The sequence below is a fragment of the Candidatus Methanomethylophilus sp. 1R26 genome (genome assembly GCF_001481295.1).
Classification (GTDB): Archaea; Thermoplasmatota; Thermoplasmata; order Methanomassiliicoccales; family Methanomethylophilaceae; genus Methanomethylophilus.
Map to the genome: position 1 here is coordinate 1 of NZ_LOPS01000050.1, position 53,909 is coordinate 53,909.

67 protein-coding genes, 2 tRNA genes and 3 pseudogenes are annotated in these 53,909 nt (G+C 56.0%); 35 read left to right on the top strand and 37 right to left on the bottom strand.

The window, feature by feature from the left end; translation table 11 throughout:
- Window positions 1–266: 266 nt before the first annotated feature.
- The 19 genes from AUQ37_RS08790 (at window position 267) to AUQ37_RS08870 (ending at window position 7,803) form a co-directional block, all read left to right on the top strand.
- Window positions 267–665 (top strand): hypothetical protein, encoded by a 399-nt coding sequence (locus tag AUQ37_RS08790; protein ID WP_058748278.1) that lies wholly within the window; start codon window positions 267–269, stop codon window positions 663–665.
- A complete protein-coding gene (locus AUQ37_RS08795) occupies window positions 662–1,015 on the top strand; it encodes a hypothetical protein (RefSeq protein WP_058748279.1) in 354 nt (117 codons plus the stop codon). The genes AUQ37_RS08790 and AUQ37_RS08795 overlap by 4 nt, the downstream gene beginning before the upstream one ends.
- Window positions 1,012–1,224, top strand: a complete 213-nt coding sequence (locus AUQ37_RS08800; RefSeq protein ID WP_058748280.1) for a hypothetical protein — start codon at window positions 1,012–1,014, stop codon at window positions 1,222–1,224. Before AUQ37_RS08795 ends, AUQ37_RS08800 begins: the two co-directional genes overlap by 4 nt.
- Window positions 1,221–1,559 carry a hypothetical protein gene (locus AUQ37_RS10175; RefSeq protein WP_058748281.1) on the top strand — a complete coding sequence of 113 codons (339 nt, stop codon included), beginning with the start codon at window positions 1,221–1,223 and terminating at the stop codon, window positions 1,557–1,559. The genes AUQ37_RS08800 and AUQ37_RS10175 overlap by 4 nt, the downstream gene beginning before the upstream one ends.
- Window positions 1,556–2,146, top strand: coding sequence for a 3'-5' exonuclease (locus AUQ37_RS08810; protein ID WP_058748282.1), 591 nt, complete (start codon window positions 1,556–1,558; stop codon window positions 2,144–2,146). The genes AUQ37_RS10175 and AUQ37_RS08810 overlap by 4 nt, the downstream gene beginning before the upstream one ends.
- Complete coding sequence (locus AUQ37_RS08815) at window positions 2,143–2,346, top strand: hypothetical protein (protein WP_058748283.1); 204 nt, start codon at window positions 2,143–2,145, stop codon at window positions 2,344–2,346. Before AUQ37_RS08810 ends, AUQ37_RS08815 begins: the two co-directional genes overlap by 4 nt.
- Window positions 2,343–2,693, top strand: a complete 351-nt coding sequence (locus AUQ37_RS08820; protein ID WP_058748284.1) for a hypothetical protein — start codon at window positions 2,343–2,345, stop codon at window positions 2,691–2,693. Before AUQ37_RS08815 ends, AUQ37_RS08820 begins: the two co-directional genes overlap by 4 nt.
- Complete coding sequence (locus AUQ37_RS08825; protein ID WP_058748285.1) at window positions 2,690–2,908, top strand: hypothetical protein; 219 nt, start codon at window positions 2,690–2,692, stop codon at window positions 2,906–2,908. Before AUQ37_RS08820 ends, AUQ37_RS08825 begins: the two co-directional genes overlap by 4 nt.
- Window positions 2,905–3,300: a DUF3850 domain-containing protein gene (locus AUQ37_RS08830; RefSeq protein WP_058748286.1), complete on the top strand. Its 396-nt coding sequence runs from the start codon at window positions 2,905–2,907 to the stop codon at window positions 3,298–3,300. Before AUQ37_RS08825 ends, AUQ37_RS08830 begins: the two co-directional genes overlap by 4 nt.
- Entirely contained in the window at window positions 3,297–3,533 is a 237-nt protein-coding gene (locus tag AUQ37_RS08835; RefSeq protein ID WP_058748287.1) for a hypothetical protein, read from the top strand. Before AUQ37_RS08830 ends, AUQ37_RS08835 begins: the two co-directional genes overlap by 4 nt.
- Window positions 3,530–3,700 carry a hypothetical protein gene (locus AUQ37_RS10180; protein ID WP_157844394.1) on the top strand — a complete coding sequence of 57 codons (171 nt, stop codon included), beginning with the start codon at window positions 3,530–3,532 and terminating at the stop codon, window positions 3,698–3,700. The genes AUQ37_RS08835 and AUQ37_RS10180 overlap by 4 nt, the downstream gene beginning before the upstream one ends.
- Before the next feature lie 201 nt (window positions 3,701–3,901).
- On the top strand, window positions 3,902–4,063 hold the full coding sequence (locus AUQ37_RS10185; RefSeq protein ID WP_157844395.1) for a hypothetical protein: 162 nt from the start codon (window positions 3,902–3,904) through the stop codon (window positions 4,061–4,063).
- 1 nt (window position 4,064) lies between these two features.
- On the top strand, window positions 4,065–4,451 hold the full coding sequence (locus AUQ37_RS08840; protein WP_058748288.1) for a hypothetical protein: 387 nt from the start codon (window positions 4,065–4,067) through the stop codon (window positions 4,449–4,451).
- On the top strand, window positions 4,448–4,798 hold the full coding sequence (locus tag AUQ37_RS08845; protein WP_058748289.1) for a hypothetical protein: 351 nt from the start codon (window positions 4,448–4,450) through the stop codon (window positions 4,796–4,798). Before AUQ37_RS08840 ends, AUQ37_RS08845 begins: the two co-directional genes overlap by 4 nt.
- Window positions 4,795–5,337 carry a hypothetical protein gene (locus tag AUQ37_RS08850; protein ID WP_157844396.1) on the top strand — a complete coding sequence of 181 codons (543 nt, stop codon included), beginning with the start codon at window positions 4,795–4,797 and terminating at the stop codon, window positions 5,335–5,337. Before AUQ37_RS08845 ends, AUQ37_RS08850 begins: the two co-directional genes overlap by 4 nt.
- Window positions 5,334–5,564, top strand: a complete 231-nt coding sequence (locus AUQ37_RS08855) for a hypothetical protein (protein ID WP_058748291.1) — start codon at window positions 5,334–5,336, stop codon at window positions 5,562–5,564. Before AUQ37_RS08850 ends, AUQ37_RS08855 begins: the two co-directional genes overlap by 4 nt.
- Window positions 5,561–6,919, top strand: a complete 1,359-nt coding sequence (locus AUQ37_RS08860) for a hypothetical protein (RefSeq protein ID WP_058748292.1) — start codon at window positions 5,561–5,563, stop codon at window positions 6,917–6,919. Before AUQ37_RS08855 ends, AUQ37_RS08860 begins: the two co-directional genes overlap by 4 nt.
- Window positions 6,916–7,116 (top strand): hypothetical protein, encoded by a 201-nt coding sequence (locus AUQ37_RS08865; RefSeq protein ID WP_058748293.1) that lies wholly within the window; start codon window positions 6,916–6,918, stop codon window positions 7,114–7,116. Before AUQ37_RS08860 ends, AUQ37_RS08865 begins: the two co-directional genes overlap by 4 nt.
- 321 nt (window positions 7,117–7,437) lie before the next feature.
- Window positions 7,438–7,803 (top strand): hypothetical protein, encoded by a 366-nt coding sequence (locus tag AUQ37_RS08870; protein WP_058748294.1) that lies wholly within the window; start codon window positions 7,438–7,440, stop codon window positions 7,801–7,803.
- An 817-nt stretch (window positions 7,804–8,620) separates the two neighbouring features.
- On the opposite strand, the gene AUQ37_RS13175 is transcribed toward AUQ37_RS08870, so the two are convergent.
- Window positions 8,621–8,743 (bottom strand): hypothetical protein, encoded by a 123-nt coding sequence (locus tag AUQ37_RS13175; RefSeq protein ID WP_255354919.1) that lies wholly within the window; start codon window positions 8,741–8,743, stop codon window positions 8,621–8,623.
- Between the two features lie 175 nt (window positions 8,744–8,918).
- The gene (locus AUQ37_RS10190) at window positions 8,919–9,074 is read right to left on the bottom strand and encodes a hypothetical protein (RefSeq protein ID WP_157844397.1); all 156 of its coding nucleotides are present in this window, start codon (window positions 9,072–9,074) and stop codon (window positions 8,919–8,921) included.
- Between the two features lie 134 nt (window positions 9,075–9,208).
- Between AUQ37_RS10190 and AUQ37_RS08880 the strand changes: the two genes are divergently transcribed.
- Window positions 9,209–9,394, top strand: coding sequence for a hypothetical protein (locus tag AUQ37_RS08880; protein WP_058748296.1), 186 nt, complete (start codon window positions 9,209–9,211; stop codon window positions 9,392–9,394).
- A gap of 66 nt (window positions 9,395–9,460) precedes the next feature.
- Here the strand turns inward: AUQ37_RS08880 and AUQ37_RS08885 are convergent, their stop codons facing one another.
- The 4 genes from AUQ37_RS08885 to AUQ37_RS08900 form a co-directional block, all read right to left on the bottom strand.
- Window positions 9,461–10,024: a MarR family winged helix-turn-helix transcriptional regulator gene (locus AUQ37_RS08885; protein WP_058748297.1), complete on the bottom strand. Its 564-nt coding sequence runs from the start codon at window positions 10,022–10,024 to the stop codon at window positions 9,461–9,463.
- A 15-nt stretch (window positions 10,025–10,039) separates the two neighbouring features.
- Window positions 10,040–11,212 (bottom strand): MATE family efflux transporter, encoded by a 1,173-nt coding sequence (locus tag AUQ37_RS08890; RefSeq protein ID WP_058748298.1) that lies wholly within the window; start codon window positions 11,210–11,212, stop codon window positions 10,040–10,042.
- Between the two features lie 306 nt (window positions 11,213–11,518).
- A complete protein-coding gene (gene proB / locus AUQ37_RS08895) occupies window positions 11,519–12,607 on the bottom strand; it encodes a glutamate 5-kinase (RefSeq protein ID WP_058748299.1) in 1,089 nt (362 codons plus the stop codon).
- 40 nt (window positions 12,608–12,647) lie between these two features.
- Window positions 12,648–13,961 carry a glutamate-5-semialdehyde dehydrogenase gene (locus tag AUQ37_RS08900; protein ID WP_058748300.1) on the bottom strand — a complete coding sequence of 438 codons (1,314 nt, stop codon included), beginning with the start codon at window positions 13,959–13,961 and terminating at the stop codon, window positions 12,648–12,650.
- Window positions 13,962–14,014: 53 nt separating this feature from the next.
- On the opposite strand from AUQ37_RS08900, the gene AUQ37_RS08905 reads away from it, so the two are divergent.
- The 3 genes from AUQ37_RS08905 to AUQ37_RS08915 all read left to right on the top strand — a co-directional run bounded on the left by AUQ37_RS08905 (window position 14,015) and on the right by AUQ37_RS08915 (window position 15,648).
- Window positions 14,015–14,100, top strand: a tRNA-Ser gene (locus tag AUQ37_RS08905).
- 345 nt (window positions 14,101–14,445) lie between these two features.
- A complete protein-coding gene (locus tag AUQ37_RS08910; protein ID WP_058748301.1) occupies window positions 14,446–15,018 on the top strand; it encodes a hypothetical protein in 573 nt (190 codons plus the stop codon).
- 24 nt (window positions 15,019–15,042) lie between these two features.
- A complete protein-coding gene (locus AUQ37_RS08915) occupies window positions 15,043–15,648 on the top strand; it encodes a transposase (protein ID WP_058748302.1) in 606 nt (201 codons plus the stop codon).
- Between the two features lie 11 nt (window positions 15,649–15,659).
- On the opposite strand, the gene AUQ37_RS10280 is transcribed toward AUQ37_RS08915, so the two are convergent.
- Together AUQ37_RS10280 and AUQ37_RS08925 are read right to left on the bottom strand one after the other, a co-directional pair.
- Window positions 15,660–16,061 carry a hypothetical protein gene (locus AUQ37_RS10280; RefSeq protein ID WP_162262220.1) on the bottom strand — a complete coding sequence of 134 codons (402 nt, stop codon included), beginning with the start codon at window positions 16,059–16,061 and terminating at the stop codon, window positions 15,660–15,662.
- A gap of 43 nt (window positions 16,062–16,104) precedes the next feature.
- Complete coding sequence (locus AUQ37_RS08925; protein ID WP_201013895.1) at window positions 16,105–16,839, bottom strand: NAD+ synthase; 735 nt, start codon at window positions 16,837–16,839, stop codon at window positions 16,105–16,107.
- Between the two features lie 110 nt (window positions 16,840–16,949).
- On the opposite strand from AUQ37_RS08925, the gene AUQ37_RS08930 reads away from it, so the two are divergent.
- Both AUQ37_RS08930 and AUQ37_RS08935 read left to right on the top strand, forming a co-directional pair.
- Window positions 16,950–17,717, top strand: a complete 768-nt coding sequence (locus AUQ37_RS08930; protein ID WP_058748304.1) for a carbon-nitrogen hydrolase family protein — start codon at window positions 16,950–16,952, stop codon at window positions 17,715–17,717.
- A 57-nt stretch (window positions 17,718–17,774) separates the two neighbouring features.
- Window positions 17,775–17,861, top strand: a tRNA-Ser gene (locus AUQ37_RS08935).
- Window positions 17,862–18,042: 181 nt separating this feature from the next.
- Here the strand turns inward: AUQ37_RS08935 and AUQ37_RS08940 are convergent.
- The gene (locus AUQ37_RS08940) at window positions 18,043–19,299 is read right to left on the bottom strand and encodes an ATP-binding protein (protein WP_058748305.1); all 1,257 of its coding nucleotides are present in this window, start codon (window positions 19,297–19,299) and stop codon (window positions 18,043–18,045) included.
- A gap of 314 nt (window positions 19,300–19,613) precedes the next feature.
- Between AUQ37_RS08940 and AUQ37_RS09725 the strand changes: the two genes are divergently transcribed.
- Window positions 19,614–19,886 (top strand): hypothetical protein, encoded by a 273-nt coding sequence (locus AUQ37_RS09725; protein WP_082662513.1) that lies wholly within the window; start codon window positions 19,614–19,616, stop codon window positions 19,884–19,886.
- Here AUQ37_RS09725 and AUQ37_RS08950 read toward each other — a convergent pair.
- Window positions 19,855–20,730, bottom strand: a complete 876-nt coding sequence (locus AUQ37_RS08950; RefSeq protein WP_082662514.1) for a glycosyltransferase family 2 protein — start codon at window positions 20,728–20,730, stop codon at window positions 19,855–19,857. The genes AUQ37_RS09725 and AUQ37_RS08950 overlap by 32 nt on opposite strands.
- A 610-nt stretch (window positions 20,731–21,340) precedes the next feature.
- Between AUQ37_RS08950 and AUQ37_RS08955 the strand changes: the two genes are divergently transcribed.
- Together AUQ37_RS08955 and AUQ37_RS13245 are read left to right on the top strand one after the other, a co-directional pair.
- Window positions 21,341–21,685, top strand: coding sequence for a hypothetical protein (locus AUQ37_RS08955; protein WP_058748308.1), 345 nt, complete (start codon window positions 21,341–21,343; stop codon window positions 21,683–21,685).
- A gap of 444 nt (window positions 21,686–22,129) precedes the next feature.
- The gene (locus AUQ37_RS13245) at window positions 22,130–23,242 is read left to right on the top strand and encodes an ATP-binding protein (protein ID WP_157844400.1); all 1,113 of its coding nucleotides are present in this window, start codon (window positions 22,130–22,132) and stop codon (window positions 23,240–23,242) included.
- 67 nt (window positions 23,243–23,309) lie between these two features.
- Here the strand turns inward: AUQ37_RS13245 and AUQ37_RS08960 are convergent.
- From AUQ37_RS08960 to AUQ37_RS08985, 6 genes and pseudogenes are all read right to left on the bottom strand, one after another.
- Window positions 23,310–23,909 (bottom strand): annotated as a pseudogene (locus tag AUQ37_RS08960) (tetratricopeptide repeat protein); the annotation flags it as partial.
- Window positions 23,906–24,685 (bottom strand): ABC transporter ATP-binding protein, encoded by a 780-nt coding sequence (locus AUQ37_RS08965; RefSeq protein ID WP_058748310.1) that lies wholly within the window; start codon window positions 24,683–24,685, stop codon window positions 23,906–23,908. The gene AUQ37_RS08965 and the pseudogene AUQ37_RS08960, both read right to left, overlap by 4 nt.
- Window positions 24,686–24,689: 4 nt before the next feature.
- Window positions 24,690–25,783: pseudogene (locus AUQ37_RS13795) on the bottom strand (FecCD family ABC transporter permease).
- The gene (locus AUQ37_RS08975; protein ID WP_058748311.1) at window positions 25,702–26,517 is read right to left on the bottom strand and encodes a class I SAM-dependent methyltransferase; all 816 of its coding nucleotides are present in this window, start codon (window positions 26,515–26,517) and stop codon (window positions 25,702–25,704) included. The pseudogene AUQ37_RS13795 and the gene AUQ37_RS08975 overlap by 82 nt, the downstream one beginning before the upstream one ends.
- Window positions 26,518–26,562: 45 nt before the next feature.
- Complete coding sequence (locus AUQ37_RS08980; RefSeq protein WP_157844401.1) at window positions 26,563–27,249, bottom strand: ABC transporter substrate-binding protein; 687 nt, start codon at window positions 27,247–27,249, stop codon at window positions 26,563–26,565.
- Window positions 27,177–27,929, bottom strand: a complete 753-nt coding sequence (locus AUQ37_RS08985; protein WP_157844402.1) for a dockerin type I domain-containing protein — start codon at window positions 27,927–27,929, stop codon at window positions 27,177–27,179. Before AUQ37_RS08985 ends, AUQ37_RS08980 begins: the two co-directional genes overlap by 73 nt.
- A 229-nt stretch (window positions 27,930–28,158) precedes the next feature.
- On the opposite strand from AUQ37_RS08985, the gene AUQ37_RS08990 reads away from it, so the two are divergent.
- Entirely contained in the window at window positions 28,159–29,250 is a 1,092-nt protein-coding gene (locus AUQ37_RS08990; protein WP_058748314.1) for a metalloregulator ArsR/SmtB family transcription factor, read from the top strand.
- A 237-nt stretch (window positions 29,251–29,487) separates the two neighbouring features.
- On the opposite strand, the gene AUQ37_RS08995 is transcribed toward AUQ37_RS08990, so the two are convergent.
- The 3 genes from AUQ37_RS08995 to AUQ37_RS09005 all read right to left on the bottom strand — a co-directional run bounded on the left by AUQ37_RS08995 (window position 29,488) and on the right by AUQ37_RS09005 (window position 32,776).
- Entirely contained in the window at window positions 29,488–30,252 is a 765-nt protein-coding gene (locus AUQ37_RS08995) for an ABC transporter ATP-binding protein (protein WP_082662517.1), read from the bottom strand.
- 4 nt (window positions 30,253–30,256) lie between these two features.
- Window positions 30,257–31,267, bottom strand: a complete 1,011-nt coding sequence (locus AUQ37_RS09000; RefSeq protein WP_082662518.1) for an iron ABC transporter permease — start codon at window positions 31,265–31,267, stop codon at window positions 30,257–30,259.
- A 132-nt stretch (window positions 31,268–31,399) separates the two neighbouring features.
- Window positions 31,400–32,776 carry an ABC transporter substrate-binding protein gene (locus AUQ37_RS09005; protein WP_058748317.1) on the bottom strand — a complete coding sequence of 459 codons (1,377 nt, stop codon included), beginning with the start codon at window positions 32,774–32,776 and terminating at the stop codon, window positions 31,400–31,402.
- Between the two features lie 198 nt (window positions 32,777–32,974).
- On the opposite strand from AUQ37_RS09005, the gene AUQ37_RS09010 reads away from it, so the two are divergent.
- On the top strand, window positions 32,975–34,102 hold the full coding sequence (locus AUQ37_RS09010; RefSeq protein WP_255354920.1) for a metalloregulator ArsR/SmtB family transcription factor: 1,128 nt from the start codon (window positions 32,975–32,977) through the stop codon (window positions 34,100–34,102).
- An 83-nt stretch (window positions 34,103–34,185) separates the two neighbouring features.
- Here the strand turns inward: AUQ37_RS09010 and AUQ37_RS09015 are convergent, their stop codons facing one another.
- From AUQ37_RS09015 to AUQ37_RS09045, 7 genes are read right to left on the bottom strand one after another with little or no spacing between them, the layout of a single operon-like run.
- Complete coding sequence (locus tag AUQ37_RS09015; protein ID WP_058748319.1) at window positions 34,186–35,490, bottom strand: nitrogenase component 1; 1,305 nt, start codon at window positions 35,488–35,490, stop codon at window positions 34,186–34,188.
- Window positions 35,487–37,640, bottom strand: coding sequence for a nitrogenase component 1 (locus AUQ37_RS09020; protein ID WP_058748320.1), 2,154 nt, complete (start codon window positions 37,638–37,640; stop codon window positions 35,487–35,489). The genes AUQ37_RS09015 and AUQ37_RS09020 overlap by 4 nt, the downstream gene beginning before the upstream one ends.
- Before the next feature lie 36 nt (window positions 37,641–37,676).
- Window positions 37,677–38,012: an ABC transporter ATP-binding protein gene (locus AUQ37_RS09025; protein WP_235585058.1), complete on the bottom strand. Its 336-nt coding sequence runs from the start codon at window positions 38,010–38,012 to the stop codon at window positions 37,677–37,679.
- Window positions 38,013–38,044: 32 nt separating this feature from the next.
- Window positions 38,045–38,479, bottom strand: coding sequence for an ABC transporter ATP-binding protein (locus AUQ37_RS09030; protein WP_058748322.1), 435 nt, complete (start codon window positions 38,477–38,479; stop codon window positions 38,045–38,047).
- A gap of 4 nt (window positions 38,480–38,483) precedes the next feature.
- Entirely contained in the window at window positions 38,484–39,617 is a 1,134-nt protein-coding gene (locus AUQ37_RS09035; protein WP_235585059.1) for an iron ABC transporter permease, read from the bottom strand.
- Between the two features lie 55 nt (window positions 39,618–39,672).
- Window positions 39,673–40,587: an ABC transporter substrate-binding protein gene (locus AUQ37_RS09040; RefSeq protein WP_058748323.1), complete on the bottom strand. Its 915-nt coding sequence runs from the start codon at window positions 40,585–40,587 to the stop codon at window positions 39,673–39,675.
- A gap of 15 nt (window positions 40,588–40,602) precedes the next feature.
- A complete protein-coding gene (locus tag AUQ37_RS09045) occupies window positions 40,603–41,013 on the bottom strand; it encodes a hypothetical protein (RefSeq protein WP_058748324.1) in 411 nt (136 codons plus the stop codon).
- A gap of 340 nt (window positions 41,014–41,353) precedes the next feature.
- Between AUQ37_RS09045 and AUQ37_RS10200 the strand changes: the two genes are divergently transcribed.
- Complete coding sequence (locus AUQ37_RS10200; protein ID WP_157844404.1) at window positions 41,354–41,497, top strand: hypothetical protein; 144 nt, start codon at window positions 41,354–41,356, stop codon at window positions 41,495–41,497.
- Between the two features lie 3 nt (window positions 41,498–41,500).
- On the opposite strand, the gene AUQ37_RS09050 is transcribed toward AUQ37_RS10200, so the two are convergent.
- The gene (locus AUQ37_RS09050) at window positions 41,501–41,830 is read right to left on the bottom strand and encodes a cupin domain-containing protein (protein ID WP_058748325.1); all 330 of its coding nucleotides are present in this window, start codon (window positions 41,828–41,830) and stop codon (window positions 41,501–41,503) included.
- Between the two features lie 239 nt (window positions 41,831–42,069).
- Between AUQ37_RS09050 and AUQ37_RS09055 the strand changes: the two genes are divergently transcribed.
- The 4 genes and pseudogenes from AUQ37_RS09055 (at window position 42,070) to AUQ37_RS13185 (ending at window position 45,240) form a co-directional block, all read left to right on the top strand.
- Complete coding sequence (locus AUQ37_RS09055; protein WP_058748326.1) at window positions 42,070–43,857, top strand: AIPR family protein; 1,788 nt, start codon at window positions 42,070–42,072, stop codon at window positions 43,855–43,857.
- On the top strand, window positions 43,827–44,174 hold the full coding sequence (locus tag AUQ37_RS09060) for a hypothetical protein (RefSeq protein ID WP_058748327.1): 348 nt from the start codon (window positions 43,827–43,829) through the stop codon (window positions 44,172–44,174). The genes AUQ37_RS09055 and AUQ37_RS09060 overlap by 31 nt, the downstream gene beginning before the upstream one ends.
- A 25-nt stretch (window positions 44,175–44,199) precedes the next feature.
- Window positions 44,200–44,813: pseudogene (locus AUQ37_RS13180) on the top strand (DNA cytosine methyltransferase).
- Entirely contained in the window at window positions 44,806–45,240 is a 435-nt protein-coding gene (locus tag AUQ37_RS13185) for a DNA cytosine methyltransferase (RefSeq protein ID WP_058748330.1), read from the top strand. The pseudogene AUQ37_RS13180 and the gene AUQ37_RS13185 overlap by 8 nt, the downstream one beginning before the upstream one ends.
- 16 nt (window positions 45,241–45,256) lie before the next feature.
- Here AUQ37_RS13185 and AUQ37_RS09080 read toward each other — a convergent pair whose 3' ends face one another.
- From AUQ37_RS09080 to AUQ37_RS09125, 10 genes are all read right to left on the bottom strand, one after another.
- Entirely contained in the window at window positions 45,257–46,201 is a 945-nt protein-coding gene (locus tag AUQ37_RS09080; RefSeq protein WP_058748331.1) for a PD-(D/E)XK motif protein, read from the bottom strand.
- Window positions 46,202–46,909, bottom strand: coding sequence for a DUF6339 family protein (locus tag AUQ37_RS09085; protein WP_157844406.1), 708 nt, complete (start codon window positions 46,907–46,909; stop codon window positions 46,202–46,204).
- Between the two features lie 11 nt (window positions 46,910–46,920).
- Window positions 46,921–47,856 (bottom strand): hypothetical protein, encoded by a 936-nt coding sequence (locus AUQ37_RS09090; protein WP_058748333.1) that lies wholly within the window; start codon window positions 47,854–47,856, stop codon window positions 46,921–46,923.
- Window positions 47,853–48,242, bottom strand: coding sequence for a hypothetical protein (locus AUQ37_RS09095; protein WP_058748334.1), 390 nt, complete (start codon window positions 48,240–48,242; stop codon window positions 47,853–47,855). Before AUQ37_RS09095 ends, AUQ37_RS09090 begins: the two co-directional genes overlap by 4 nt.
- Before the next feature lie 2 nt (window positions 48,243–48,244).
- On the bottom strand, window positions 48,245–49,030 hold the full coding sequence (locus tag AUQ37_RS09100) for a hypothetical protein (RefSeq protein WP_058748335.1): 786 nt from the start codon (window positions 49,028–49,030) through the stop codon (window positions 48,245–48,247).
- 27 nt (window positions 49,031–49,057) lie between these two features.
- Entirely contained in the window at window positions 49,058–49,483 is a 426-nt protein-coding gene (locus AUQ37_RS09105) for a hypothetical protein (protein WP_058748336.1), read from the bottom strand.
- A complete protein-coding gene (locus tag AUQ37_RS09110) occupies window positions 49,471–49,938 on the bottom strand; it encodes a hypothetical protein (protein WP_162262221.1) in 468 nt (155 codons plus the stop codon). Before AUQ37_RS09110 ends, AUQ37_RS09105 begins: the two co-directional genes overlap by 13 nt.
- 19 nt (window positions 49,939–49,957) lie before the next feature.
- Window positions 49,958–51,868: a Z1 domain-containing protein gene (locus AUQ37_RS09115; protein WP_058748338.1), complete on the bottom strand. Its 1,911-nt coding sequence runs from the start codon at window positions 51,866–51,868 to the stop codon at window positions 49,958–49,960.
- 161 nt (window positions 51,869–52,029) lie between these two features.
- Complete coding sequence (locus AUQ37_RS09120; RefSeq protein WP_058748339.1) at window positions 52,030–52,551, bottom strand: hypothetical protein; 522 nt, start codon at window positions 52,549–52,551, stop codon at window positions 52,030–52,032.
- Between the two features lie 292 nt (window positions 52,552–52,843).
- Entirely contained in the window at window positions 52,844–53,869 is a 1,026-nt protein-coding gene (locus AUQ37_RS09125) for an IS5 family transposase (protein WP_157844409.1), read from the bottom strand.
- Window positions 53,870–53,909: the final 40 nt, after the last annotated feature.

Sequence of the window (53,909 nt, forward strand, 5' to 3'; positions counted from 1 at the left end):
GATTCTTCCCTTGTTTGTCCGCGCCCCGGCCCCCGCCCACCTCACCGTTTTTCTTCGGCGAGAGGTGGATATTATGTCGTCTGACACAAAATCAGAGGGGAAATTCCCCCGCAGATCCTGATCTGGCTTGAAGAACTGAAAGAGCTCGGAATCCACCCCCGCAGGGCCGACGAAGGTCCTCGCGGGGTCGTCTGGCATGTGCCGGAGGAGGCAAGAGAGAGCATCGGAGGGCCCGGAGATTACCTGGTCGCCTGGGAGGCTGCAGCATGATCCCGGTGCGCGTCCGCGTCCGCATCCCCAGGGAGGACCTGGAGGAGATGCGCGGCTGCCTGACGGCCCTTTTCGCGCCGGGATCCGGCGGCCGCAAGGGCGAGAGCACTGTCATCAGCCGCAGCGCATCCTACTCCAAGGATGAGATGCTGGTCGGCGCCAAGATCCTGTTCACATGGAGCAGGCACGAAGCAACCGCTTACATTTACACGCGCAGGAAGCCGGGGGTCAAGGCATCCTATTGCAGCTGCGTCGGATCCGTCAGCGGTCTCGAGCCCTCGTCTGCCGAGGAGCTCAAGGTCGTGATCTCCAACCCGGACTGGGACACCGGGAAATGGACCCAGTCGCTGATGGTCCTGGAAGCAATGGATCCTGCCGGGGAGATGAGCGCATGATCGACATCGATCTTTGGGGCGACAGCTCGATCTACATCGACGACGGCCGGTGCGTCCAGAACTTCCACTACGACATCAGGCCAGACAGCATCCGGGTATTCGCCCGCAACAAAACCATTGAGATCGATGTCGAATTCCTCAACCACAACATCTCGGCCGTTTTCGAGGGCGACACTCTCTGCGTCGGAGACAACTGCTACGCGGTAATCACCATCACGCGCCACGGGACCAAATACCTGTTCCCGGACGAGCTCCGGGGATGTGACAAGAGGATCGACAGCAATGCCCTCGAGGCATGGATGGCCGAGCATATCGACCTCCTCCAGGATGCCGAGGAGGCAGACGAATGACTCTCGGACCTACCGCATTCATTCTGGAGTTCCTCAAAACCCACTCCGGCGTCACATCGAGGCAGATCTGCGATGCCTACTCCGAGCACTTGGGGCATAGATGCAACCATGCCAGCATGACCACGAGGCTCAAGATGCTGAGCATGCAGCAGAGGATCGTTCGCGGAGGGATGCCCGGGCGTTACATCTACAGCGGGGTGAAGGAATGACCGCCGAGACACTGGAGCCCTGGATCATGGGGGGAGATGCCCCAGTCGACATCCCCGGCGCCGCCCCCTGCCCGTTCTGCGGGGGCATCGCCGCGCTGCAGCCTGCACACGAGCGGACCGACGAGTTCGACTCGAACGTGATCAGCACCGTCGACGACAGGGTGATCTTCAGTTACATGGGATGGAGCACCTACTCGCCCAACGCGCAGGATCGGAAGGACTACTACAGCAGTCCCGCAGTAAATCTCTGGCTGGTCCAGTGCAGGGATTGCGGCGCGTGCATCGGGCGCAGCTCATGGCGCGAGGCGGTCGCCGACTGGGGGGTGAGGCTTTGACGCGGATCTTTGTCGTCGACACCGAGACCACCGGACTCGACGGCGTCCCCGCCGGGGACCTGGTGCTCGACATCGGGATCGTCCGTGTCGACACCGTCACAGGCGAGGTTCTGCCCGCCTACTCCAAAATCGTCGGCTACAACGTAGACGACTGGGACTATGCGAAGCGCAATGCGTGGATCTTCGGCCACTCGGATCTGACCCTGGACGACGTCAGGGACGGAGTCCCTGTTTCCTGCGTCTCGGAGGATGTGCGCACGCTCCTGGCCGGCAACATCGCCACCGCGTACAACGTCCCCTTCGACTTCGGCAAATTTTTGCGCTACAGGCCATGGGCCGTCAGCTGCCATCTCGCCCCGGACATCATGATCGCCGCCCACAATCTCGTCGACGGGGAGTACGAGTTCGAGGATGGCTCGACGTCTTGGCCGAGGCTGGAGAAGGCATACTCGCAGCTCTGCCCGACCGACCCCGCGGGTCTGAACGGGGTCCAGAAGCACCGCGCCCTGTCCGACGCCATGGCCGCCGCCCACGTCATGCTGCGCCTGGTCAATGATGGAATCTACCCGAGGGAGGTGACGGCATGATCACCGTCGCCGACAGCAACACCCGCATCAAGTGCAGCTACTGCGGGTGGTCCGAGTACAAGGACCACGCCAGGTCCTGGCGCATCAGGAACGAGCGGCCTTACTGCCCCTACTGCGCCACGATCCTCTTTTCCGCGCCTCCGGAGGTGCCGCACATGTATCCGCACGATAAGGCCGCCAAGAAGGAGGCCGAACTATGACCGCGCTGCCGCAGAACGACTGGCTTGCGCAGATCCGCGATGCCGGATACCATCCGCTCAAGGTCAGGATCTTTCGGGGCGAGACCATCATCTACCTCTCCGGGGAGGAGATCGAGCGCATGATCCGCGAGTGGTGCGAGACCAAGAAGCAGCCGGAAGGGCTGTTCATCTGCGCCGACGCAGGAGGATGGACGGCCTGCGAGGGACAGACCGGGGAGTGCTATGTCGAATGGTTCCATTTCGAAAAGTACGCACTCCGCTGGCTCGTCTATGCGGACGGCGACGACACGGACAAGCTCCACCGGCTCGATGATCTTCTGTTCAAGAGATGGGAGGCGAAATCATGACCGGCGAAACCGTCTGGGTGCCTCATTACCGCACCGAGGGCGAGAAGCCCTGCGAGGGATGCGATCACCTGGAGAGCGGACTGGTCGAGGACGACGACGGCAAGCTGTGCCTGATGCACATTTGCCCGGTTAACAACCTGATCATGCACTACCCTAACAGGGTGGCCAGATGCCCCGATTGGGTGCATGGGAGCAAGAAGGAGGCGGGCCAATGACGACGATCAGGCGCTCGATGACCGGCGAGTGGATCGTCGAGCGTGACGGCCTTCACATCGTGTGGAAGTACAACCACCGCATGACGGCGCTGAACGCCGAGCTCATGGGCGACGGCAACGCGCGCATCTACGACGATACCCTGGACGGGACCCGCACGCACCATGTCAAGATCGACGGCGTGTGGATGCAGATGGTGGAGAGCGGGCTCAAGACGGTCGAGATCCGGTACAACGACCGCGACTACGAGATCGGCGATTGGCTGGTCATGCACCACATCGACGAGGATGGAGATCACATCGTGCAGAGGGTGATCGGGGCCGTGCTCACGGCGAAATACGTCGACGGTCTGAAGGAGGGCTACGTCGCCCTCGTACTGGGGGGTGCGAAATGACAGAGAATGAGACGTATGATCCCCGCGACTACGACATCATCTGCCCTGCTTGCGGGGCGAGGATAGATCGCGCGGAATGCGTGTGCGACGTAAGTGTGCTGTACCCTGATTTCGCGCGCTTCGAAGGGACGGTCTGGTGCAAGTGCGGGGCGACGTTGCGGTTCTCGATCTACTACGTTCCCACCAACGATGCTCCCGAGGTCGAGGTCGTCGATGAGGAGGAAGATCAATGAGATCCTACCCGGTTGTGTGCCCCGCCTGCATGACGGAGAACCTCTGGTCATTCACCGCGCTGCCCACCGCATATGTGAGCGGTCACATGATGTGCCGCCACTGCGGGCGGATGATCATGTTCAACACCTCGGCCATCACGAAGCACATCGAGCAGGAGAGTGAGTGAATGGCCACACGTGAAGACCTAGGTATCGCCGGTTTTGCACCGGGAGGGGATGTGAGACAACTCTTCCGCGCTTCAGCGGATCGCTGGCCGTACAACAACGGCAATGGCCTAATCTGCGATTACCTCGAACTGCCGATCCTGCGCATCGAGCTCTGCTATTGCATCGGCGACCATTCCTAGAAAGAGATCATCATCACGATCTTGAGGAACGAGCGCACGTACAACGAGAAGTTCGCAACGGCCATCAGCAGCATCAAAAAGATCCTGGATAAGGCGGACAAAATCACCGACGATATGGCCGAGAACATCATCGCGACGATTGCCGATACTGATGCGTCGTGCGATATCAGCTGGAGGCAGTGAGATGGCTCACCCGCTTTACTGGACCGCCGAAGATCTGGGCAACGACCTCGCAATAATAGTCGATATCCTCCGCGGCGGGCCGCCGCAGAGATTCTTCGACTACTTCGGCGCCGAAAAGCCGGAAGAGGCGCTTCTGCCGATTTCATACTGGTCTAAGGAGAGGATCTTGTTTTGCGTAAACAACTCTGACGCTCTCCGGCCTGCCTATCCGACGCTCAAGAGAATGAAACTGGCAGATCTTCAGGCCTGCGCCCTCCGCCGGGTGCTGGTCGCCCCCACCGGAAGATGCTGGACCGAGGAGGGTATGAAAGCTCACGAATGGCGCCATACAACATTCTGGAGCCTCGATACCGACTGGATCAAGCGCATAGCAGAGGCGAACGCATGAAACGTGAGGCGCCTCAAGGACATAATCACGCCTGGGAAGCGAACGGCTGCGAATCTCCGGAAGAGCTCATCGAGATCGTCGAGTACCTGAGCGAGATCTGCGGGGAGCTCTTCGGTCCGGACAGGGGATGGAAGGACCTCGCCGATACCCTGGATTCCGTTGCGAACAGGGCGCAGTGTGCATCAGATAGGGCCGATATGGCATTGGAAGCGGCCGGAGACAATGAGGGATCCATCGAGGAGCTCAAAGGGGATCTCGAAAGCGAGATTAAGCACATCAGCGAACAGCTGGAGAGCCTGAACGACCGCATCTCCCATCTGGAGAGGATCGCGGGGGCAAGAGAATGACCGGGCGGGAATACGGCGATTGCAGAAAATGCGCCCATTTTTTCCGTGTGGACCTCGAGGACGAGAGCCGCCCCCGGAGGGTCTTCGAGCCTCAAGGGTTCTGCGAGCTCGGCCAATGCTGCGGAGAATGGAGCCTGTATGTGAGCAGCAGCGTGGGCGCCACCTGCCCCTGCTACTGCCACGGAGAGAGCCAGGAAAGATGCTGCGAGCTCGAGGACAGGCTGACCTGCGAGGCCGAGAAGATCGCAGATCGGGCGATAGACATGCGCACGAAGGAATACCATGCCGTGAAGAACCTCCATCAGGCCATCGCCGAGAGGATCGGCGCAGAAGGCTGGTATGAACCTCTGATTCAAGACCGTCTGATCCTGCAGGCGGTCAAGCTTCAGATGATCCGGTCCGGGAAGTACGCCGAGGACATCAAGGACCTCCTGAAGGAACAGCGCATCACAGAAAAAGAGTACAAACGCATCCTCGCGCAGATCAGCGAGAGTATCTCATCGCTGACGAATGCCGCCGTCAGAGAGGGCAAAGAATGACGCCCGAGCAGGAGAAGGCGATCATCGCCGCCGTCAGATCTTTCCGTCCGGGAGCTCCGATCAATGTCGACGATGTGCAGTTCGCGGCCGCCGTCGACGGCCATGACCTAAGCGGAGTGCGCCCGTGGGAATGGGGGCCCGTCATGAACACCGTCTGCAAGAGTGCTGACGGGCCTTACGGCAACCACGACATGAGGACATGGATCATCCGGGAGGGGAGCGCATGACCACGCTTGCGCGTTATGCGATCATCGAGCCCTATCTCGATGGCAACGGCCACGAAGGGCACTGCATCTATGCTCTGGGAGAAGCCCCGGAATTCGTTGATGAGGGCGACAGGGACGCTTCCTGCATCGCCGATGAGAAGGATTGGGCCGCGATCGCCGCCGTAGATAACCGCCGCATGTGGCAGCTCCCCGACAAGCCTGATATTAAGGAGCCGACAGACCTGAAGCTGATCCATGACAGCATCTGCCGCTACATCCGCACCTATGTCTGGATCCGCGACACGAGGGCGTATGATTTCCTCGCATCCTGGGCTATTTTGACCTACATGAAGGAGGACTACCGCTTCATGCCGCTGCTCCTGCTGGACGGAGCGACGGCCTCCGGCAAATCAACTCTGCTGGAGATCCTCGAGAGCATCAGCTACCATGGATGCATCGTGGCAAGCTGCAGCGCCCCGTCGATCGTGCGTGCAGTAAAATGGACCTCCGCAACAGTGATTATCGACGAGGGGCTGGATACGCTGACATCGGACGGGCGCGGGACCGACGTCGTGAACGCACTTAAGTCCGTGACCAGCCCGTCCATGCGTTACATGAGGGCGAAGTACGGCACTGCGGATGATTTCACGGCCGAGTGCCTCTACACCTGCCTGGCCATGTCAATCAAGGGTGCCAACCTGGCCGAGGACATCATCAACCGCGGCGTCAGGATCCAGATGCTTGCACGCCCGGGTGGGGAGCAGTACCACGACTACGAGGACTACGACCACAACCACGGCGAGAGCTACGATCCGGAGGATGATGAGTTCATGAATGTCCGGCAGATCCGCACGGCCCTCTATGCCATGAGGATCCGGAGGCAGACCCTCGGCCCTGACAAGTGGAGAGAGTACAACGCCGTGGATCTGCGGCCGCAGATCGAGTATGTGGCCAAAGCCCTTAGAGAGAAGGACAAATGGGGGCGGCCGGCTTACATCCAGAAGTTCGACATGGACTATCCGGAGCACTGCCCTGTGATATCCAATCGCCTGGGAGATATCGTGCGCACGATCATACCGGTGACTCTGATGACCAAAACCAGCGCCGATGTGATGGCCATGCTCATCGATGCGGACAAGGATGCCAAGGAGGCAGGAAGGACCTCCATCGAGGGTGAGACGCTGTGCGCCATGAACGACGTCATCCTCGAGAGGATCGGCGGGGACGATATCCTCCGGGCGATGTCGATAAGCCGGGAGAGCCTGGGCAGGATCATCGGCACGATCACGACGCGCGACATCGCGCAGCGCCTCAACGACAACCTGCACGATTCGGGAGACCTCCAGCCTAGCCAGATGCTCCGACCAGGGACGTGACCGCGCACCTCAAGGCGTTGGGGATCCCCTATCAGATGGGCGCAGCCGGAGGGAGGCAGAGCCCGATCGGGCCAATCAATATATCTTTCTGGAACCTATATCTCTCCTGCCTCACGAGGTACGATCCGACGCAGAAGGAGCTCATCGAGATCGTCTCCGAAGCCGACGGCCAGAACCAATCTACCAAAATGTGGTAGATTAAACGTAACAAATTCGCGGTTATTCACCTAATTTCATTAAATATAAGGTGAATAGACGCGGATTTGTTCACTTTTCACTGTCTGGCTATGTGATTTTGAGTATTTAAAGAAGTGAATAAAGTGAATAAATCGGGAAAATCCTCGGAAAAACTAGGACGCTACCCGTTTTCTGGTGGGATTTCACACTACATCGCCGCCCGCTCTCCGTACTGCACGGAGGCGACGGTTCGCGAGGATTCGCGCAAACTCCGGTACTTCGCTCGGATCTTCGAGGAGCTCAAATCAGAAGGCAAGGTCCGGACGACGGATCCGCGGCACATGTCTCGCGGGGACATCGAGGCCTTCCTCATATGGATGAAGGTTCAGGGCCTGCAGGTCTCGACCCGCGTCAAATACCTCAACATCCTCGAGGCCTACCTCACCTCGTGGGGCAACAACATCATCCGCGAGCTCAAGGCCGACAAGACGCTCCATCTGCCGATCACCCCCTCCGGAGGGGAGATCCGCGCACTCACGCTCGGCGAGCTGCAGCATCTGCTCGACTGCACCTACAAGATGCCCTCCGATCGGGGGCAGATCATGCGCGCAGTCATCGCCTTAGGCTTCGGCACCGGATGCCGCCCCAAGGAGATCCTTGGCGCGGAGGTCAGGGACGTCGACGTGAAAAGATCCCGTTTTTGTTAGGCACCCTAAGGGGGAGGGGTCATGGGGAACGCCTCAATGGATTCCCATCGTCCGTGGAGATATGCTCCCCTTCCTGGAGGAATATCTGGAGGTGCGCAAGAACGCCCCACAATCGACGACGAGGGGCAAAGGCGTCCCCGACTACCTATTCCCGTCCCCCGTTGATTGTGGACCGATTTCCGGCAACGCCGTCCGCGTCTACAAGCGGCAATTGGAGGACATTTCGGGCATCCAATTCATGCTCAAGGATCTCCGGAGCTCCTTGGCATCGATCACCGTCGCGGCGACGTATCCCGCATCAAGGCGGTATCGCTGCAGCTCCGCCACAGCAAAGTCTCGACCACAGAGCACTACTATGCGCGCATCGACACGTCGGCCGAGATAGTCCACTCGATCGGGCAGGTTTGGCAGCAGCACCCGATCCAAAAGCGCTGATATAGGCGCTATTGATTTTTCATCGACTATCTGGATTGCAAAAGGGGCAAGTTTGGCCGGGCCCACCATCTTAGATGGCCAGCAAGATTTTTAGGTCATGTTAAATTTTAATCCGAAATCTCAGCCGGGTTCCGGCTGATCATCACGGCCGCGTTTCGTTAACGGGGACCTTCTCTACACAGTGGACACCGATACTGCCGCCCTGGACGGAGGAAGGGCTCTGCCCGGAGGCGAGAGAATGAGGACAGGGCCCGGGAAGCACGGTCGGACCGGCGTGACTGCATTCAGTATAAATATCTCCGAATGCAGTATCGATTTCAGGGAGAAGATGACGGCTCCGGAAGGAGCCGGACCCTTGAGGCGGGTCAGTCCCGATCATTCCTTACGGAATGTCGATGACGATCACGGCCTCGTCGGTCATGATCATCAGACGGAATCCGCGATTCCGACACTTGGTGACGATCAGTACGATCTTCTCGCCTCCTGCCGGGACGGTTCCGCGCATGCCGGGTGTAAGAGGTTCGGCATGCGCGAACTTCCCGTCTCCCGGCGTCCTTCTGAATGCGGCGTATCCGAAATAAACATATCGGGATCGCGCATCTTTACAACATACCACATCCCCGAAGGGGATGTAAGAGAACAAAATGGGGCCAGTGAGGTTCAAATTTTAAGAATCGGTCTTATTCCATTTCTTTTTTGAGCCTAGCCAAGGCCAGTTCTATTCCATGCGACCAGCTCGCGAACTCGTGCTCCTGCACTCCCTTGTCGAGGAACTCGAAAAGATCCTGCGAGATTGTGATGTTCAGAGATTTTTTGTTGCGTTTTGTAACTACCATACGTAACAAAATTCTGCACAAACGGTTGAATAAGACCCAAATTAATCTTTGTACTGCAAAGATTACCTTTGCAGGAAGACCAGAATATAACGAAATCGACGCTATCGGCGCAAGCTTTAGACGGCTCCTCGAAGGTGTTCTGCATCATATGCCCGGACGGGTCCAGGGTGCACCTCTGCCGCACCACGGCGGAGTGGTCCGCGGCCGCCGGGGACATCCTCGTCTGCAGGGAGTATGAGGGCGACTACGCGAGGATCAACTGCGATAAGGAGGTGCGGGACGCCCTCGGCGATCAGTGGAGGACCAATCCGATAAACTGATTCCTCGAACCTTTTTCCCAAACTTTTTCTCGTTTTTATTAGTCTGCAATCTGGCGCTATCAACGATTATTTCCGCGTGTCTGGCACAAGAAAGTTACTGGTCTGGCCGGACCCACCATCCCCTTCGTTTTCGCTGATGCGCCCTTCAGGCGCTGTTCCTACTGATCCCTTGTTCCTGCCGGCTGCGATCATCTTCCTGATGTTCTCGCTGAGCCTGCGCGTATAGGCGATGACGCTGCGGATCATCTCTTCGCTCTTCTCCGCACCCAGGACATCGAAGGCATTCTCCGAGGCCTCGTACAGCGGCAGGAGCAGCTTCTCCGCGTAGGCCGTGCCCGATTCGGTGAGGCGGACCTGCTTGTTGCGGCGGTCCGAAAGGTCCTCGGACAGCTCCGCATAGCCTTTCTCCCAGAGCGCTCTCACGATCTGATTGACACTCTGCTTCGAGCACATCATCGCCTCGGAGATCTCCTTCTGGGATATCGGGCCTGCATCGTACAGTATGTCGAGCACCAGCAGGCTCGTATAGCTCATTCCGACTGATTTCGCATAATCCTGGTAGAGCCTGTCGGCGGCCGCTGTCGAGTCCATCAGCCTGTCCGTCCGGTCGGTCTTCTTGCTGCCTTCCATGCACCCCGTGCCTCCTCATGCGTAATGGAAAACGGTTTTCTTCTTCTTAAAATAGTGAACTGTCAGGACGATCGCCAGGGTCTCCTCCATGGCCAGGGATGCCCAGACCCCGTCCGTCGAGAACAGCCAGGGCAGCACCGAGAGCGGGATCAGCAGGAACAGGGTGGTCCTCAGCAGCGAGAGGATGGCAGACGTCTTCCCGTCGTTCAGGGCAGTGAACATCGCGGATGCGAATATGTTGTACCCCATGAACAGCATCGACACGGAGAACACGTACACTCCTCTCACCCCGAGGTCCAGGACATCCGCGTTCTCGGCGGCGAACAGGGACGCCAGCGGGACCGCCAGGATCAGCAGCATTGCGAAGGTGATGACGGACAGGATGCCCATCGTCTTCAGCGCTATCCTGTAGATCTTCTGCAGATTCCCGACATCGCCGGCACCGTAATTGTAGCTGAACAAAGGAGCGATCCCCTCCGAATATCCCATGTACACGGCGGACAGCAGCATCTGGATGTTGACCACTATGGCCCCTGCGGCGACGCCATCGGACCCGGCGAGGTCCATGAGGATGATGTTGAGGGCGATCATCTTCACGGTGACGGCCAGAGAAGTGACCATCTCGCTGCTCCCGTTGGCAAACGCCTTGACGACCGCACGGCCTTCCCACCTCGGGCGGACGAAATAGAGGTCCCCTCTGCGGTTGAACATGAAGTAGATCAGCCCCACGGCCGTCTGGAAAGTATAGCCTATCCCGGAAGCGTATGCTGCCCCGGCGACCCCCATGTCGAGGATGCCCATCAGCACATAGTCGAGGACTATGTTGATCAGGCCGCCGGCTATTGTCGCGAACAGCCCGAGATGGGGCTTCCCGCTGAGGATGAACATGACGGAGAGGACCACGCCCCCCATGGCGACAGGCATCAGCAGGAACAGGGGAATGAGATAATCCTCGCAGAGATCGTACAGCGAGCCGCGGGCCCCGAGAGCGTAGATGATCGGCTCCCTGAACACCAGTCCCGCCACGCAGAACGCCGCGCTGATGGCAATGCAGAGCACCATGAACAGGCTGAAGTTCTCCCTGGCCTGCTGCTTCCTGCCCTCTCCGAGGCGTTTCCCTATGAGCGCGCTGCCCCCTATGGCGATCATCTGCCCCACGGCCATGGTGAAGACAAGGACGGGGGGCATCGATGTTGATCGCGGAGAGAGCATCGGTGCTGATCAGGTTCGACGCGAGCGCCGAATCCACCAGGCTGTAGATGTTCTGGAATACGAAGACCAGGATCGTCGGGACTGCGAAGAACAGCAGCGAGCGCGGCGATATCCTGATATTGACTGATTCTGCCATCGGTTACCCTCTCGAAATTGGTATATTTTCGATATAGTAAAATAAATTTACTATTTTGCAGACGGTAGGGACGGCACAGGATAGCCCGGAATACAGGCTTACCGAGGAGGGAGAGGATACCCCATGCACCTGAATGCAGGCGTTCCTCAGGGGAGCAGCGCGATGTTCTCGCTGAGGACGATGTCCCGGTGCTTCATGTTGCCGCCCAGGGCCGCCTTCGCCTCGGACGATCTCATCCCGCGGACGCGGTTGATCTCCTCCGAGCCGTAATCGGGAAGGGCGCGGGCGATGACGGCGCCGCCGCATACGATGTCCACCGGCTTCCCAGCCTCGAACGGGCCTTCGGCGTACTTGACGCCCACTGGCAGCAGGGAACGGTGCTCCCTGAGCGCCCTGCCGGCGCCCTCGTCCACCACGATCCTCCCCACCGGGGGCGCGGACTTGATCCATCTGCGCTTCTTGGTGATGGCGGAGTCGGCCACGAAAACCGTCCCGACCTCCTCCCCGCGGACCGCCCTGAGGATGACGTCCTCCTCGGCCGATGACGCAATGATCATCTGGCACCCTGCGTCGCGGCAGATCTCGGCGGCGCGGATCTTGGTCCTCATCCCGCCGGTGCCGGCCTTGGAGCCCGGGCCCCCGGCGGCCGAGAGCACATCGTCCCCTATCTCGGTCACCGTGCGGATAATCTTGGCGTCCGGGTTCTTCCTCGGGTCGCTGTCGTACAGCCCGTCGATGTCCGAGAGGATGATCAGGAGGTCCGCGTCCGCCCTGCTGGCTATTATCGCCGACAGGGTATCGTTGTCCCCGAAGATCGGCCCGATCTCCTTCACCGAGATGGCGTCGTTCTCGTTGAAGATGGGGACGGCCTTGTGCTTCAGGAGCTCGGCCATGGTGTTGTTCAGGTTGAGGACGACGTCCCTGTTCGAGTACCCGTCGGCGGTTATGAGTATCTGCCCGACAGTGAGGCCGTACTTCTGGAACGCATCGTTCCATTTCTGCATCAGTATGCCCTGGCCGACGGAGGCCGCAGCCTGCTTCACCGGGACCTCGTTGGGCTTGGGGACCACGTTGAGCGCTCTGAGGCCGATGCCTATGGCCCCGGAGGACACCAGCAGGACCTCTTTCCCTGCCGATTCCAGCTCCGACACCTGGCGGGCGATAGAATCCATGAAGGCGTCCGACGGGACGCTCCCGCCCATGGTGATGGAGGACGTCCCCACCTTGACGACTATCCTCTCCGGGTCCCCGAGGACCTCTTTCCTGTCCGCCGTCTCACTCCCCGAGGTCGAGTTTCTTCTGTATGTGCCGGTGGAGGTACTTCTTCGCGTGCGGCCCGGTGTAGTCGGCGACCTTCTGGCCGTTCCCGATCACGACGTACTTGTAGATGCACAGCCCCTCCATGCCCATCGGACCGCGGGCGTGCACCTTGCCGGTGGAGATGCCTATCTCCGCCCCTTTCCCGAAGCGGTAGCCGTCAGCGAAGCGGGTGGAGGCGTTGACCATGACGTCGGCGGAGTCGACGCCCTTGATGAACCTCTCGGCCGCCCTCCTGTCCTCGGTCACGATGCAGTCCGTGTGGTGGCTGCCGTAGGTGTTGATCTGCGCGATGGCGTCCTCGAGGCCGTCGACTATGCGCACGTTGATGATGCGGTCGTCGTACTCGGCGGACTTGTCCGCCTCGGTCGCCTCCTTCACCGGAAGTCCCAGCAGGTGCGGCATGCACTCGGGCGAGGCCCGGATCTCCACCCCTTTGGCGATGAGAGCGTCCGCCACCCTCGGCAGGATGAACTTCGCGATCTTCCTGTCCACGAGGAGCTGCTCGGCGGCGTTGCAGACCGCCGGATACTGGGCCTTCGAGTCCACCGTGACGTCTATCGCCTTCTGCAGCTCGGCGGCCCCGTCGATGTAGACATGGCAGACCCCCGCCGAATGGCCGAGCACCGGGATCTTGGTGTTGTCCTGGATATATTTCACGAAGGAGTAGGAGCCCCTCGGGACCAGGAGGTCGATGACCCCGTCGAGCTTCAGGATCTCCGACACATCCTCCCTGGACTCCATGAGGACGAAGGCCTCCTTCGGCACGCCCTCGGAGGCGGCGGCATCCCTCAGGATGTCGAACAGCGCCCTGTTGGACCTCTTCGCCTCTGAACCTCCCTTGAACACCACGGCGTTCCCGCTCTTGAGGCACAGGGACATGATCTGGGGGACAACCTCGGGGCGGGCCTCGAATATCACTCCCACCAGGCCGATCGGGCACCTGATCTGGTAGAGGGTAAGCCCCTCGTCGAGCTCGACGGTGTCCATGGTCTCGCCCACGGGGTCAGGGAGGGAGGCGACGGACTTCATGCTGGCTATCATGTCGTCCACCTTCCCGGCGTCCGTCTTCAGCCTCCGCATCATCTCCGGGGGGATCTTCCCCTCGGAATCCCTGACGTCCTCGGCGTTCGCTTCCAGGATCCCGGCCTTGTGGGATTCCAGGGCCGCCGCCATGGCCTCCAGGGCCCTGTCCTTTGTTTCGGACGGCAGGGCCGCCAGCGCCAGCGCCGCCCTTTTCGCCTCTATGACCTCGGAAGTCAGATCGCTCATGCCATGCTAATCTCGGTAATCCATATAAGGGTTGAGCGATTATTCGCAAGGGAGCCGAGATAGCCAAGCCCGGTATGGCGGCGGTCTTGAAAACCGCTGGTCCTTGACCTCGGGAGTTCGAATCTCTCTCTCGGCGCCATTTTACATTCCTGGCACCTCTCATATGCACATGGAGGGCGCCGGCCTGCGGAGGCCCTGCCGGACGCAGCCGCGCCACGACTGTGTTGAATAAGTCGGGCAAAGGAGATCCGGCCCGTCCGTCTTCCGTTTTCTTTGAATGAGAGTCGGTTTTTGTCTGTTCTAGGCCTGAATGTATGTTTTTATTCATTGTTTTAATATTTAGTTTTTACGCATATATTTATATATAAAACGCATAAGGAAAATCGCTTAAAACAGCATAGCCAGACAGCAGGTTGTTGAAAAGAAGTAGGGAGGGGTGCCTCAAGTTTCGACGCTTGACACTCCTCCCAGGGGTGTCGTTTTCATGACAGGTTGCAGAAGGGAGAGGAAGGATAAAAAGAGCGGGGGCAAAAACCCCGAACGCAGCAAGAACGCCGACGCGCTCGGAGTGAAATACGATACCAGAAAAGGACATTGGACCGCCTTGGACAAGGCGGTCCTGAAGGAAGGCCGCATTTTGGACACCTGGCTTAAGCCGGAGCGGGTGGCGGCGGAACTGGAGATACTGAATCCGCCCGGAAAGATCGGACGTCCTTACGAATATCCGCCGTCGCTGATACTGTATCTCTCATATCTCAAGGAGGACGGCGAAAGAAGCTACCGCCGTACCATCAGCAGGACCAGCGTCCTGCTGGAGTCCCGGGGCCTCCCCGAACCGAACTATGCGACCCTGCACAAATCCCAGCTGAAGTTCGAAAAGGGCGGATTCGGACTGAAGGTCATCTCCGAAGCGACGGTGATACTGGCCGGCAGAGGGATCAGGGAAGAATTCGACCCTCTCAGGATCATATGTTCGGGCATCTTTCCGGAGTACAAAGCCCCCCGGATGATACCGACCTCGCAGGCCGAAGCCGATATCCAGGCGGAAAGGGACTAGGAAGCGGAGAAGATAAGGGAATCCATGGAGGTCAAGGTTCTGAAATCGGCCGTCGGCGGAGAGAACATCTTCGCCGCCGTCGACGGTTCCGGGGAAGGAATATCCGGTCCCGGGATATATCTGGAACATATCTGGCTGACGAACAACCGGAGGTTCATCAAACAGCACGCGATGGTCGACCTCCGCACCAAAAAGGTGGTGGCCTTCGCCACTACCATGGAGAAACCCGGCGATGCCCGGATGATGGCCCCCCTGGTATCGGGGGCGCTTCGGACCGGCGTGCGTCTGAAATGGGTGTCGGCGGACAGCGCGTACGATACCGTGGCGAACTGGGAGTTCATGGATGAGGCGGAAATAGCATTCTGCCCCAATCTGAAGGAAAAATTCGAAGATTGCGACACGCTCCCCAGACGCGAGGCGCTTAAGGATTTGGACAGGCACTTCGGGAAGAAGCTGGCACATAGGATCACCGGTTACAACTCGCGCAGGCATGTGGAAGCGTTCTTCTCGGCGTTCAAGAAACTGTACAGCGACCGCATAGCAAACAGGCTTTTCGACAGGATGTGTCTTACGATGCAGTACCGGTATTCGCTGTACGACATCCATCGGGAGATTATGCTGAAGGCTTGAGACATGGGGGGTCAAGACTTATTCAACACAGTCGTGAATGGATTTGAAAACCGTGAAAATCGAACCGCAGGCAACGAGATCCGCTGGATCCCCGATCGGCGCTTCTTCACAGTCTTCCTGGACTCCGTTCTGTCTGCCGCGCGCTTCATCTCCGGCTCGGTCATTCCGCAGAAAGGACACGATTTCACCAGCGCGGAACCGGCGGCGATGACGACGGCGGACAGCATGAGCAGCGAGAATACCCCGGCGGCGGCCGTCATGACCGCGCTGCCTGAGACGAACCAGATCAGGAAGACCAGGACAGCCCACCCCGTCCCGGCGGTGGCGACCATCCTCGGGAACGCCTCCCTGCGGGTGACGACCTCCTTCCCGCAGCGGGGGCAGTAAACGGTCGGCTCAGGCCCCCGGCTCATTCCGGAGGCACCCCGGGCAGGGAGCGCTTGTGCTCCATGGACCTTATCTGGGATATGAGCTCCTGCGCCTTGCCGGCCGGTATCCCGGCGGCCGAGGCCATGTCCTCGGCGACCCGCCCTGCTCGAAGACGTTCAGGGCGAGGTCCAGCGACTTGTAGGATATGCCCATCTCGTCCTCGTCGGTCTGCCCTTCCCACAGCCCTGCGGTGGGAACCTTGCGGACGATCTCGTCCGGAACGCCGATGACCTTCGCCATCTCCCACACCTGGGTCTTGTACAGGCGGTACATGGGGATGATGTCCTCGGCGCCGTCGCCGTACTTCGTCATGTAGCCCATCAGGAGCTCGCTCCTGTTGGTGGTCCCGACGACCAGGGAGTTCTCCTTCTTCGCCTTGTCGTAAAGGACGATCATCCGGCAGCGGGCCATGATGTTCCCCTTCTCGAGGGGGGCCTCCTTCCCGGTCAGGAGCATGCCGGAGAAGACGTCGACCGCCGGCTGGATGCTGATCGCGTTGTAGCGGATGCCCCACTCCCTGCACATTGAGCGGGTCTGCCGGTAGTCCTCCCCCGGAGTGGAGGCGGTGGGCATGAACACGCACAGGACCCTGTCCCCTCCCAGGGCATCGGCGCAGAGCTTGGCCACGACAGCGGAATCGACCCCTCCGGAAATGCCGAGGACCGCTCCTTCGGCCCCGGCCTTCTCCACGGCCTCTCTTATGAACGCCTCTATCCTCTCAGCGTCCTCCAGCGTCGCCTTCTTCAGCCCCTTGTACTCCATGGCGCGCTGATAGCGGTGGAACTTAATTTAATTAATCGTCGCCGCAGAAGATGTCGCGGAACCGCCGTTTTCTGCGGTTCCTTTATAAACGATGACCCAGATTCTTCTCCATGGGAATAAGGATCGCAATATGCCAGATGGCCGGAGGCGGTTCCCCGGAGGAGAACCTCAGGCTGGTCGAGGGCACGATCATGCAGAACCAGGCGGACCTCTATGTCTTCCCGGAACTGTACCTCACAGGCTACGGATACGATTCCTTCAACAGCGAGGACGCCGAGACCGCGGTCAACCGGCTGCAGGTCATCTGCAACAACCGCGACTGCGCCGCAGTGCTCGGAACGCCCATGCAGTGGTACAACGGCATCACCGACTCGCTGCTGTTCATCACCCCCAACGAGACCTACCGCTACGACAAGCTGTACCCGGCCAACTTCGGCCCGTACGACGAGAGCAGGTTCGAGAAAGGCAGCGCGCCGCTGATGGTGACCTTCAAGGGGATGAAGATCGGATTCGAGATCTGCTACGATGTTTTCTTCCCGGAGATCCACCGGTTCTACGCCGTCCACGGCGCGGAGATGGTGGTGGTCATCTCGGCATCCAGCGAGAAGTCCAGGAAAGCTGTGGAGACCATCCTGCCCGCCAGGTCCCTGGAGAACACCGTCTACACGGTGTTCTGCAACCACTGCGGGCAGTTCGCCGAGGGCAATCCGTTCTTCGGCGGCTCGGCGCTCTACAGCCCCCTGGGCGAGGAGATCGCCAAGGCCGGGGCGGACCAGCAGGTCCTCATCACCTACGCCGACAGCAGCGTCGTGGAGCACGCGCGCGAGGAGAGGCCCCAGCTCAGGGACCTCAGGGACGATATCCACTGGATACCCTGAAAGACCGTCCGAGACGCACAAACCTTTTTAATCAAGCACCAGATACGAGCGGACGAGGCCGAGATAGCCCAGCCCGGTAAGACGCAAGCCTGGAAAGCTTGTGGGTGTATACCCTCGGGAGTTCAAATCTCCCTCTCGGCGCCATTCATTTTAATTTCAGTCCGCCGCCCGCTCGGTGCGGCGGTCCGTCCCGGATTTGAAGAGTTGCCCTGTGGCCCGCGGCTCTGGCACATTGAGCGCTTCCGGATAGGAGGGCATGCCGGCAGGATGTTCTGCATACCCTGACGGCATTCGATGAATTCCGAGAAAATGTTACATGTATAGATTATCCGTAACAGACTCGGACGCTTTCGGGATCCGTCAGGAATTCTATGAGTCCTATCCTTTCGATCCCGTCCTCATCGTAACGTCCCTTCCCGCCGTCCATGGTTATGATAATCTTCCTGAACGAATCCCGGATGGAAAGGTACGGGCGTTTCTCCCGCAGTTCGGCTTCTCCGTCGATACTGTAGGCGGATTGGATGTACACCCTCTCGTTCCCGCGGTTGGCAACGAAGTCTACTTCGCAGCCGATCCTCCTGCGCCCGCTGCTCCCGGACTCAGTCCTGTACAGCGAACCGACGTCTACGTCATATCCTCTGCAGCGGAGCTCGTTGTAGATGATGTTCTCCATTATGTGGGAACGGTCATTCTGCCTGAAATGCTCTCTGGCATTCTTCAGGCCGACATCCGCGATGTAGTATTTTTTCTCCGAGTCGATATGCTTCCTCCCTTTGATATCGTATCTTCTGGCCTCCTCGAACAGGTATGCATCGCACAGGTAATCCACGTACCTCTTCACCGTTTTATCGGCAATCTTCACGCGGTTGCGCGTATGCATGGTGTCAGTGATTTTCGCGATGCTGCCGGCCGAACCGATTGATGATATCAGGACGTCCGTGAGATCGCCGAGTTCCCTCACGTTCCTGATTTTGTGCCTTTCGACGATGTCTGTCAGATAGACCTTGTCCAGGAGGTTCGCCAGATAGCCGGTCTTCTGCTTGGCTGAACTATACTGGAACAGTTCCGGCATCCCGCCGTAATCCATGTATTCCTCAATGCAGTCCCTCGGATCCAGGCCCTTTGCGGCGGAGAACTCGCTGAAAGACAGGGGGCGCACCCTTATCTCCATGCTCCTCCCCCTGAATTCCGTCACGATGTCCTTGGACAGGAATCTGGAATTGCTTCCGGTTACGTAGGTGTCTATGTTGCTGCGGTGGAGGAGGCTGTTGAGCACCTCGTAGAATCCGTCAACCAACTGAACTTCGTCTATCAGGACGTAGTACATCCCGTCATCCTCGATCCTCGACAGTATATCCCGGTAAAGGGCGTTCTTCTCCCTCAGATGAGCGTTCTCAAGCAGGTCCAGTTCGTATGCGAGTATGTGGGAACGGTCCACTCCTGAATCGCGGAGGTGTTTGGCGAACAGTTCGAACAGCAGGAATGATTTTCCACATCTCCTGATTCCGCTGATCACTTTTATCGTGCGGGTATGCTCGGATTCGATCAGACGGCTGAGATAGCTGTCCCTCTTGATTATCATCTCTATTCCGAATAATTGTTACATGTATAATTTTTCCGTAACATGATGGAGAGCACGTTCGGGACCGGCATGAGGGGGAACAACTGTCCGATACCGCGTAAATGATGCCCTGGGACATCCTTAACGCACTGCATCTATCTATGAACTGGCGCGGCAACGAAATGAGATAGAACGTATGTGGCCCGGCCTCCGAATTATGGAGCAATGGCCCGATTCCGTGCATCCGTCAGATTGAACCCTGACTCAGAGCGGCGAAATTATGCCCCAACGCAATGAGTTAAAGTTTAATTATATGAATCCTGGATGACGGCATTATGAGCGACCTCTTCGGACGTGCCGTGATAGTCGCCTTCACGATAGTGCTCGTAGTCTGCGCGGCGGTGTCATTCTTCGTCAGCAGGAATATCCTCGAGGATTTCGGCCTCATCGTCCTGTTGCTCACTGTACTCAGTATAATCGCAGGCATCGCGGCAATCTCATACCTGCTGATCATGCGTAATAAGATGTACGATCCCCTGGATCCCATTCTGGAATCCAATACAGAAAAGAAGCGAATCAGACCTTCTTTATGGTCTCGAACGTCGTGAAATCCGGCCTCTTCACAAGCGCGTATATCGTAGTCAGACCATCATAGAACGCCACCGGGACCTGCAGGATGAACATCAGCACAGATGTGGGCAGGGAATGCATGTACGATGCCCCGAACTGATAGTAAGCATAGAAACTCGCTACGTTCATGACGGATACGGCCACCATCAGGCCGCTGAATTCCGTGAACATGAGGATTAACGGGAACGCCAGCAGCATGATGAGGCCCAGCACCCCGTTTATGTACATGTAGATGTAGAACAGGTAAGTGCCGGGACTCAATTTCCTGATTTTGCCGTCGTTGTTCAGGATTGACCAGAACCATCTTCTGCGCTGCTTGAAATAATCTTTCGTGGTGGTAGGCGGCGCTATGTAGATGTTGCCGATTGGTACAAGCGAGAAATGATACTTCTTTGAAAGATTCAGTCCCATCAGCAGATCCTCCGCTCCGTAGGTCCCGTAATCCCATCCAATCTCGTACTCGATATCGGCGCGTATCACTATGCCCTCTCCATGGACGAACACCGGCTTGCCCCTTAAGTTGCAGAACTTGCACCAGGTCTCGCAGTTGGAAATCCTGACAAGGTCTGAAAGCGATGAGAACAAGTGCCTTCCGAAAGCCCTCAGGCGTATGCAGCCCTGAGCGCCTTCGGCCTTGAGGTAGTACTTCACGTACATGAGATAGGGTTTGTCGACGATGCTGTCGTCATCCAGATGGCAGATATACGTCTTCTTCCCGTAACCCATCGCATGAAGAGCCTCGATACCGTACTGCATTGCACGCATTTTATTACGCGACCCCCCCCCGGAACATAATCGGCAGGCACCGCTATTTCCCTGCATGAGTATCTGAAGGTGTCGCGAGCCTCCTTGATAACAAAGATCTCCGAGGCTAGATTGTAGCTGCGCACCTTGCGTATAATCTTCTCGACAACGTCTGTAGCCATTCCGTTGGTGGTTATCGCGACTATGACATCATTAGCCTCGAGGAGGGGCTTCTCTTTCGTGAACGACTATCTGCTGTCGAACAGGACGGAGAAAAACATCAGATATGTCTGAAACAGAGCATATGGAGCATAGAAGAGAAGCATTAGAAGGATAATTAACTCTGCCATTGCCTGAACTATGAGACCCAGGCTTAGATAAATAACTTATTTTGTCGAAGAGCGAAAACATCCAATATGAAAGAGCTGCCCGCAGTCATGAAGAATTTATTGCATGTACGGCACGTCAACAGCATTGAGTTTCGAAGACTACACCTGTACCCTGCGCACAGAAAGAGATGCCGGGCTGATGATTGATCTGTCCGACCGTGTAGACGCCCAGACCGAACTGCCGATGAACGAAGCATCCGCATAGGGTCTTTCATTCTCCTATCCGGCCACATATATGTTCCAGATTCACGCCACACCCATCACAACCGATATGAACCGACACGGCGGTCTTCCTTTTCATGAAGGTCAACTACAGGCCCAATCCCGGGCAGTCCCGCCGCAGCCCCCCGCGGCAGTGGGAGGTATGGCTGGCCGACGCCGCCTTCCCCGGATCGGATAAGAAGAGGCGCCCGGTGGCGGTCGGGAAGAGGAACGGGATGTCGTGGACGATCTACGAGATCGTTCCAGCATCGGCATCCGGGGGCCTCGACGCGAGGCTCTCCGACCCCGCCCGCGCGGGGCAGGACCGCCCCTCGGCGGTGAAGGTGAAGAAACCTTCCGAAGCAGGTCCGGACGCTTTCGTGCAGAAACTCGGCGAGCTGTCGCACGAGGACATCTCGAAGTGCCTCGCGGCAATGAGATGAGACGCAACGGGCCCCGGACCGGTCTCCCGATGATAAGGAACAAGGATCCGGATTCCTTGTATTCGTCCGATTCGTAATACGTATAATTCGAATAAATTCGAATAAACACGAAGCAACAAACAGCAAGCAAGCAGATTTTCGACCTGACCTGAATCGATATTGCAGTATCTGGCACATTATTCGGGCATAGTATTCGTCATTTTCTACATACGTATAATTCGAATTATACGAATAATTAATAACCAATTGGATATCAGAATATCATGCAAGAAAACCAATCTACGGAACTGAAGAGAGAATATAGCAATACTCTTCTGAAAACGGTTGTTGCATTCAGCAATGTTCCGGAGGAAAGATCATCATCGGAGTGAACGATGACGGAACGGTTGCAGGTCTTGCGGATCCTGACGGTACATGCAAAAATGTGCACAAGCCATATCCGATATGGTTCGTCCAGACATCACAACGACAAGCAAGATCGATATAGAGAACATAGACGGCAAGAATGTAGTGATCGTCTCAGTAAATGAAGGTACCAATAAACCATATTACCTGCGTGAGAAAGGATTGCGTCCCGAGGGAGTCTTCATCAGGATGGGAACTGTCACAGAACCAGTCACTGATGGAATGTTTTACCACCTTGTCCACTATGAGTTTTCATCAAAGTACGAGGAATTCATCTCCATCCGCCAAGACCTCACCTTCAGATACCTGGAAAAGGCGGCCGGTAAAAAGAAGATGAAACTGGATACGAGCCATATGGAATCCCTCCGCATGGTCAGAGAAGGAAAATACACCAATCTGGCATTCATCCTTTCCGACCAATTCGACCAGCCCATTAAGATGGCCTCATACCCGGATCACCATAAGTCAAGGTTCATAGACCGCGAAATAGCAGACGGTTCCGCTCTTGAACAGGCAGAAAAAGCTATAAAATACATCATGGAACACAACAGAACGGTTTCAACCATTGCGGGCATTTACCGCCAAGATATGCTGCAATTTCCCGAAACCGCAGTGAGGGAGGCCGTGCTGAATGCTGTCGTCCATAGGGATTACAGCCGCGAAGGAACGATATTGATAAGCATCTACCCGGATTGCCTGACGATCGTGTCTCCGGGAGAACTTTACACATACTACACAGAAAGCGATCTGTTCAGCGGTGTATCATCGCTGAGGAACAGGAATCTGGCTTACATAATGTACAGGCTCGAACTGATCGAATCCTTCGGTACGGGACTTCCCAGGATCATGGACGAGTATGTGCCGTTCGATGCCGTTCCCTCCGTAAAATCGGGATCCTCGATATTCACCATCACGCTGCCGGCGATCGGAGCGCATCAGGAAGCGGCCGACAGTTTCCTGAGAACGCACAGCACGTTCACGCGTCAGGAGTTGCAGGATGCCCTAGGCATGAACAGGAATGAAGCAGTGATGAAGATAAGGGAACTATCGGAACAGGGCAGGATAACGAAATACGGTGCGGGGAGGAGCACCAGGTACAGACCGACAGGGATAGAGGGGACGGCCAAGGTTCCGGAACAGGGAAAGGACTGACTGACCCCCGGCATCGGTCCTTGATCTCCCTGAGAACTTCTTCGGCGGACTCCTCTCCGTGATTGGCCGCCCTCTTCAGGTACTTCTCGGCCATTTTCTGATCTGCCTCGACCCCTTCGCCGGAGATGTACAGCATCCCCAGCTCCTTCTCGGCTTTGGGGTACATCTGGTCCGCGGCCTTGCGCAGGTACGATGCCGCCTTCGCGGCATCGACCGGCACGCCGAGCCCCTCGGCGTAGATGTGGTACAGGGAGTACTGGCTCTTGTAATAGCCCTGGGCGGCGGACTTCTCATACCATTTCCTGGCGGTCTCGAAGTCCTGTCTGACGCCTTCCCCCGAGGCATACGCCGTGCCGAGGTTGTGCTGGGCCTTCATCTCCCCCGCCTCGGCCGCCTTGGTCCACCACTCGATGGCGTACTGCTTCACCTGCGGAACGCCCTGACCCAGATAGTACAGCAGGCCCATGTCCGACATGGCCTCGGCGCTGCCGAGGTCGGCGGCCTGGCGGAAGAGCTCGGCTGCCTTGCCGTAGTCGTTCTTCTTGTAGAGCTCGCATGCCTCTTTGAAGACCTTGTCCGCAGGCGATTTGGGTTTGCGGCCGAACATGGAGAGAGGATTGGAGCGGGCGTATTTGAAGGGTTCAGGAGCTCGGCCGCGGGAGCTCATTCGTCGTCGATCGAATCGTTCAGCACCACGTGAGGCCTCCCGCGCACCTGGATGATGTCCGCGTCGACCCCGTAGACGGTCCTTATGTTCTCTTTCGTCAGAACCTCTTCGGGAGTGCCTACTGCGAAGATCTTCCCGTCGTGGAGCATGATTATCCGATCGGCGAACTTCGCCGTGATATTGATGTCGTGGCTGATCATGATGACCAGCATCCCCTTCTCCTTCGGAAGCCTGCTCAGGACCTTCGTGACCTCAATCTGATGTTTGATGTCAAGGTTGGAAGTGGGCTCGTCCAGGAGGACGATCTCCGGGGACCTGACCAGGCCCCTCGCGAGCACCACCTTCTGATGCTGCCCGGCGGAGAGCTCATTGAAATCGCGCATAGCCAGATGCTCGATCTTCAGCAGCTTGAGGATGTCATGGACCTTCTTCAGGTCGTCCCTGTTCCCGCCGAACTTGTAATCATTCTGGAGCCCCACCATGACCGTGTCGACGACGGTGAGCGGGAAGGAGTCCTCGCTCGATGCGGGAACATAGCCCATATGCGACGACAGGTCGCGGAGCTTGGTCTTCGAGACGTCCATATCATCGACGAACACGGCCCCGCCGGTCGGTTTGAGGATCTTGTTGATGCAGTGTATCAGGGTCGACTTCCCGACACCGTTGGGCCCCATGATGCAGACGAACTCCGGCTTATCGAGGACATACGATACTCCCTTCAGGACGGGGTCCTTCGGGTCGTAGCCGAATTCCAGTTCTCTCAGGTCCACCTTCACGGTATCACCACATCGATTTCCTCTGCTTGATGAGCAGGTACAGGAACAGCGGGCATCCGATGAACGCAGTGATCACCCCAACCGGCAGGAAAGTAGGGGCGATGATGGTCCTGGAGATCAGATCGGCGACCATCAGCAGGACGGCGCCGAAGGCGGCCGATGCTGGGATCAGGTAGCGGTTGTCCGATCCGAGGAAGATCCTCACGATATGCGGGGCCACCAGGCCGATAAACCCGATGATCCCCGTGAAGCAGACCACAGAGGCGGCCATCAGGGAGATCACCAGAAGCAGCACGATCCTAAGCTTATGGGCATCCAGGCCGAGAGCGGTGGCGTTCTTGTCGCCGGTGATGAGTATGTTCAGCTTCTTGGACATCGCCATCAGCAGGACAGTTCCCACGGCGGTGAAGATGAGTATCACGTCGAAGGCAGTCCACGTCGCCCCGCTCAGGTCCCCGATGGACCATTGGTAGACGGCGGAGAGCGACTGCTCGGAGATGCTCAGCTTGATGAGCGTCGTGCAGGCGTTGAACAGGTACATGACGGCTATGCCCGCCAGGATCATCGTGGCCGCGGAGGTGTTCCTGAGCGACGACACTAATATGATCACGGCCGCGGGGATGAGCGCGAAGACGAAGGCCGTGACCACGAGTCCCATCGACCCGCCGATACCGGCGAACGTGAACCCCATGCTATTGCCAATGTGGCACCGAAAGAAGCCCCTGAGGATATCCCGGTAGTGTAAGGGTCGGCCAGAGGGTTCTTCATCATGCTCTGCATGGCGGCGCCTGCGACCCCGAGCGACATGCCGGCCACTAAGCCTGTCATGATGCGCGGAAGCCTTATCGTGAACACCGCCCAGTCCGTCATCTCGTCGCATTTATCCGGATCGAAGATGTGGTACCAGATATCGCGGTAGACCTCGCCCATCGAGATGCCCGATGACCCGACCGTCACAGCGTACCCGGTGACCAGCACCATCAGGGCGATGCAGACCGCGATGAAAGCGATCTTTTTCAGGACGTAAGTGCGGTAATCCGACTCCATCTCCTCGGAGCCGTCCGTTTCGGGCGGTTCGGACATCGCTGCTGACTGCATATGCTGCCGTCGCCTCCTTTGGTAAATGAGACACTGAATGAAGCTATCATGGGCTCTCCTGCGCTGTTGGGCCTCCTCACGATGTCGGCGCATATGTCCGAAACGTTCATCTGGCACAGTGTGCCGAAATCCCATTGGGGGCGGTCGAGGCGGCTGAGAGGCAGGCCCTCGGCAAGTCTCTCGATGATGCCGAAATCCACATTGCCGCGGTTGAAGCGCTCATGGTTCCCGACACACCCCGGTTCCGGTCGGAATGCATACCTGCCGTCGAACAGGCGGCGGTAGTAATTCCCGTCGGAAACGTAACCGCGGCCTCCCGGCCGCAGCACGCGGACCATCTCGGAGTACGCCTGACCGGGCTTTTCAAGGCACCACAGCACGCTCCGCGAGACCACGGCATCGAACGTTCCGTCCGGGAAATCCATCTTCTGGGCGTCCATGACCCTCAGGTCGATGTCCAGGCCGAACCTCCCGGCGTTCTCCCTTGCTTCGGCGATCATCCTGCCGGAGGCATCTATCCCCGTGACATCGGCGCCTTCGCGCGCAAGCACGATGGACAGGAGCCCGGGGCCGCACCCTACATCGAGGACACGCGAGCCCGGATAGATGCCTGTCTTGGCGATGACCCTGCGTGCAATCTCCCCTCCGTGCGTCCCGAGCTCGTCGATGACCGCGTCGGAGAAACCGGCGCTTCTCATGTCCCAGTATCCGCGGACCTCTTCCGAGAGCTGCATGGTATCTTCGTTTCATGGGAGGGGCAGAAGCCCCTCCCGGCAGCCTCAGGCGTAAGTGTTCAGGGTCGCCAGGTCGAAGTACTCGATACCGGCGAAATCCGAAGCGCTGTAGTCGGAGTGGTAGGACGAGATATAGTCGGCGAACATCGCGTCGACGTCGAAGCTGAACCTATCCGGGTACAGATGGTTGGCCAGATACGCGCACGCGATATAACTGGCAGGCCCCATGTAGACTCCCTGGGTCAGGAACAGGACCTTGCCGTCCCTGTATGCCTGAGTATGATCGATGGCCTGGACATACTTGTTGTCTGTGTTGGTGAGCTGGTCGACCTCTTTGCCCTTGGTCTCCTCAAGCGTCGTGTAGGTCTCGAGGAACCCGAAGTAAGTATCGAGGACGATCCAATCGGGTTTCATATTGCGGGCGACCTCCTCGAGATCGATGCTGCCGTTCGTATAACCGGCGTCAATGGGCGTCCTCCCGCCCGCCAGGGTGACGAGCTCATGGATACCGTTGTGCATGGTGGAGATGCTGGTCCCGTTGTATGAGGCGAACACCAGCGGCCTGTCCTTCAGCTCTACTCCGGAAAGCTCGTTCTCGATGGTCTTGTAGACCGCGTCCGCCTTCTCGGCGTATTCGTAGGCTCCCTCCTCGTGAGCGGTCAGGTAGCGAGGGTGATCACAGCAGGCACGGACTGGTTGTCCTCCCAGAACGGAAGGCGGACCACGTCGCACCCCAGAGGGGCCACGGTGCTCTCCATGTTGGAGTCGAACCATGCTCTGGTGCCGGAAAGGATGTAGCTCGGAGGGCTGTCCTTCATGACCTCATAATCAGGAGTGAAACGGCTGCCGAAGCATTTCGTGTTCTCGTTGTCGAAATCGGAATACCACTTGTGGTACGAGCCGTCGTTCCCGACCTGGTCGCAGATGTACCTGACGGTATCCACCGCGCCGATGATCTTGAGCGACTCGTAGTTGCTCTTGTATCCGACGGCCGCAGTGGTGAGGGGGTAGGTGCAGGAGCTGATGACCCCATCCACATCGTAGAAGTAGATCTTCATGCCCTCTTTGCGGTCGACCATGTCCTGGACCATCTGAAGATCGGTCTCATCGATCGTCCCGTCGGCATTGGCATCCGCGAACGACCTCTTGGCCACGCTGCCCTTGTATTCCTTGTAGCAGCTGAAGTACACCGGCTCCTTCTCGCCGGCGAGGATCGCTTTGATCTCGTCGACATCGTCGCTGTTGATATAATCGTCGTTGTTCGCGTTCCCGAAAACGGTCAGGCGCCCGACCATGTTGTTGCTGCTGGCAACATCATCGTCATCGCTGTTGTTGATCGCCAGCACAGCGGCGGCGCCGCCGACGACGAGGATGGCCACGATGGCGGCCGCCCATATCATTTTAGAATTCATTTCCATCACTTGGACTATACATCCAATGTGTAACGCTTCCGAATGTCATGATATAAAGTTAACCTAGACTGCCGTTTACATCTGAATAAAAATTCATTTATCTGGATTGGATTATAGTTCCAACTGCTGCCCGGAAGGTGTCCGAATGACAATGTTGAAAGAAGAGCCAGCATCCTAAGTATCTGCAGGTCCGGAGTCCCTGGAGGACAGGATAAGGGAATATTGGAACATGAGAGCTGCGGGTTACAGCCGCGCCACGCGCGTATCGATCAGGAAAGAGCGCGACCGCATCCTCCGCATCATCGGCAGCTCCGTCAACCTCGACCGGCGCCTCAGGGTCGCCGACATCGGCACCGGAGCCGGACTGACCGCGATCCAGCTGGCGCTCAGGGGGCATGAGGTGACCGCTGTCGACAATTCCCCCGAGATGCTGGACCGCGCCCGCGAGAACGCCTCGATGGCCGGGGCCGATATCGAATTCATCCTCGGAGACGCACAGGGCCCTCCTCTGAAGAAGGGCTCCTTCGACCTGGTTGTGTCGCGCAACACTGTCTGGAACCTGACCGACCCGGCCGGCGCGTATTCGGCATGGAAAAAACTCCTGCTCCCGGGAGGAAGCATAGTGGTGATAGACGGCAACTATTACCTCGACCTTTATGATGAAGACTACCGCCGGCGCTCGCGGTACATGGAGATGACCAAGCACGGGATGAACGACGGCCTGCATGCGGAGACCAACGTGGACCATGTGGACTTCAACATCATCCGGAACATAGCCAGAGAGCTTCCCATGAGCCGCGCCAGGAGGCCGGCGTGGGATGTTTCCGCCTTCATGGGGATAGGCATGACGGACATCCGCGTGAGGTCGCTGGACAGCCAGCCTTATTCCGTCCTGACGCGCAACGGGCTGACCGAGCTGCCGTCGAACTTCGTCATCAGCGCCAAGTCACCTTCCGGGGACGTCAGCCCGCTGGAAGACGCCACCAGTTATCCCATAATCGACACCGGCGACGTCCTGGGCATCCATGGCTACGCGGATGCCTTCGAGAAGAACATCATGCTCGTGCTGAAGGCCATGTCGGACGAGAAGCGCATGCGCATGATCTCGGCTCTGATGGCGGGGAGGCTGAACGTCAGCCAATTGGCCGAAGTATCAGGGTGCTCCCAATCGCTGACTTCCCATAATCTCCGGTTCCTGAAGGACGCCGGCGTGGTGGAAGCAGAGAAAAGCGGCAAGGAGACCCTCTACCGCCTGTCGGACAGACAGTGCATCAGGCACATTGTGGAGATGTGCGAGGTCATCCGCGACAAGAAGAAATGAACCTGCGCCGAACAGATCTTCGGCCCCGCCTCATCTGAAGTCCGCCGTCGTCGGCTGCCCGCAGCTGAACTTGCGTCGATGATCCCATCCAGGAGATACCTGCAGCCCCCTGTACTATGACTTTCAGATGACTCAGCATGTCAATCGATAAGGCAATACAGGGGCGCATGATCTACCGAAACGATGAATTCAAGCCCGAATTTGGATAATGTTTCTTGGATGGCAGAACGTTAACGATTAAGGCATTATCACATGCGGCCTGTCGTAATTGCTCTTATCAACGATTACATCCACTCCGTAGACCTTCTTGATGTTCTCCGGAGTTATGACATCGATGATGTCCCCTGCGGCGATGACCTTCCCGTGATAGAGAAGCGCGCCTTTGTCGCAGTACTTTATGGCCAGGTCCAGGTCGTGGATGATCGCGCACACGATGTTGCCGTCGTTTTTTGCCAATGACCTGACGGTATCCATGACATCGATCTGATAGCGTATGTCGAGATTCGATGTCGGTTCATCCAAAAGCAGGACCTTTGCCCCCTGGGCGATCGCGCGCGCCATGAGCACCCTCTGGATCTGTCCGCTGCTCAATCTGTCGAAACGTCTTGCCGACAGCGCCGATACACCCATCTTCTCCATGGCCACCCAGACTATCTCGTTATCATGAGAATTGAGCATCCAGGACCCGTAAGGCCGCCTCCCCATCATGACGACTTCATAAACCGTTGGAAATGCTGTTTCGCTGATGTTGTTCTGCGGAACATACCCCATTATCTTGGATATATCCCTCCTCTCCATGCTCAGCAGGTCCTTGCCGTCATACAGGATGCTGCCTTGCATCGGCTTGAGGACCTGATTCATGCATTTCAGAAGAGTCGTTTTGCCCGAACCGTTCGGCCCCAAAATCCCCATGACTTCAGAATCATCGATGCTCAGAGATACATCTTCCAGGATGGGCGCGCTGGTGTATGAGAACTTGAGGCCTTTGATTTCGAATCTCATCAGATCACACCGACATCGAATTATTCCTCTTCATCAGCATGTAGACCAAAAGAGGCCCTCCGACGAGAGCGGTGATCGCACCGACCGGAAGGATGGTCGGAGCGATGACGGTCCTGCCGATGGTATCTGCCACGATCAGAAGGATCGCACCCACCAAAGCAGAGGACGGAATCAGATACTTCAGTTCGCCTCCTATAATGATCCTGCAGACCTGAGGGGAGATGAGGCAAACGAAACCGATAGCCCCTGTGAATGCAACGGCGACAGCTGTGCAGACGCATGCTATCACGATCGCAATCAGACGAACGTTGTTCGCATTGATTCCCAGCGATTCTGCTGTATCGTCTCCCATCTTCAGGATGTTCAGATCTCTGGAGAGATACAGCGCCGCTACGACGAAGACCAATGCAGTGATCCCTACGTAGAGGACCATCCACATGGAGCATTCGTTCAGGCTCCCCACTGCCCAGAAGACTATGTCCTTAGTAGTCTCCGGAGAGGCGAAATATTGGAGTATAGTGTTGCAGGCACTGAACACCTGAGATATGGCAACGCCGCAGAGGACCAATGTGACCGGGGTCACAGACCTTCTCGCAGCTGCCATGAGAATGACGGAAACGGGGATCATCGAGAAGATGAACGCGCTCATGATGACCGCAATCGTTGAATTGGTCATCCTCAGTCCGAATGAAATGGCGAGAGCCGCCCCGAAGCAGGCGCTGCTGGATATCCCCAACGTATAAGGCGTGGCCAGAGGGTTCCTCAGCACCGATTGGACGATACACCCGCCGGTGGCGAGTATCATCCCGACGGCCACGCCCATGAGGACGCGGGGAGCGCGGATCGTTGTCACCACTATCTTGTCTGCCCTATCCCCGACATCGAATGCGTCGGGGAATATCTGGTTCACCAATATCTTGTAGACCTCGAAAAAACCAATATCCGCGGACCCCACGGTTATGGTGTACCCTATGCAGATGAAAACGCCGATGACCAGCAGTAAAATGAAAATTATCCTTTACGAAACAGTCTCCAGACGCCTTCGCGATCTCCGGTTTCAGATCTCATCCAGTCGAACAACGTTTCACCTTTCACACAGACGAAGATTTGATTGGGGTTTGAAAAGGTTTGAAGGTGATCTGAACGATCAATCGTCCGCTTTCGGCCTGTCACCCCACGCGATGATGGCGTCCCTGTGCTCAGAGAAATCATATCCGTCGAGAGAAAGCCAGTTCACACAGAATTCTTCCATGTAGTCATCAGGATCGAATCCGGCCTTCTCGCACTGCTCAGGGTAGAATGCCTGAACGAAATATGCTGCGGCCATTATCCCGCCTGTGCTGCCGTTCCTGAATTCCTGAGGCAGCATGATCAGGTGGTCCTTGTCGATGTTGTTCTGGACGAGAAGAGGCTGATCGGCAACGCCTGCGATGGCTTCGTACATCCCGGACGCATCCGTGGCCGTCCATCCGCCTTCAGGCACTGAGGTGTCCACGCCTTTCCAGGCGTACCTCTGGAAGTGCATCGTGATGAAATCGACCTTGTGATCGTTGAGCCACTCGGCTTCAATCGTGGACCCGTACGCGCCGCTGTCATAGCCGGCGTTTTCCTGAGCCACATTGTAGCCTCCGGCGAGATCTACTGCCTGACTCACCGTGTCGGCTTTGAGATAGGCAGAAAGCGTGGCATCGTCCTCGTTCGTGAGATAGTGCCCGTAGTTGGATACCAGGATCCTTTCCTTATCCTCATCGCTGATCTGGGATGAGATACTGTAGATCGTGTTCTTCAGGTCGATTAGGAATGATAGATAATTCTCGGCCCGTTCCTTGTTTCCGAATATGTACCCGGCCTCAAGTATTCCCTGAGCCCAGACCGAACTCTCCAGATTGATGCAGTCCGGTTCATACAGTCCCAGATAGACCACGTCCGTATCGGGAAGATGCTGCGTGGGGCTCTCCTTCTGCGTAGGGCTGAAGACCAGATACATATCCAGGTTCAGCTTGGCCATTCTCTCCCAGTCTCCACTGAACCACTGGCCGGACTCTGATTTCCCCTCGCCGAAGAGGATGTCGGCATAATTCTCAATCGGAGGCCCGCCGGCGATGACGCGGTCACCGACGCCCATGATGGCGCAGATCTGGGCGTTCTGAACCTGGAACGCATAGATTCTCTGCGGGTTCGTCTTCACCTTCATAAACTCGCCGAGGCCGTCATTGAAACACACGTACGTGGCAGTGTTATTCGCAAGAGCCTCAGCCTGGGCCTTGTCATCAGAATCCACGACTCCGTTGTGGTCCGCATCAGCGAATGGATATTGAGATCCCCAGTCGATGTCGTTCGACACATCATCATCGGAATTGCAGTCGATTATCTTCTGGATCAGATCCGCATCGTCTCCGTCCACAGTCCAGTTTCCGTCAGCATTGCCGTACACCTGAAGGGTCGTTGTGAGGTGGGATTTGTTCTGGGAATCGTTGCCATCGTCAGACAGTGTGAAAGCAGCGACGGCGGCGCCTGCTGCCACAATAATTGCGACGAGCAGGAGTGCAAGGATTTTGGTCTTCAGTATATCACCTTAGTTGGATTATTAATCCAATACGAAATTCGACGAAAAGTAGTATATTATATTTTTTGGAATTGAACAAAATAATATCAAAAAATTTTGAAATATTATCTAAAAGATTTGAATTAAGTACATGAACAGTGAAAATGGAGTGGTAAATTGTCGATTTCTGCAGACAGCGATGGCGGGGAACAGCTGACCGACAATGAGCGCGCAATCATACAGTATTGGGATTCGCATGCTCATGCTTACGGGATGATCGCTCAGATCAGAATGAACATGCCCAACAAACTGAAACAGATCTTTGAGCAGATCGCCCCCGGAAACAGATCTCTCAGAGTTGCCGACATGGGCTCGGGAATCGGATATTCTGCAGTGACTTTAGCGGAGATGGGGCATGACGTTACCGCTGTCGATCTGGGCAGGAGGATTACGGATGAGGCAGAGAACATTGCAGAAAGCAAAGGTGTGAAAATAAGATTCGTAATCTCGAACCTTTATCACACAGGCCTGAAAAAGGGGTCGTTCGACATTGTTTCCGCCGTCGACACCCTCTGCCTTCTGGATGACCCGGGAAAAGCTGTGACGGAATGGGTCAGCTTGCTCCGGCCGGGAGGGCGGCTGGTCATCGTAGACGGCAATTATTTCATCACGAAAATAGAGGAGTACAATAAAAGAAGAGCCTACTTCAAAATGAAATACGGAAAATCCGAGCACGAGCGCGATCTGGGAAACGGGAGCATCGATTATCCGGCACTGGAGGGTCTGTGCCGGGACCTGTATGCCAGCAGAGTCAGGAGGCCCGGATGGGAATTGTGGTTCCTCCAAGGCCTCGGGATGAATGAGATTGAGATCGAAACCCTTGATGAGGAGACATTCTATGATATCTCGAAGAACGGGAAAATGCTGTTCCCTGTGAAATACGCTCTTTCCGCCCGCAAGCCGTTTTTCTCTGAGAATTCTGTACTTAATGACACTGACAGCGACGTCGATCTCATCAAGAAAATGACTACGGATTCAAACAATGATGATGTCGCAGCAGTGATGAGCGCTCTTTCGAAAAAAGAGCGTGTCAAGATAATCAGGTGCCTTGAAATGAGTTCCCTTACTGTTTCCGAGCTTATGCTGATAACAGGACTCAGAGAGAACCTCCTATCATATCATTTGAAGGTGCTGAAGGAGGCCAATCTGGTAGAATCGGAGAAGAACGGCAGGGAGATAACATACATGCTCACAGACAGAAAATCTGCAGCATCGATTCTGAATATCGCAGAAACGATGCGTTAACAGAAAATTAATATCTGGCACTTTGAAAATTTGGGATTTTCCCGCATCGGGGATTCTATTTCTTTATCAGCCGGCGATTGCAATCACCTGAAGTCCGCCATCGTCGGCTGCCCGCAGCTGAACTCTCCCCTGCCGTTGATGATCCCGTCCAGGATATACCTGCAGCCGCCCAGCCCCACCAGGCTGGAGTCCCTGAACTCCGCCTTGCGGGCGTAAGGCGCGGAGATCCCCATGCATGAGCACCTGGGGTGCTCCCTCTTGTACTCGGTCGCCTCGTAGCCGTCGGACATGAAGACTGCGGTGGAGAACGGATCGGGCTCCGCGCCGGCGGCGTCCTCCGCTCCGCATTCCCTCAGGAACGCTGATATCTCCCCGTCGTAAACGGACGGCCCGCAGTACTGCTTCCTTACCGATCCGGGGACCAGGCCGAACCAGTCCCGCAGGAACCTCATGACCGGAAGGGTGTCGGAGGGCATCCCGGACACGGCGCAGCACTGCCCGCGGAAGGCGCGGGCGTCCTTATCGCAGTTGCGGAGGACCCGCAGGCAGCGCTCCTCCTCCCTCCGGACCATTTCCAAAGCGGGGTCGGGGGAAAGATCCAGAGCGTCGGAGACGTCCTCCAGGAACGAGCGGACAGCATCGAAGCCGACGGGCGAGCCGGCCTTCGGGACGATGGCCGGGACGCCCTTCTTCCGATAGACCTCCGCGGTCTTCTCCGAGTTCTCGGGATGGAGTTCGATGACTGCAGAGGATTGGAACGATGCGGGGATATCGCTCACGGACGAGCGGCATCCGATGAAATGCACCTCTCCGACGCCCATCGCCGAGAGGAGCTCCCGGATGTTCTGCATCCCGAAGTGCCAGCTGCTGTCCGCCATGGTGTAGCCGAGGACGGTCAGGGAGGGCCTCCGGCCCTCCCCTCCCTCCCCGGCGTACCGTTCGGCGATGAGGGCGGCAGAAGCATCGTAGCCTTCGGCCGCGGACATCGACGAGAGCTCTGACGGAGCTGAGATGACCCTCCCTTCCGCGCCGGCATCGCGGATGGATTTGTCCTCGTCGGCGGCCTGCAGGCCCGAGGCGAGGGTGTCGATGAGCATTATGTCCCCCAGCGAGGCCGCCAGGACCGAGCGCAGCCCCTCGGAGATCTTCCTCCCGGACCCCAAGACCATGTCGTCCCCGTTGAGATAGGTGCAGGGAAGGGCGGACTGCCTGGACAGGAACTCCGTGCGGCAGCTGCCCGGGTCCTCCCCGAGATACTCCTCGGAGAGCTCCCGCCAGAGGTTCAGGGCGCGGGAGCGGCATCCTCCCGGCCCGTTGATCATCGCCCTGAGGCCGCACCCCTCGGCGGCCAGGACGGCCCCGATGAGGCCGTCGGGCTGCACTTTCATCCGCAGCACCCCCCGGGACCGTTCCCGGCGCCGCACCCGGCATGACCGTCCGAACGGTACGCGACCGCCTCCGGCGGGAGATGCAGGGAGCGCACGATCCTCCCGGCCCAGTCGAGGGCGCCGTCCGTGCCGTAATACCTCTCGCCGAGGCCGGTCCACGGGAGGCCGGCCCTCCCGGCGCGCATGTCGCCGGAGACGATCAGGTCCGCGGAGACCTTCTCCGCCTCCTCCCTGAGGGCGCACAGCGGGACCTCCTCGGCCCGGGGGATCTCCGGGTGCTCCGACGGAGGCTCCCCGCGGTCGACGAAGTTCGCCGGCCAGTGGGCGATCTCGGCCACCTCCATCCCCAGGTCCTGCAGGACGTCGATGTGCCAGTCTAGGTCGAAGTCGGACCTGGTGTAGATCAGCGCCCTCTTCCCGGCGGCCTTCGGCCGGAGGCGGGAGAGCCCCTCTTCATAGCGCTTTCTCTCGGCGGCCAGGAAGGCCGCGCCGGCCTCCTCCCTCCCGGTCATCTCCGAGAGGGCCTTCACCCAGCCTTCCAGCCCTCTCATGCCGTGCATGAAGGGCACCGTGCGCACCTCCCGGTGCGCCTTCACCGCCTCCGCGATCTTCGAGTAGAGCCCGCGGGGCTCCACCTGCAGCAGGTACCGGGCCTCGGAGACCGCCAGGATGTCCTCCATGCGGGCGGTGTCGGTGAACCCTGTCGCCCTCCTGAGCCCGAAGGCTCCCAGGATGCGGTCCAGCTCCGCGCGGCCTTCGGCAGCGGCGGCCATGCTGCCGCCCATCCCGAGCATGGCGGCCGTGTCCGGCACCGGCTCCCTGTCCCAGTCGACCAGGCCCGCCAGGGCCCTCGCGGCCCCGCCGAAGCACCCCCATTTGGAGCCGAGGAACTTCCTGTCCGAGGGGACGACGATGACGTGCGCGTCCTCCAGGCGCATGTCATCGGCGATGCTCTGAAGGTCGGAGCCGAGGATCTCCGAGGTGCAGGTGCGCACCACGAAGATCCACCTGAAACCGTCAGCGTAGGCCCTCGAGATTGCGTCGCGCAGGGCCCCTGCGTCGCCCGCGAAGGACGACAATCCGTCCACGCCGCTGCTGTAGACGTTGCATGCCCTGGCGACCCCTCTGGAGAACGACGTCCAGTAGGTCTCCCTCCTCCAGGCGTACTCGTCGAGGAAGGCGCAGTTCCGGGGCCCGTGCAGGACCACGGCGGCGTCCGCGATTCCGGAAAGCAGCTCGAAGGCCCCGTGAGAGGTGCAGGCGGGCATGACGAACCTCCCGCGGTAGGAGATCCCGCGCTCGCTGTCGTAGGAGTCGAAGCCGCAGGTGTTTCGTACTGCGGCGCCGGAGGTGTCGGTGACCGGCTGCCCGGCGGCGATCTGGGTCATGGCCCTGTCTGAAAGCGGGGAGGCTTTGACCCCCATCAGCTCCCCTTTCATCGCATCCTCCACTGCATCCGCCAGGGCATTGAGCTGCCTCGCGGGCTCCGAATCTGGGAACAGGGAGCACAGCGTCCTCCCGGCGGCCTCCGCCTTGGAGAACAGGGGGCTCCTGCCGATCTCGGCGACGATCGGCACCCCGGAGGCGGCGGAGAAGGACTCGGCCCTCGCGCGGTCCTGCGGGTCGCGGCTGTTGAGCACCAGGCCCAGCACGCAGGGCGTCCCGTTGAGGTTGACGATGCCGCGCAGGATGTTGTTGGCGGCGTAGAGCGCCATGAACTCCTCGGAGACGATGATGAGGATGCCGTCGACGTTGTTCCGGCGCATGGGGACGCTGAACCCGCCGCAGACGACATCGCCCAGGACGTCGCAGATGCGGACGTCGGTGCCTTCCGGGGTGTGGTCCTCCATGTAGGAGAACATGGCGGTCATGCCCTTGCCGGCGCAGCCGATGCCGGGCTCGGCTCCGCCGCATTCCACGCAGGAGATCCCGTTGTCGCCTTCCTGCACTGCGTCGCCTTCCTTCTCGGTCAGGCAGTCGAGGAAGGTCCGCTGGGGGACCCCGCCGGTCAGGAGGCGGGTGGAGTCGTGCTTGGGGTCGCAGCCGATGTGGAGGACCTTGTGGCCGCGGAGGCTCAGGAGATAGGAGAGGTTGGAGGAGACGGCGGACTTGCCGACGCCTCCTTTGCCGTAGACGGCGAGGCGGTACATTCTGGAGGGGATATGCATATTGGATATATATTCCATCTAAACCCGGAAGATGCAATCCTCAGTCACTGTTCGAGAATGCTGAACCGAGGATGATATGAGGCGTCCGTGATCGACGATGACCTCTGCCTCTATCCCATAAACCGTTTCCACAGTCTCTTTGGTAATGACTTCCTCCGGCGGCCCGACCTTGTAGATCTCCCCGGGAGGGCGCATCACTATCACTTCATGAGCATATTTGGCCGAGATGTTGAGGTCGTGGCTGATCATCAAAACAATCATATCATCTTCTTCGGCAAGAGCACGCAAAAGTTCTGTAACATACACCTGATGCTTCACATCGAGATTGGATGTGGGCTCGTCTAGGATCAGCATCTTCGGTTTCTGGACCAACCCTCTGGCGATTGCTACCTTCTGATGCTGACCTGCAGACAGTTCATTGAAACCGCGCATGGCCAGATTTCGATACCCATCATCTTCATGACCTGATGGACTATCCTGAGATCCTCTTTGCTTGTCTTCCATTTCTGACGGCTATAGCGTCCGATCATGATCGAATCTATGACCGGCATAGAGAACAGGTCCTCCGTCTTGACTGGAACATAAGCCACCGATTTTGAAAGCTCTTTCAGGGATATTTCCTTCAGATTACGGCCGTCGATGAAGACATCTCCTGAGGTCGGAGATAGGAGTTTGTTCATGCACTTTATCAGAGTGGACTTCCCGACACCGTTGGGACCTACGACACAGTAGAGGCCCGGTTTATCGATCCTGAGATTGATGTCACGGAGAACAGGCAATTTGCCGTAGGAGAAATCGACATGGGACAAAATCATCTCCATGCTTTCACCCCCATACTCTGCTGTCACGTTTCAGGATTATCCACAGGAACATCGGACCTCCGATGAATGCCGTTATGACTCCCACCTGAATTGTGGCAGGAGCAATTATCGTTCTTCCTACAAGATCGGCAAGAATCAGGAGTGCCGCTCCGAACAGCATGGATGCAGGAAGCAAGTAACGGTTGTCTGCTCCTATGAAAATCCTTACAATGTGAGGGGCCACAAGCCCTACAAATCCTATCAAGCCTGTGAAACTCACTACTGATGCCGCCATAAGAGCCACGATCACCATACAGATTTCGCGCAGAGTATCGGCATTGATACCGAGAGACTTGGCGCTGTCATCTCCGGTAGCAAGAACATTGAGTTTCTTAGACAGGAACTGCAGAGCAACGATGCCGGGAACAACAACCGCCAACATGACCGGCACATCATCCCAACCGGCATAGGTCAGAGTGCCGACGCTCCACTGATATATCTCTTGAAGGGACTCGGCATCAGCCCACAGCTTAATCATCGTTGTGCAGGCGTTGAATATGTACATCACAGCGATGCCTGCCATTATCATGACTGTAGGGGAGGTATTCTTGATCCTCGCAACCAATATGATGACAAGCATCGGCATGAGCGAGAACACGAAAGCATTGGCCACGATCGAAGTGGATCCGAAGATGCTAATGCCCATGATAGATGCTAAGGTTGCGCCGAACATCGCTCCCGATGAAACGCCTGTGGTGTAAGGATCGGCAAGAGGATTCATCAGCGTGCTCTGCATCACGGCCCCGCAGATGGCCAGAGCGGCACCGGTGATGATACCGATCACAATCCAGGGCGCTCTGAGATTGATTATCACGTAATCCTTGTTGACGTCCGTTATATTGTCCGTAAGATGGTCCCAGATAATCGCATAAGTCTCCCAAAACCCAATATCATACCCTCCTACTGTGAGAGCATAACCGGTAACCAGGAAGATCACGGCCAAACAGATGGCCATGAATACCCATTTCCTGAGAATGTATCTTGAATAATCCTCATAGGCTTCATCAATTTCAGAACTGTCTTCGGCCTCTTCCCACATCCTGACCGAATCCAGAACAGCTGATTTCAGCAACGGGTCCCTGATGACTTCATCTTTCACATTCTCCACCAGACATAGAGAGAAAACGGCCGGGCAATGCCCAGCCTGAAAAGTTTCAGCTCATTCCGTAGACGATGAGCCCGCCGCACTTCGTGATATCAGTGTACTTCAGTTCTGTGAAATTGTCAATGGACTCTTTGAAGTAATTCCAGGCTGTTGCTTCGTCGAAAATATCGGGCCACATCATGGAACATAACAAAGGCAGAGTACCGATGCCGAGAGTGGTGCCCATCGAATCATAACTGATTCCGAACATCTTGCCGTTCGCATAAGCATCTGTCTTCTCATACAGTGCAAACTTCTCGTCGAATATCTTCTGCACCTCGTCAGGATCGTCAAGTGCACTCAGAGATGCGACTAACGACACCACGATGAAGTCCGGATTCTTCTTCATTATGTCCTCTGTCTGAATCACCGGACAGCTGCCGTTGTCGGACACGATGAGATCATTCATAGGAAGAAGAGACATAGCATAAACATCGCCGAGCATCGAACCGCTGGGATTCTTGGTATCGACGGTATTCTCCACCAGACTGTCGGGGTTGTACGGCATAACATAGGTGTATTCTTTGGTCAGTTTCTTGGCATTCTCCTCGATATAAGCTGCCACACCGTCGAAATAGTCGGCATATTTCTGAGCCGCCTCTTCGCAGGAGCATAGGGTTCCGAGAGTGATGATCGATGAAATGACGTCAATCCCACTGGCGCTTTGGCCAGAGCCCTTGACCATCAGCACATCAATGCCGATTTCCTTCAGCCGGTCGTATCTGTCCTGGTTTCCTGCACCGAGAACAGCTTTAACATCAGTCTTCATCAGCAGCTCACTGTCGAATGTGTAATTTGTCCCCACCATGGTGAAGCTATTGCAGCCAGGGAACATGTCTTCCTTGTAATTGATCACACGATCGGTAGAGGCAGTGATGCGGTCATAAATGCCCAGGGCCATAGCGTCATAACACCCGTAGTACATGTTGACGGCGTAGTCTCAGGTTATAGGATAGGAAACTGAGTATGTGTTGCCGTTCGATCCGGTGTAGTACATGTTGATTTTGTCGGTCTCGTCGCCTTTGACATCGAGAAGTTTCTCCAGATGATCAACATCTTTCTGATCGAGCACTCCATCAGCGTTGGTATCAGCATACGGATTCGCTTTGCAGTCCCATCCCCCGTTCGCAATGAAGGCCTTTATCATCGCAAGATCGTCAGCGTCCAGATCATCATCGTTGTCTGCATTTCCGAATACAACAAGCCGCGAAGGGACGCTGCTAATGTAAACAGATCCCTCCTTCGATCCATTATCATCATCGTCATCGCTCATCACGACATATGCCGCAACGGCAGCAACCGCTACCACGGCAATTATGCCGACAGTCAATATTGTGAACTTAGAATCCATCGGAATCTATTGGATTATACATCCAAGTAGGTATATAATGTTTCCATGAGAAATTCGACAACCCCTGAAACCACACGACTATCACTAGATTTCAAAGAAATGCGTGAAAAAATCAACTTAAATGTGCATTAAACTAGGTTTAATAATTATCATTGATATAGAACGAAATGCGACCAGACCCAACTTTGACAAATACGTCCGAAAACTGCGGAAACATAATCGGAGTAGAAGACCTAACGATGAAAAGGTTCAGCGAACTCTCTGCGGCCAGCGACCTCACGATATTGATGATCAGCCACGACCTGAACCTGGCCGCAAAATTCGCCGAAGGATAATTCTCATGGCCGAACCAGGAATCATCCGCAGCATCGGGACACCTGAGGAGGTGCTGACGGAGAAGAACATCGAGGAGGTCTACAGGGTTTCCTGCAGGGTCATCGATGACTGCGGTTCTCCGCACATCATCCTTCAGTACATCGCCTGAATCTCAGATCTCCGGCACAACGGCGAAGAACACGAGGTCCTCGTTCCCCTCGCAGATGACAGTGTGAGAAGAACCGCACGGACAGTAGTGGCAGACTCCTGGTTCAAGTGCCTCTTCCTTCCCGTCGCAGATTGCCTTTCCGTGCCCGCTGATAATGTACTCGATCTCGCGGTTTGAACTGTGGGTATGAAGCCCGACTGTGCACCCGGGACGCACGCGCATCATCATGATCTTGACGGCGCCGTCCTTGAAGAGCTTCTGGAGGACGGAGCCCTCGCCGCCCTGGAAGGACTTGATCTCATTCTCCGGCATGCTGTTGAAGTCGATTCTCATGCCTGAGGATTTTAAATTGACAGATAAATTGATTTTCGATATTGAAATGAAATTATGAAATCACCACAAAACCAATTTTGCGTGCAGTGATTTCATCGGCTTCTCCGGAAAACAAACATGCTAGCGCTAAGGTTCTAACATACAATTGTTAGCAAGTTGCTTTTCATCGTGATGTTAGAAAATTGAATAAATAACCTGTTATATGTAAATACTTGAACGTCTATATCATCAGTATGGAAATGGAAGAATTCAGGCACGAACTGATTTCCGACATCAATGAGAATAACGATGACCAGGAGTCCAGAAGAGAAGCGTACCTGGGTATGGTCGTCAATGATCTGACGGAATCCAACGAAGCCGTAGGTTTTGACGGCTGCCGCTACAACGGGAAGGCCAAGAACGGGCGCGATATCGAGATCGACGGTTATCATTATGATGAGGACGACGGCACGCTCTGCGTTTACATCTGCAGGTACATCGGCGGGGATGAAGCAGAGACCCTGACCAGGGCGGAAATCGAGCACCTGCTGTCCCTGGAGACGGAATTCATCAACTCATCCTTCGACGGAACTATCGACGAGAACAGCCCCGAAAACTCCCTGGAGCGCAACGTCGCGGATTTCATAGAACTCTACAGAGAAAAGATCCAGAGGTTCAGGCTGTACATCATAACCGATAAAGTCCAGACAAGCAGGACCGTGAAGAACCTGAGCATCGATCTCGACGGGAAGAACGCGCAGATCAGCATCTTCGACATCAGGAAGTATTTCGAACTTGTCAGCAACAGCAAGGATTACGAATCCAGCGAGATCGAGCTCGAGGATTACGGGTATCCCGGAATCAGCTGCATCAAAGCCGACACCGGCGAGGAATCCGGATACGAGGCCTACCTGAGCATCATCCCGGGCAAAGTGCTCTCCGAGATTTACGATAAATACGGCTTCCATCTGCTGGAGGCCAATGTCCGCTCTTACCTCAACCACACCACCAAGATCAACAGAGGCATCAGAGGGACCATCGTCAACGAACCCGGGAAATTCTTCGCATACAACAACGGGATAACAGCAACCTGCTCGGACCTGGAGATCTCCCAGATCAACGGGAAGAGCATGATCACAAAGGTGAAGTCGCTCCAGATAGTCAACGGCTGCCAGACGATGGCTTCCATCCACGATGCGGATGCGAACAGCCGTCCGAAGATAGATGTGAGCTCCGTAATGGTTCCCCTGAAGATCATCAAGATTGGCCCGGAGCACAACAGCGACCTCACCATGAAGATCTCCAATTACTCCAACAGCCAGAACAAGCTGAGCGATTCGGACTTCTTCTCCAACAGCCCATTCCATATCAAGATAGAGAGGATTTCCAAGCGCCTCGATGCCCCAGCGGTTGACGGGTCGATATATTCGACCAAATGGTACTATGAGCGCGCCCGGGGCTCTTACCTGCAGGAACAGTCCGGGATGACGCCCGCTGAACGCAGGAAGTTCCGCGCAGAGCACCCCAAGAACCAGTGCATCACGAAAACGGACCTGGCCAAGTACCGCAACACCTTCGAGATGCGGCCTCAGTTCGTGAGCAAGGGGACTCAGAAGAACATGAAGAAGTTCGCTGAGACCGTGGAGAAAGAATGGAGCAACACCAAGATCAACGGGGCCTCGTTCACCGACAACTACTACAAGGAGACGGTTGCCATGGCGATCATCTTCAAGAATCTCGAGAAGGCCATCATGAACCCTGAGCTAGCCCCTTGGTACCAGAACGGGTACAGGGCGAACATCGTGACTTATTCCATCGCCAAGCTCGTCTACGAGTTTTCCGAAATAGGCGCCTCCATCGATTACCTCCGCATCTGGGCGGATCAGAGATGCCCCGAGTGCATCAGGGATCAGCTGCTCAGCATAGGGAAGCTGGTCTTGGAAAAATTACCGCCCCGTCTCACGGGGACGTCAGGGAGTTCTGCAAGAAAGACGATTGCTGGACCCTCATCAAGGGGATGGAGATCGACTTCCATCCCGAAGAGCTGAAACCGTACCTCAAGAGCACGGCCCGCACCAATTACGAAAGGAGAGTATCGTCCCGGCAGGAATCCGACAGAGGAAAGATGAACGCCAGGATAACGGTCGTGAATCTGGGGAACGAATTCTGGAAAAAAGCGGCCAGCTGGGCCGCTGCTTCCGGAGGATACGGGGGTGGCGAGATCTACCTGCTCAACAAAGGGGCGGAGATGGGGCCCGGGAACGTTCCGACAGAATACGATGCCGTGAAGATGCTGAAAATCCTCGAAAAATGGAGAAGGAAGGATTCCAGTAATCGAGGCCTTGCAGCAAAAACCCGGAATTAATTAATACAGGACAGTATTGAGCGGTATGACCTCCAGGGATTTCGATTTCATCGACCTGTTCGCAGGCATCGGGGGAACCCGGAGAGCTTTCGAATTGGCAGGGGGCGGATGCGTATTCGCCTCTGAAAAGGATGAGGCCGCCTGCAAGGTTTATGAAAAAATTTCGGGATGGAACCTAACAGAGACATCACCGAAGTCGATCCCAGCGATGTACCAGACCATGATGTTTTGGTAGCAGGATTTCCCTGCCAGCCATTCTCTCTCGCAGGGAACAGGCACGGGTTCAATGAACCTGACAAAGGCACCATGTTCTACTGCATACGCAATATCGTCAGAGAGAAAAAACCAAAAGCATTCTTTCTTGAAAATGTGAAGGGACTCCTAAGCATCGAGGGCGGAGACACGATAAAGACGATGCTTCACCTCCTCAGAGATCAGTGCGAATACTACGTTCCGGAACCGGAAGTAATCAATGCTCTCGATTTCGGATTGCCACAGGACCGGGAAAGAGTGTTCATCGTAGGATTCAGCAAAGAAACCGGCATCGAAGATTTCGAATACCCGGCTCCGATGATTTCTGCAGAAAAAGGAAGAAGCTCCATCTCGGCACAGTGTTGGAAGACTGGGAGAGATGCCTAAATTAAGAGACAAAATCCCCAAGAAATACTACCTGTCAGAGGGCTATCTGAAGTGCCTCGAAAATCATAAAGAGACCCAGAAAAAGAAAGGATACGGCTTCGGCTACTGCATCAAAGATCCGGAAAAGGATCCGGCCAGCACTCTGATGGTGGGCGGAATGGGTAGAGAGAGAAATCTCATACAGGATCCTAATATCGACATGAACAGCAAAGACACGGGAAAGAAGACGCCCATCAACGAAGGACTCATCCGCACTCTGACTCCCAGGGAATTCGCCCGCCTTCAGGGATTCTCAGATGATTTCGACTTCAGTATGGTCTCGGACATCAACGCCTATCGGCTGTTCGGAAACTCGGTGGCGATACCTGCAGTCAAGGCAACTGCCGACTGCATCATAGAGAGATTGTCCCAGGCCGGCCTCCTGTGATATCCGGTCCTGCAGCTCACAGTTTTTTGTCGTTTGAGTAATGTTTGGAAATTTCTCTCGCATCGATCCGCTCATAGTTCAGTGCGCTGAGATCTGTGACGTATTGAATACTTTTGATGCCTTCCGGGATTTTATTGTCCTTGAACGATTCAGACGTTATCTTCGGGAACTTCTCGTCTACCAGATAGACCCTCATCTCGACGAGCCTGTATTTGGTTGTCAGAGCCTGTGTGCCAGACTGACCCCGTTTGCGTATGTTTTCCAGAAGCATTGCTCTGTCTTCGGAAGAGACAGAGTTCAATACATCTTCCAGGGACAGCCCGCTTTCCGAACGTTCGAAAATGCAGTATACCAGATAAAGAGGGTTCTCCCTCTTCTCCAGCTGGAACTTACTTGACACTGTAATCTCCAGCTTGGTCCTGTCGACAGTGGATTTTACCTCATAGTCCGAGTTCGTTCCTATGATGTCCACGACGGAAAAACTGCATCCTTCCCATTTCATCCCGGAATCTGATTCCCTGAGATGAAGATAGGACAGGACTTCTCCCAGAACATCGTACGGCTGACAGTCCACATTGCGGTTCCCGATGCTCTTTTTCCATTTCTCCCACCAGGAAAGAGGATCTTCGAGGAGCGCCTCCCTCTTCTCTCCGTTCTCCCCGGGACTGACGAAATCAGCGCAGACGATGCTGAATACATCGATTCCCTGCCGATAATCGCTGATCAGGCTGATTCTGGTTCCCGGTACACCGTTCCGAGAGCAGCTGCTGCTCTTGATTCTGATTTCGGAAAAGCTCTCGTCGATATCTGCGGAGTTGCTTGTGAAGATGCTGACCCCGAACTCGTTTCCCTCAAGAAAGATCTGCGCAGGATATCCATCAGGCAGATTTCTGATGTCCCAGAATCCGTCGCGGAAAGCATTTTTCAGCACATGTCTGATTTCTTCGGATAGCTCGGACATTCAAGCACCGCACCGATTGAAGAGCATTTCAACATATGCATCCAGGCCGCCATCGTAAAGCTCTGGCACAATGGTTGCGCAGTTTAACACATTGAGTTTTAGCACTCTTTTCAGAAGGATTTTCCCGTGATTGGGCGTATTGCCGTATCTCCTCATGATGCTCCTGCAGAGTTCGACACGGTATCCGTTGCCTTTGCGATCGAGCAGCTGGTAGATGTCGTCCGATCCGTTGTTTTTCAGTATCTCGTAGGTTTCATCGAGCGAGTCATTCTGCATCGAGAGGTAGATGTACCACCAGAGGGATTTGAACCACAGCCTTGCACCGATGCTCCAGCACCTTTTGGCGTTAACCCGTTCGGAACCTGCCCAGCGGGCGTACATGATGCCCGGCACGACCTTCATGTGAATATAGATCCAGATATCGTCTTCGGAGGCTATGGCCGGGGTCATGCCCATCGATTGGACTGTATAGCGGTACAGGTCGACAGCCAGCTTAAGATCCATTGAGTAGTCCCAATGCTGATAGCAGACATCGTCTGTGCCGGTATATTTCCTGGCCGCCCCGTACAGATAAGCCCTCAGTTTCGAATAATCGTCGGAGATTCCGGAAACCTTGTCGAGCGACCATTCTTCCAACTGCCGGTCAAATGTATCCGTATCCATTTTGTTCAATGAATCGGTCAGGGATTTTGCTTCGATCTTGCTCATTTTCATCCAGTTCATAAGCGGATCGCCCCCTCGACATACTCCCTGATGGATTTGGCCAGAAGTTCGGGGCTGCTCCAATCGAAACCGTTTGTTTCAATGATGTACTTTATCGCTTCCTGTATTGACCCGATGGGAGGGTTAGCCTCGGTGGTGATGGCCTCCCATTCTTCATTTTTGGACTTTGCTTTCTCGATGATGCACTGCACCGCCGATGACATGACCTCGATCAGCATGGGTTCTGAGAAGGTCTCCGGACTACTCCTGTCCAGAAGCTTGTAGTTTTTATGGGCCCGATTGATGACGACTGCGACATAATCCGAATTGAATTGATCGCTTGAGATGTCATACCAATTGCAGTCAACCCACCAGAGCGGAGCTCCGGGCACGCTCTTCTCCACCACCGGGAACCGGTCTGCCGGCTCATCCGCAGTGAACCTAATCTCATCGATGTAACCGAGTATGGTCCCGACAGGGCAGCCGTCCATGTTTAACCCGCTTCCGGGATCTGAGAGATAAGCGGCAACCCTTACCGTTATCCCCCTGCGGTATTCGGTCCTCTGGAACATCAGTTCCTTTTCGATTGAAAACCCATCCTTGCTTCCGAAATCCTCGAGCCTGACAACATCTGTGCGGCATGAATCGGGAGAGCTGATAATCAGCGCTATCCCTATCCGGGCATCCAGATCGACCTTGCCTTCCCTGCCGAAGAACTTGTCCGGGCTGGCAATGAATATCTTCAGGTCTATCCCGAACCCAAATGCGGACATGGACCACAGTTCTTTCGGATCGCTGATCTGGATTTCGCCCGTGTGGTCATACTGGCATTTCAGTTCGATCTTTTTCCCTTGCGAGATGTAGAACGGCTGCAGATAGGAACGCGTATATCCCGCTTCTTTGACATCCGCCTCGTTTACTCTCGGGTAAAACGAACCGAGCATTTCGATCATTGCGGAATCACCTCGTAATCGAGCCCGGCCAGGATCCTTCTCTCCGAGCTTTCGAAGACCAGGGTCCCCTGCATGCTGCAGTCGGAGTAGGAGGTCACCTGCACTCCGTAAAGAGCGCCCCTGCTGCTTCTCAGCGGCTTTGCCGAGAGATATTTTTCTGTTTTGATGCTGTCGTCGGCTATGTCGATTCTGACTGCCGCATCCTTCAGCTTTTTCTTGTCCGCGGTAAGCGAGTCTACCGACAGGCTCTTCAGGGTGATGGGGAACACCGTTCCTATCGATTCTTCATCTTCCCAATCTGAACTGTTCATAATCTCGGATTCCGTCTGCACAACGGGAAACAGCCTTACCGGGCATCCGTTGTTCAGATCGATGGTGAATTTCACGATCAGGCGGCCGTCTGACAGCTCCGTGTCAAGAACCTCGAAATGAGACCTGCGGTTATTATGGGCAGTTTTCTTCTTTTTAAGCGTAACCGTTTTGCTCTGAGGGCCCGAACCTCCCGAAGATATCTCCATTTCCGAAGGGGAGACGTGGGAAGGAACAGTTCCGTCATTACCCTGCTGATGGATGACGGCCCCTCATATTGCTCCGTACTGTCCTTGGAGAATGCTTTGGATAATTTGCTCTGAATATTGGACTGAATCTTCTGAATCAGCGTGAACCCCTGGCGGTCGGCCCAGCTGTCATGGGCTTCCTCTTCGCAGGAACGGACGTATTCTTCGACTTTGTCGAGCCCGTTCTGCTTGTCGCGGAAATCCGCTTTCGAGTTCAGCCTGAAGAATGCTATGAGCACCTTGTCCTGGGGGATGTTCTGAATTCCGGAAATCCACGCGCTGTTGCCAGTTTCATATCCCACGATCATGGCTGGTTTTCTGCAGTATGCGATGATGGGGTCCCCCTGCTTGGCTTCGAATTTCCCTATTGCCGAATAGACATTGCGGAATTCCTCCGTTGTCTTGGTGCCTTCAAGAGATCCGATATCTGCGAGGGCCCACATGAGGTCTCCCACATACATGCCCCTTACCTGTTTTACATCGATGCGCTCACGATGGATCTCGGCTCCTTCCTGAGGGAGAATGGAAGAGCCCGAACTGTCGGAGTCCGGCATCCTGTACATATGTGCCAGAAGGGAGAATACTCCGTATGACTGATTGTCTGACGCAAAGTCCATTCCGAAATTCAGCCGCTTTCTGTTTATCTAGGCAATCAGGTAGGATCCGTCGTAATCCGTATTGTTAAGGCGCGGCGCATACCATTTCTGTATCGCTATCGACAGGTAATCCTCCAGGCTCCGAGTCCAATTCGGAGGCCTTTGGGTGCTTTCGTCGGTGATGCGGGGGGAGACATCATCAAGGAGCTTTTTCGTATCGATATACGGGATGATAATGAGGGTCCCTGTTTCATCGTCTTTGTAACGAACAAGACCGAACACACTCAGCATGCTTTCGATCTCATCCGGATCGTCCTCTGTGAAGGGATACGTGTCTTCCGAGTAATCATCGGCTCCCCCGGTTTTCTTTCCGAAGAAAGCGACTCCCCGGTTCGGGATGTCGGGAGGGATCAGGGCGTTTTCGTTATCGGCATAATCGTCCGCTGGGTCTGTGTTTTCTATCAGCGAAGCCACGAGTCTTTCATGATATCTGCCGTCTTCCTGGATCCTGGATAGTAGATGACGAGGCCTATGCCTACCCTCAGGTAGATCGTCTTGCCGATGCCCCAGTACCCGCCTGCTTCCTTGTCAGATTTTTCGCGGGATATGCGGTAAACCAGATTGTTGATGTTGTTTGAGCTCCTGAAGTCCACTTCGCCGGTGAGCCCCACGGTGTTCTTATCGCCGATGGCTATGAAATCGCACGTCCCGGGATATCTTTCGTTCAGGCATTTGCTTATGAGCTCGAACCTGTCGTTCAGTTCGCCGGCTTTGAACTGGCCCGTGGTGAAGTCAACATTCACGTGGCTGTGCTTCTCGCTGCTCTTGGCCGCGTCCAGGCTGTTTTGGATTGATTCCCTGACGAACATGTCGAGGATGCCGATGTGGTTCTTGAGCCTCCTGTACAGAGACTTTCCAGCCTCTGTCATCTTGGAATCTTGGGATATCTCAATCCTCATCATCGGTCAAATCCTCTCCGCTGACCATTCTCTTGGGTATGTGCAGGTACTTAGCTTCGGCCGTCTCCTTGGTGTCGCTGGGAAGGACCACGCAGACGCCGATCATGTCCGTCTTCGCGTTGAGGTCGTATCTGCGGGTGGATCCGGCTCTGGCCTTTGAATCCTTGTCGATGCAATACAGGATCAGCAGGGGCGTATTGCCCAGGCCCGCAATGATGCGCATCCTTCCTGAGTTCTGCGATATCTTACTCTTGAGGCTGTCGAATTCCTTCTTGTTTTCCGGACTCAGGGAATCCCTGACCACATCCGCTATCAGGTCCGACGGGTTGCTCAGGCTCGCTATCATCGCATAGCGGTCATTCTTGGAACGTTTCTTCCTGACCGAACGGGAGATCATGCCGACTTCCAGATTGCCGGAAATCTCAAACTTCTTTTCGTTGCTGTCGACAGAGCCGAAAACCACATTCCAATTCGAGAGATCGCGGTTCTTCATCCACTTCTTCAGTTCGCCTATCTCGCTGAAACCGTTCCGGTCTCCGCCTTGATCGAAATCGAAGCGCTCCATGAATTCCTTGAATACGGTCTCGTTCGGAACGTTCCTCCATACCGGATCGGATTTCTGGATGGAGCTGTATTCCCATTTCCCTGCCTTCGCCAGGAAGTCCCTCACGACCCGCATGTTGCTTTCCTGGAAATCTTCATCGTCAACAAGGGAAGGAGTGGAGATGGTCTGACCTGAGAAATCAAAGTCCTCGACTGCCGCACGTCTCTTGTTGGCCGCTGTAACATCCACTAGATAGCCCACCTTGGAGAATTTCTTCACCAGCGGCGGGAATTCTTCCGGGGTGTAGATGTCGTAATAGGACCTGATGAAGCTCCTGAGCGCATAATCGACATCGGCAGACAGCTGGAAATCGTCATACGTCTTCTCGGACATCCAGATCCGGAGAAGGAGCTCATAGCCGGGCCGATACCCGAACCAGCGGCCCATCTGGATGAGCGTGTCCATCTGCTTTACGGACCGCCCGAAATACGAGCTCACCAATCCCTCGATGGTCAGCCCTCTGGACAGCGTGTTCCCGCCGACAACGATGAACGCCGTCGCAAATCCGAGTTCCTTTTTCGGATAGATGAGCCGGGGCATCACGGATTCCCAGTCTCCGGGCAGTGTGTCCCCGGAGGAGTTGTCTATGCAGATGTGTATTCCCCTGTGATATTTCGGTTCCCCTTCTTCATTGATCTGGATGTTTGAAGCGTTGAACTCAAGCAGTTCCTCGATGTGAGGTTTGATGGCACTGAATTCCAGATACCCGTTGATTTCCTTCTCATTGATCCCGAAACCTCCCGGGTAATCTCTGCACAGATCCGCGGCGGAGATGAAGCTCTTCACCTTATCGTATACCGCCTGGCATCTGGAAACGGTGATGATGCCGTTGTTCCTCCCCAGGCAGTATTGTATCGCCTCGGCCATCTTCTTGTGGTCGTCCTTGCGCATGCTGGTGTGAACGAGCATGCTCACCGGTTTGGTGTATCCGCGGAATCTCTGAACCCCGACGCAACAGACGAACCAGCAAAGCGCCTCCACCAATCCCGGCTGCGCCTGCTCGGATCCCCGGCATATCGCCCTGGCTTCATTGTCGACCGAGAACTCGGTGCTGACGATATTGAGCCCCGGTGCCCAGTCCTGGTCCGGAAGACCGAAGATTTCCGTCTGTCCGAAATAGGTGTTCGGCGGACGGAGCACCGTTATGAAATTTCTGGGGTAGAGCGATTCCTCGGAGCCTTCGCTGAGGAAATTGGCATACGGCGTGGCAGTGTAGCAGACGTAATTCATTGCCCCGTAATCGTAATTGGCTGCCCCGCTGCTCTTTTTGCCGGACCTGCCGGTGTTATTCACCATCTGCACGATCCAGCGGTTGACCGCCTTCCTCTCCTTATCAGGCTTGGCGGTATTGATGCTGGCCTGATCGGCCTCGTCATCGATGAGAAGGATTCTCAGAGAGCGCTTGTTCTTATCGCTGTTTAACCATCCGTACAGGTCTTTCAGCCTGCTTGAATTTTTCAGACATACGCAGAGATAGCTACGCCGTCGCTTTCCCCCAACCTCATTTTGCTCAGTAGGTTCTGAGCATCATTCTTCTTGGGATTTTCCAGCAATTCAAACCTGACGTCGGATTCCTGGCTCCTGAGATCGTCGTCCAGCCTGTCTCTTGTCTGAATACGCAGGCTGTCGATGGTGCCAGTGAGGACGATGAACATGTTCCATCCGTTGTCAGCCGCCATGGCGATGAGCCCCGCCATGTTTGCGGTCTTGCCTGACTGAACGCTACCGACAACCATGCCTTTCACAGGATTGTCCTTTGTCTCTTTCTTCAGATGCTTAAGGATATTGAAGCACTCTGCCTCTATCCTGTCTACGCTGGATTCTGAAAAATTCTTCTCATGCAGAAGTCTTTTACGATACAACTGCCAGCAAGAAAATTCTCCTTTCGGAAGATCTACTTTGGAACAGTCCCTGTCGCTGAGAGTGTTCGATTCCACATCGTACTCGTATTCTTTTCTCCTCTCTTCGACCTTCCTCACGGAGTCGACAAGTATGATCCATTGCTCCTTGTCTACTATCGGGCAAGATAAGAATTTGAGAGACTGACGGAAATCGGCAGAGTCTATTTCTTGCTCTATTTTATCCCACGGCGTATCGTTTTTTGAAAGATTTTTATCAGATCTTTCAAAACTTCATACTGATCTGAATCGGGATCGAACGGCATAAAATCCGTGTCTCAATCCGTTTACGCATACTAATAAGATTGCCGGAATATTACAACGTTCGATAATTAACTCGCGACAATGATTGCTGCCAGAACCGATGCCGGCATCAGGATGATGCCAGGCATCCGCTCAGCAGGATCGCCCTCTGTTCCTTGTACCTGCTGAATGTCTCCGTCTTCATCAGCAGCTTGCGGACTGCCCCTTTCATCGTGAACGCATGTATCGACTCCCCGAAGAGACGTTTCACGTCGCTGAATCCGCATTCCGATTTCCAACGGCGTCCGTAACCGCTTTTCTCTACCCATTCCGCATACGGCATGCTGCACCAGAGCCTGGTCGCCTCTCCTCTGTAACGAGAACCGCCGTTCACAGGCTTCGTGTTCACTTTGAAGCTGGTGACGAATCTTGTCCCGAGTCTTCCGCAGACGTGATCGAAGTTCTCCGCCGAGCTGTATGCCCCGTCGGCATACACGGTGCCGATACGGTGGCCTGCGGCCACCGCCGCATCCAGCAGGGGGATCATCAGCGGCGAATCGCCCGTGTTTTTGTCCGTCACCGCGAACGCGATGACTTCTCCCGTATCCACATCGGACAGCACATGGAGTTTCAGCCATCCCCTGCGTTTCGGACCCGTCCCCCATTTCTCCTTCCTCCAGAGACAGGTGTTCGAGAGGTTGAATCCGGAAGAATCTATGCCTACGTTGCGCGGGCGGCCGATGACATTGCTTCCTGCCCTGATGATGTACGTTTCGCCATTCTCTGAAAGCATCCGGTCCAGCATTTCCGCAGAACGTTCGAAGAGTCTGGAATACGAAGGTGCCTTCATGCCGTGGCCCTCCAGTATGGCCGCCGCCAAGCCGGCGGCCGTACGGTATGTGCCCTTGATCAGTGTCTGGAGGGATACGATCCAGACAATCATCGAATCACAGAAAGAATAAGGTCTCCCGACCTTCCCCGAGTTCATTTCCGCCAGTTCCTTCCGGAACAGCGGGATCCAGTTTCCGACCGAAGCCGATTCCCTGGAGAATTCGACTGGGGCGAGGTTGTTCGCCCGCTGTTCCTCGGAGGTCGGTTTCCTCGGCGGAAGCTTCACTTTCTTCGGCGGTTCGGCGAATGTGCCCTTAACCTTCACATCGCAGGGGGTCATCCGAGCATCGGTCTTTAAATTCCTC

What these genes read in the sequence shown, in the direction of transcription:
- AUQ37_RS08790 (WP_058748278.1), top strand. Translation starts at nt 267, where the DNA reads ATGATCCCGGTGCGCGTCCGCGTCCGCATCCCCAGGGAGGACCTGGAG.
- AUQ37_RS08795 (WP_058748279.1), top strand. Translation starts at nt 662, where the DNA reads ATGATCGACATCGATCTTTGGGGCGACAGCTCGATCTACATCGACGAC.
- AUQ37_RS08800 (WP_058748280.1), top strand. Translation starts at nt 1,012, where the DNA reads ATGACTCTCGGACCTACCGCATTCATTCTGGAGTTCCTCAAAACCCAC.
- AUQ37_RS10175 (WP_058748281.1), top strand. Translation starts at nt 1,221, where the DNA reads ATGACCGCCGAGACACTGGAGCCCTGGATCATGGGGGGAGATGCCCCA.
- AUQ37_RS08815 (WP_058748283.1), top strand. Translation starts at nt 2,143, where the DNA reads ATGATCACCGTCGCCGACAGCAACACCCGCATCAAGTGCAGCTACTGC.
- AUQ37_RS08820 (WP_058748284.1), top strand. Translation starts at nt 2,343, where the DNA reads ATGACCGCGCTGCCGCAGAACGACTGGCTTGCGCAGATCCGCGATGCC.
- AUQ37_RS08825 (WP_058748285.1), top strand. Translation starts at nt 2,690, where the DNA reads ATGACCGGCGAAACCGTCTGGGTGCCTCATTACCGCACCGAGGGCGAG.
- AUQ37_RS08830 (WP_058748286.1), top strand. Translation starts at nt 2,905, where the DNA reads ATGACGACGATCAGGCGCTCGATGACCGGCGAGTGGATCGTCGAGCGT.
- AUQ37_RS08835 (WP_058748287.1), top strand. Translation starts at nt 3,297, where the DNA reads ATGACAGAGAATGAGACGTATGATCCCCGCGACTACGACATCATCTGC.
- AUQ37_RS10180 (WP_157844394.1), top strand. Translation starts at nt 3,530, where the DNA reads ATGAGATCCTACCCGGTTGTGTGCCCCGCCTGCATGACGGAGAACCTC.
- AUQ37_RS08840 (WP_058748288.1), top strand. Translation starts at nt 4,065, where the DNA reads ATGGCTCACCCGCTTTACTGGACCGCCGAAGATCTGGGCAACGACCTC.
- AUQ37_RS08845 (WP_058748289.1), top strand. Translation starts at nt 4,448, where the DNA reads ATGAAACGTGAGGCGCCTCAAGGACATAATCACGCCTGGGAAGCGAAC.
- AUQ37_RS08850 (WP_157844396.1), top strand. Translation starts at nt 4,795, where the DNA reads ATGACCGGGCGGGAATACGGCGATTGCAGAAAATGCGCCCATTTTTTC.
- AUQ37_RS08855 (WP_058748291.1), top strand. Translation starts at nt 5,334, where the DNA reads ATGACGCCCGAGCAGGAGAAGGCGATCATCGCCGCCGTCAGATCTTTC.
- AUQ37_RS08860 (WP_058748292.1), top strand. Translation starts at nt 5,561, where the DNA reads ATGACCACGCTTGCGCGTTATGCGATCATCGAGCCCTATCTCGATGGC.
- AUQ37_RS08870 (WP_058748294.1), top strand. Translation starts at nt 7,438, where the DNA reads ATGTCTCGCGGGGACATCGAGGCCTTCCTCATATGGATGAAGGTTCAG.
- AUQ37_RS13175 (WP_255354919.1), bottom strand. Translation starts at nt 8,743, where the DNA reads ATGCGCGGAACCGTCCCGGCAGGAGGCGAGAAGATCGTACTGATCGTC.
- AUQ37_RS10190 (WP_157844397.1), bottom strand. Translation starts at nt 9,074, where the DNA reads ATGGTAGTTACAAAACGCAACAAAAAATCTCTGAACATCACAATCTCG.
- AUQ37_RS08885 (WP_058748297.1), bottom strand. Translation starts at nt 10,024, where the DNA reads ATGGAAGGCAGCAAGAAGACCGACCGGACGGACAGGCTGATGGACTCG.
- AUQ37_RS08890 (WP_058748298.1), bottom strand. Translation starts at nt 11,212, where the DNA reads ATGCCCCCCGTCCTTGTCTTCACCATGGCCGTGGGGCAGATGATCGCC.
- AUQ37_RS08900 (WP_058748300.1), bottom strand. Translation starts at nt 13,961, where the DNA reads ATGAGCGATCTGACTTCCGAGGTCATAGAGGCGAAAAGGGCGGCGCTG.
- AUQ37_RS08910 (WP_058748301.1), top strand. Translation starts at nt 14,446, where the DNA reads ATGACAGGTTGCAGAAGGGAGAGGAAGGATAAAAAGAGCGGGGGCAAA.
- AUQ37_RS08915 (WP_058748302.1), top strand. Translation starts at nt 15,043, where the DNA reads ATGGAGGTCAAGGTTCTGAAATCGGCCGTCGGCGGAGAGAACATCTTC.
- AUQ37_RS10280 (WP_162262220.1), bottom strand. Translation starts at nt 16,061, where the DNA reads ATGAGCCGGGGGCCTGAGCCGACCGTTTACTGCCCCCGCTGCGGGAAG.
- AUQ37_RS08925 (WP_201013895.1), bottom strand. Translation starts at nt 16,839, where the DNA reads ATGGAGTACAAGGGGCTGAAGAAGGCGACGCTGGAGGACGCTGAGAGG.
- AUQ37_RS08930 (WP_058748304.1), top strand. Translation starts at nt 16,950, where the DNA reads ATGGGAATAAGGATCGCAATATGCCAGATGGCCGGAGGCGGTTCCCCG.
- AUQ37_RS08940 (WP_058748305.1), bottom strand. Translation starts at nt 19,299, where the DNA reads ATGATAATCAAGAGGGACAGCTATCTCAGCCGTCTGATCGAATCCGAG.
- AUQ37_RS09725 (WP_082662513.1), top strand. Translation starts at nt 19,614, where the DNA reads ATGAGCGACCTCTTCGGACGTGCCGTGATAGTCGCCTTCACGATAGTG.
- AUQ37_RS08950 (WP_082662514.1), bottom strand. Translation starts at nt 20,730, where the DNA reads ATGCAGGGAAATAGCGGTGCCTGCCGATTATGTTCCGGGGGGGGGTCG.
- AUQ37_RS08955 (WP_058748308.1), top strand. Translation starts at nt 21,341, where the DNA reads ATGAAGGTCAACTACAGGCCCAATCCCGGGCAGTCCCGCCGCAGCCCC.
- AUQ37_RS13245 (WP_157844400.1), top strand. Translation starts at nt 22,130, where the DNA reads ATGGTTCGTCCAGACATCACAACGACAAGCAAGATCGATATAGAGAAC.
- AUQ37_RS08975 (WP_058748311.1), bottom strand. Translation starts at nt 26,517, where the DNA reads ATGCAGCTCTCGGAAGAGGTCCGCGGATACTGGGACATGAGAAGCGCC.
- AUQ37_RS08985 (WP_157844402.1), bottom strand. Translation starts at nt 27,929, where the DNA reads ATGAATTCTAAAATGATATGGGCGGCCGCCATCGTGGCCATCCTCGTC.
- AUQ37_RS08990 (WP_058748314.1), top strand. Translation starts at nt 28,159, where the DNA reads ATGAGAGCTGCGGGTTACAGCCGCGCCACGCGCGTATCGATCAGGAAA.
- AUQ37_RS08995 (WP_082662517.1), bottom strand. Translation starts at nt 30,252, where the DNA reads ATGAGATTCGAAATCAAAGGCCTCAAGTTCTCATACACCAGCGCGCCC.
- AUQ37_RS09015 (WP_058748319.1), bottom strand. Translation starts at nt 35,490, where the DNA reads ATGAAAGTGCAGCCCGACGGCCTCATCGGGGCCGTCCTGGCCGCCGAG.
- AUQ37_RS09020 (WP_058748320.1), bottom strand. Translation starts at nt 37,640, where the DNA reads ATGTACCGCCTCGCCGTCTACGGCAAAGGAGGCGTCGGCAAGTCCGCC.
- AUQ37_RS09025 (WP_235585058.1), bottom strand. Translation starts at nt 38,012, where the DNA reads ATGCTGATCCTAGACGAGCCCACATCCAATCTCGATGTGAAGCATCAG.
- AUQ37_RS09030 (WP_058748322.1), bottom strand. Translation starts at nt 38,479, where the DNA reads ATGGAGATGATTTTGTCCCATGTCGATTTCTCCTACGGCAAATTGCCT.
- AUQ37_RS09040 (WP_058748323.1), bottom strand. Translation starts at nt 40,587, where the DNA reads ATGTACTACGGGTGTTATGACGCTATGGCCCTGGGCATTTATGACCGC.
- AUQ37_RS09045 (WP_058748324.1), bottom strand. Translation starts at nt 41,013, where the DNA reads ATGGATTCTAAGTTCACAATATTGACTGTCGGCATAATTGCCGTGGTA.
- AUQ37_RS10200 (WP_157844404.1), top strand. Translation starts at nt 41,354, where the DNA reads ATGGCCGAACCAGGAATCATCCGCAGCATCGGGACACCTGAGGAGGTG.
- AUQ37_RS09050 (WP_058748325.1), bottom strand. Translation starts at nt 41,830, where the DNA reads ATGAGAATCGACTTCAACAGCATGCCGGAGAATGAGATCAAGTCCTTC.
- AUQ37_RS09055 (WP_058748326.1), top strand. Translation starts at nt 42,070, where the DNA reads ATGGAAGAATTCAGGCACGAACTGATTTCCGACATCAATGAGAATAAC.
- AUQ37_RS09060 (WP_058748327.1), top strand. Translation starts at nt 43,827, where the DNA reads ATGGAGATCGACTTCCATCCCGAAGAGCTGAAACCGTACCTCAAGAGC.
- AUQ37_RS13185 (WP_058748330.1), top strand. Translation starts at nt 44,806, where the DNA reads ATGCCTAAATTAAGAGACAAAATCCCCAAGAAATACTACCTGTCAGAG.
- AUQ37_RS09080 (WP_058748331.1), bottom strand. Translation starts at nt 46,201, where the DNA reads ATGTCCGAGCTATCCGAAGAAATCAGACATGTGCTGAAAAATGCTTTC.
- AUQ37_RS09085 (WP_157844406.1), bottom strand. Translation starts at nt 46,909, where the DNA reads ATGAGCAAGATCGAAGCAAAATCCCTGACCGATTCATTGAACAAAATG.
- AUQ37_RS09090 (WP_058748333.1), bottom strand. Translation starts at nt 47,856, where the DNA reads ATGATCGAAATGCTCGGTTCGTTTTACCCGAGAGTAAACGAGGCGGAT.
- AUQ37_RS09100 (WP_058748335.1), bottom strand. Translation starts at nt 49,030, where the DNA reads ATGGACTTTGCGTCAGACAATCAGTCATACGGAGTATTCTCCCTTCTG.
- AUQ37_RS09110 (WP_162262221.1), bottom strand. Translation starts at nt 49,938, where the DNA reads ATGACAGAGGCTGGAAAGTCTCTGTACAGGAGGCTCAAGAACCACATC.
- AUQ37_RS09115 (WP_058748338.1), bottom strand. Translation starts at nt 51,868, where the DNA reads ATGGTGAATAACACCGGCAGGTCCGGCAAAAAGAGCAGCGGGGCAGCC.